The organism is Xanthomonas euvesicatoria pv. euvesicatoria, from assembly GCF_020880415.1.
Lineage (GTDB): Bacteria > Pseudomonadota > Gammaproteobacteria > Xanthomonadales > Xanthomonadaceae > Xanthomonas > Xanthomonas euvesicatoria.
In genome coordinates this window covers 1-57,671 of record NZ_JAJIUJ010000012.1, presented here as the reverse complement: position 1 = coordinate 57,671, position 57,671 = coordinate 1, and the positions used below count along the sequence as shown (strand labels likewise).

The window sequence follows — 57,671 nt, the reverse complement described above, 5'->3', positions numbered from 1 at the left end:
CGAACAGCCCGATCAGATGCGCGATGCGCCTCTTCGGCGCGCCATGCTGTTCGGTGGCCAGCGAGGTGGCGATGGCGACGACGACGAGATCGTCGAAGCAGACATCGCAGCGGACGACGCCGCTGTTCTGCGCGCTACGCAAACGTTGCTGCCCTTCCTTGCTGACGGCCTCGCACCCTGGCGTGCCGCTCTGCAGCACGGCGCCGAGCGACGCAGCCAGCCCACGATAGACACTGGTGTGCAGTGCCAGATCCTCCAGATACGCGCGCAGCGCGGCCAGCGCGTCGAGCGAACTGGCGCGCGCGTGACTGGCGTTCGCCAGCGACAGGAAGCGCCCGCTATAGGCCGCGGCAAACAACGACTCGCGTGTGGGGAAGCGCCGATACAGCGTGCCGATGCCCACACCGGCGCGCTTGGCGACGTCTTCCATCGACGCCTCGGCGCCGCGCTCCAGGAATACCTCCTCGGCCGCGGCGAGCAGGCGCTCGCGGTTTCGCTGGGCATCGGCGCGCAAGGGAGTTTTGGCGGTCAACGGGCTCTTCCGGCGAGACTTGTGGAAGTGGAGGCTACCTCCATATACTAAGTGGAGCAATCCTCCACTTACTAGGAAACACCATGGGCAAGCGATTCGAAGGCAAGGTGGTCGTGGTCACTGGCGGTACGGACGGCATCGGGCTGGTGACCGCGCAGGCGTTTTCGGCCGAAGGCGCGCAGGTCTACGTCACGGGGCGGCGGCAGGACCGGTTGGACGCTGCGGTGGCGGAGATCGGCGGCGCGGTGGGCGTGCAGGGCGATGTCGGCGTGCCCGAGGACATGGACCGGCTCTATGCGCGCATCCAGCAGGAGCACGGCCGGCTGGATGTCGTCTTTGCCAACGCGGGAGTTTCCGAGTCGGCCGCGCTTGGCGAGATCGACGTTGCGCACCTGGAACGCCTGCTGGCGACCAACATCAAGGGTACGGTCTTCACCGTGCAGAAGGCGCTGCCGCTGATGGCCAGCGGCGGCGCCGTGATCCTGGCCGGCTCTGTGGCTGGCAGCAAGGGCATCGGCGCGCTTTCGGTCTACAGCGCCACGAAGGCAGCCATCCGCTCGTTCGCGCGCACCTGGACGAGCGACCTGAAAAGCCGCGGCATCCGCGTGAATGTGGTGTCGCCCGGCATGGTCCACACACCGGCCATGCAGACCTACCTGGAAGCCAATGCAGGGGCCGAGGACGCGTTCAAGCAGATGATTCCGTTCGGGCGTCTGGGCGACGCCGAAGAGATCGCCGAGGCGGTACTGTTCCTGGCCTCGGACGCGTCCAGCTTCATCGCCGGGCACGAGTTGTTTATCGATGGCGGAGTCATGGCGATTTAGGCCGCTGCCAGAGCGCTGCGATCAGCCAGGGTGACCGCGCGCTCGATCGCCCGCAGGTGGCGGTTGTCGCCATGTTTGCTGAAAACGCGGCCGGGGTTACTTTTTCGGTGGCCTCGTCCAATGGTTGCCGCCGATCAGGGGGTACTCCGGCATCCCGTCGCCACGCCATGTCGCCTTGCGCACTGGCCGTGCGTCACGACACCGAGAGCCGATCGATCTGCTCCAGCGTGGCGCCGAACCTGCAGCGCGCCATTGGGTGAAGCCTGAGCGCAGTTTTTTCCGGTTTGCTGCCTGTGTCATGTCGAGCACTCCAGCCGCCCAGCGAACGGTCGTCGTAAGCGACTGGAATGCATGCCAACGGTCGATCACGACGCCGAACGCGCTACCGTGCAGTGCTGAGCCACGCACACGATGGCAGTGATTGTGCCGCCTGCGCCCGCAGACCCCGCGTCGCTCACAGTGCCGCCAAGGCGTTGCATGAGTGCCACCATCGGGGCCAGGTTGTCGCCCCCGTTGTTGGTCCAGGTACCCGAAAGTTCGCTGGCTTGCTTCGGAATCGATTGGCCCGCTGCGGTTCTTTCGCTACCGGGTTCGGATTTTCCGTTGGCCTGATTCACAGCGACGATCACGCCGACATATGAGCCGTCCTTGAAGACAACTCTGAAAAGCAAGTTTGCCCGATGCGGGTTGGCCAGCGACGCCGTGGTCCCGGAGCCTGTGACCTGTTGTATCAGCAAGCTGCTGCCCGTGGCAGATTCAACCATGGCCCTGAGATTTGCGTCGGTGACGTAATCGTATGCGCTTTTCTCGCGTGCATGAGAATTCAATCCCAGCATCTCGATCGGGATATTGTAAATAGGTCGAATGGTGCCCCCATCGATCACGTGAAACGTGTGCGCGTTGGCGAGCTCTTGAGTCGCTCCAGCGGATGGCGTCTGCTGCTGCGCGATTGGCGTCGGTGGAGCTTTCACCGATGCGGGCACTGTGTCGCCGTCTGATCCAACGTACCACTGTTGAACCAGGTTATCTTCTACGTTGTAGACGATGTGGGTGCCGGGTCCCCTGCGCACCGCTTCAGCACGAAAATCGCTGTCTACTCGGCAAGTGTCGCACCGGATTGCAACGGCCTGGGCCCAGGCCGAGACAATGGCACATCCTGTCGCCAGAACAGCGATCCATATGTGCTTCACGTTATCTCCGTAATTTTTTGCGAAGGCAGTTCAAACAGCCTATTTGAGGGGGTCTTTTGTCGCAACAGGTTCGCATGTGACGCGTTTTCGCACTTGGCGGAAGGTGCGGGAGCAGAGGCAGAATTGACGTAGGACAAGAGTCGGGTCGACTTCTTCCAACCTCATCGGTGCTCGCATTCGAGGCCTGGGCGAATACGCCTTGACCTCCCATACATCCCCCACCCGCCATCCTCGCTGCAGCCTCAACTGGAGAACGCACGATGATGAAGTGGATGGGCACCGCGCTGGCCGCGGCATTGTTGATGAGCGGTTGCGCCAAGGTGGAAGGCGAGAAGTTCGTTGGGCATTGGGTCAACCTGCAGTCGCAGGACGAGACGATGGACATCGAGCGCAATGGCGAGACCTTCATGGTGCGCAGCACCACACCGAAGTTCTTCAGCCGCCAGCCCAAGACCGAAAGCTACCCGGCGGTATACAAGGACGGCGCATTGCAGGTCACCAACGATGGCGAGACGGTGAACTTCGCCATTGACGAGAGCAACGGCCATCTCAATACCGGTGGTGAGCAGTACGAGCGCGTACCGGCCAAATAAGAGCAGCTGACAGAACGCCTGCGCAACCGCCAGGCGGGCGCGGTCGGCGCTCGGAATCGGCATGTACCACCCGTACACTGCGGTTCTGAGCGCGCCGTCCGCGCCCGCCTGACGGCTGCTGCCTACGTTTTGTTAGCCGCTCTAAGGCCACGGCTGTCACCGGCGCCCGCGTGCAGCCCTTGACGGCCGCACGCGGGCGTTCGGCATCTGGGCACGTGTGTGCGTCCGTCGATGCGGATGCATGCGCCGAAGCGAGCTGGAGCAGCGCACTGCTTTCGAGATGGCTGCGTGGTGTTGCAGGCGTATAGGATCACGGCCTTGTTCGAGGCCGTGCAATGCGCATCCATTCAAGACACATTCCCTATTCCCGCTTTGCGCGTGCGTCGGTCTTGGCGGTGGTGCTCGCACTGTTGGCAGGCCAAGGGTTCGCGCAATCCAGTCACGGCCCGACGTACGTTGCCCCGACGCCGACGGTTGCGCCGCCGGTAGACCACGCCTTTGCCGGGGTGATGCGCGTGGACGTGGATGCCACCGACGTAGCCCGCCGCATCTTCGCTGTGCGCCAGCAGATACCGGTAGACGCGAGCGGCGCAATAACGCTGCTGTATCCACGTTGGGAGGCCGCCAGCCACGGGCCGAGCCTGACGGTGACCGATCTTGCCGGCCTGGAGGTCAGTGCAGCGGGCCGCCGCCTGGCATGGCGGCGCGATGCCTATGAGCCGCATGCCTTCCATGTGCAGGTGCCGGCCGGCGTGCAGCAGCTCGATGTGCGGTTCCAGATGGTGGCCGGCGGCGAGTTGCTGACACGCGACATCGTGTCTGTGCCCTGGCAGCGGTTGGTGCTGTATCCGGCCGGTTGGTATGCGCGGAACATTCCTGTGGCCGCCATGTTGACGCTGCCCGACGGGCTGCGACCGTTCAGTGCCTTGGACGTGGAGCGCGTGCGCGGCACGCACTACGCCTTCAAGACGACATCGCTGGAAACGCTGCTGGATGCGCCGGTGCTCGCCGGCCGATACGCCGCGCAGCTGCCGCTGAGCGGGGCGGTGTCGCTGGATATCGTGGCGCAGCGGCCCGCCGACCTGCAGGTGCCGCCCACACGTGTGGCCGAACTATGTTCGCTGCTTGCGCAGCTGGGCGTGGTGTTCGGTCCGCCACCGTTTGCACGCTACGCCATCCTGGCGCGGCTGAGCGACGAGGGGTCGGCCGGCGGCACCGAGCATCGTGCGTCCAGCGAGAACGGTTTGGCCTCGTCGCATTTCCAGGACTGGCCGGGCCAGATCCACTCGCGCGACCTGATTGCGCACGAAATCGTGCATGCCTGGAACGGCTTTTACCGGACGCCTGCCGATTTATGGGCACCGACGCCGAACGTGCCGGTCTCCGGAAGCCTGTTGTGGATGTACGAGGGACAGACCGAGTTCTGGGGCCGCGTGCTGGCGACACGGGCCGGCCAGTTCACGCCCGATGAGGTGCGCGACCGCCTGGCGCTGGAAGCGGCGGAGATCGCAACGCGGCCCGGGCGGGCATGGCGCTCCTTATCCGACGACGTGCACTACCCGGCTTTCATGTTGCGCCAGCCGGTGGCGTGGCGCGACTGGCAGCGCCGGCGCGATTACTACTCCGAAGGCGTGATGCTGTGGCTGGCCGTGGATGCCGAACTGCGCACGCGCAGCGGCGGCAAGCGCAGCATCGACGATTTCGCGCAGCGCTTTTTCGCCGGCGCCACGCCGCACTCGCCCACGCGGACCTATACGTTCGAGGACATCTGCGCCACGTTGCATGCCGTGGCGCCAGCGAACTGGGCAGGTTTCCTGCGCGGGTGGATCGATGCCCACGACGAACTGGACACCACGCGCGGACTGGCCCAACACGGTTGGGCGCTGGTCTACACCGACACGCCGACGGCCGCGTTGCGTGCCAGCGAAGCGGAAGCTGGCGTTGCCGATCTCACCTACTCGATCGGATTGACGGTACGCGCCGACGGCATGGTGCGCACGGTGGCCTGGAACGGCCCCGCGTTCGCGGCCGGACTGCGGCCGGGCACGCGCGTGTTGACCGTCAATGGATCGCCGTTCGAGCAGGACGCGTTGCGCGATGCGGTGCGCGACTCCATTCGCCGCCCCATCGTGTTGGGCATCGCACAGGACGAGCAGCGTGCAGACGTGCAGATCCAGTACACCGGACCACTGCGCTACCCACGGCTGGAGCGGCTGGCCGGGCGGCCCGACACCCTGGCCAAGCTGCTTGCGCCACGCTGAGGCGATGGGCGCCGGCTGCCGCCACCGGTTGTCGCGTCTTCCCCTGCGCCAGACCCTCTGCCCTTCCATGGCGCACAAGCCTTACAGTGCGCTGGCACGCCGGGTCCGGCGCTGCCCGACCGTTCAATCCAGCAACCACGAGGGTGTCATGAGCAAGGGGATGGACCAGAAGAAGAACCAGAAGAAAGAGCCGACCAAGACGCTTAAAGAAAAGCGCGCGGCCAAGCAGGAAAAGAGGGGCAAGTAATCCGCCCGGCCTGTTGGCAGGCGGACGGACTGGAGGGGAAGTCCAACCTCGCGCTTCGCGGGTGACGCCCGACGGCGCCACTCCGCGAAAGCTGCGGAGCGCTCAGCGCCCGCGTTGCCCCTCGTCCTGCTGGGCGAGCGCGGCCTTGGCCAGCGCCGACAGCAACAGCCTGGCTTTTTCCGGACGCACAACCTCGGCGTGGCCCACGTGCTCCACCGGGCTGGCTCCCTCGCGGTGCATGGGGGTTGGCTGGAACAGCAGGCGCGCGGCGCCTGGCAGCGCTGCCAGCAGGGTCAGCGGATCGTAGAGATTGAGCTTGGTCACCTGCGGCCAGATGGCGTCGAAGCTCATGGCGCCTTGCTGATCCGCTGCCGCTGGATCCTGCGGTTGTGCTGCGACGAACGTACGGAAGAACCACGCCGTATCCAGGCCGGGGATCAGGTTGGCCTGGATGCCTTCCCACAGGCCTTTCAAGGCGTTTTTCTGCACATCGCGCAGATACTCGCCCACGGGGTGGCCATTGCGCGCGATGCCTTCGTAGAACGCTGGCGGTACGGCGGCCCTGTAGGCAGCTTCCTTGCTCAGGATGCGCAGCGGAATGCCGAGTTGCTGCGCGCGGCGGTAGAGCGCACGGGCGGCGTGGATGTCGGTGGCGTTGTTGTAGGCGCGCGTGTCCGGTTGCACGAGACCATCGGCGTCCCTGGCCGGGTCGATGCCCCCCATGATGGTGATGGAGGCGAGCTTTTCCCGCACCAGATCGCCCGCCTCCGCAAGCAAGGCGCTGGCGTCGGTCATTCCGGCGATGACCACCATGCCGAGCTTGTGGGGCGAGGTCGCCAGACGCTCGCGCATCGCGCGGACGCCATCGGTGTGCACCGCGTCCGGCGCCGCACGCAGCGCGGCTCCCTCGGCGAGGAACTTGGAATGCTCCCGGGCCTGCGTGGACGTCATGGGATAGTCCTGACCGCGCGCGACGCGAACCTCCGGCAATGCCAGGCGATCGAAGACACCTTTGGCCAGCTGCGCGCGTTGCGATCGCATGTCGGCATCGCCCAGGGTGACGACGACGTCGGTCAGACGCAAAAAGCCTTCGGCCTGCAGCTGCTTGGCGATGGTGTAGGTCACGACATCGTCGGGGTCCTTGTTCGGGTCGGTGAACAGCAGCGTGTCGAGCGGCAACGGCGGCCGGTGCAGACGCAGCTCCCGCAGCACGGCCGTCTCGGTGGGCGTCAGCACGGACGTGTCGGCCACGCCCAGCTCGGCCAGCATGCCGCGCTGGGCAGGCGTCAATCGCGCGGGCAAGCTCTGCGCGCGGCGGTGCCGTGGTCCGTCCGGGCGAGGAGGACGGCCAACGATGGTCTGCAAGGCGCCCGGCGGCGGCGCGGCCGCGTCTGCGGCGGAATGTGCCGGCACGGCGACGGGTGCAGGATCGCGTAGGTCAGCCGTCATGTCTGCGCCGGGCAAGCCGACGGTGGAACGGATTGCGGTGGGCTGCATGGGAGGACCTCTGGCAGTGAAAGGCGGTGCTGGCAGCCCCGTCGGCAACACGAACAGTCGCGTGTTCGCGCTCACGCGTGCGACCGTGGGCCGCGGCAATGGCGTACGGCGCGATCACGCGATCCAGCGGACGGCCAGGCTCGCAACGTTACCCACCTCCAGCGCAGCGCCCGGGCGGCGTGGTGAATTCCTGTGTGCGGCGACGAAGCGTCACCGGCCGGCACGCCGCCGCATCAGCCCAACCCGACGCCGGTGTTCGCGAGCAGCGCACACGCTGCGCCGACTTAGCAGCATGTGCTGGAAGCCGCCCGGATCATGCCGCCAGCCGCTTGATCCGCGCCGGCAAGTCGCCCAGCGCGCGATGCGCCTGCTCCAGTTCGTCGTCGGCCTGCAGGCCAAGCCAGAAGCGCTCGGAGGTTCCCAACGCGGCGGCCAGACGCATGGCAGTGTCGGCAGTGATGCCGCGCTTGCCTAGCACGATTTCGTTGATACCGCGCGGCGGGACGCCGGTGGCGCGTGCCAGTGCGTTCTGGCTGATGCCCAGAGGCTCGAGTAACTCCTCAAGCAGAATTTCGCCAGGGTGGATATTGGGTAGGACCGTCATCGACAGATGCCTCGTGCTCAGTGGTAATCGACGATTTCGACCTGGACCACATCGCCTTCCATCCATCGGAAGCAGATGCGCCATTGATCGTTGATCCGGATGCGGTACTGGCCGGGCCGCTCGCCCTTCGACGCTTCCAGCCGGTTGGCGGGCGGAATCGGCAGATTGTCGAGATGCGCGGCGGCATTGAGCATGCGCAACTTGCGGCGCGCGACCAATTGGATGTCGGCAGGCAACCGGCGGGAACGCTCACCCAGCCCAGATCTTTTCGGCTTCCTTGTCAGTAAAGCTCCTGATCATGTGACCAATGTGCAGTCGGCCATTGCGGGACAGCGCCGGCACCGACTGGATTGATCAGAACAGCGCACCTTGCACAGGCGCACTGGGCGGCGGTTGTGGAAGCGGCGCTGGCGTGGGTGCTGGAACCGGCGGTGGCTTGTCGTCTTTTGCACCCAACCGCCACGCCAAGCCCGAGATCCGCGCGGCGTGGCGTGCCAGTGCGGCGCGCATGACCGCTTCGCTGGCGGCCAGGTGCAGGGCGCGGCGGGCGCGGGTGATGCCGGTGTAGAGCAGTTCGCGGCTGAGTACGCGGGCGTCGCGGGTGGGCAGTTGCAGCCAGACCTCGTCGAATTCGCTGCCCTGGGCCTTGTGCACGGTCATGGCGAAGGCGCTTTCGTGCGCGGGCAGTGCGGCGGGGTGGAAGCCGCGCACCTGGCCGTCGCCGTCGCCTTCGAACCAGGCGACCAAGGGGCCTTGGGCACGGCGGTCGGTGGCGGGGGCGTCATGGCGTGCGCTGTCGCCAGCGTGGCCCGGCCTTGACGACGGTGCCGCGTGGCCGCGCGCGGTCACGGCACTTGCGTCGCCCTGCCCGGGGGAAGGGCCCGCGTCGCTGCGCAGGCAGATACCGACATCGCCATTGAACAGGCCGTGGCGATAGCTGTTTTCGGTGATCAGCAGCAGGCGGCCCTGGAACCAGGGCGAGGCGCCGCCCAGACGGCGGGCGCCGGAGCCGGTGTCGGCGAGCAGTTGTTCGATGCGGGCGTTGAGGCCGCGTGCGCCTTGCGGGCCGGCACGCACCGCGGTGAGCAGGCGCAGGCGGCCGGCATCGCGCAGGGCGGCGGCGGGGTCCTGGGCGTTGGCCAGCGCGCGCCAGTGCGCGAGCAGCGCGTCGCGGCCGAGTGCCAGCGGATCTTCGCCGTCTTCGTGGAAGTGCACGCCGGGCAGTTCGCCGCTGCGCAGCAGGGCCAGGGCGGTGTCGGCATCGCCGGCGCGGATGGCGTCGGCCAGTGGCGCCAGTGCGAAATCCTGCGCCTGGCGATAGCCGCGCAGCAGGTGCACGCGGTGGCCGTCCAGGCCGCCGCTGCGGGTGGCGGAGGTGACCGCAGGCGGACGCTCGACGGGCGCGCTGCCGAGCAGCGATTGCAGTGCCTGGGCGTCTTCGGGCTGCAGGGCATCGCCCGGGCCGGCGGCCTGCAGGATGGCGGCCAGCACGTCGCCGGCTTCCACCGAAGGCAGCTGGTCGGCATCGCCAAGCAGGATCAGCTGGGTGCCATCGGCGACGGCGTCGACCAGTTTGCACATCAGCGGCAGGTCGACCATGGAGGCTTCGTCGACGACGATCAGGTCGAACGGCAGCGGGTTGTCGGCGTTGTGGTGGAAGTGCGGGGAATCCGGGATGACGCCGAGCAGACGATGCAGGGTACTGGCGCCGCTGGGCAGCAGCGCTTCCCAGCTGGGCGGCCCGCCCTGCTCTGAGGCGGCATGCGTCTGCAGTTCCAATCCGGCGCCGGTGGACGCGGGCGCGGCGGCGTTGGTCGGATGCGTGGACGTGATGAGGCCGGCGCTTCCCGATGGTGCGGGAAGCGAGCCGGCGGCCGGGAGCTGGATGCCGTCGGCGATGGCACGCGCGATGGCGGCGCGCAGGCTTTCGGCCATGCGCTCGGCGGCGCGGCCGGTGGGCGCGGCCAGGGCGATGCGTGGGGCCGGCGTGCTGGATGCCCGTGCCTGGGCGATGCGCAGCAACAGCAGGCGGGCGATGGTGGTGGTCTTGCCGGTGCCCGGGCCGCCGGTGACCAGCAGTAACGCGCGGCGTAGCGCGAGTGCGGCGGCCTGGGCCTGGCGGTCCGGGGGGTGGGATGGCGTGGGGGGGGTTGTTCCCTCTTGGTAGTGGATTGGCGCGGGCAGGCCCGTACCCTCACCCGCCCGTCGGGCACCCTCTCCCGGGGGGAGAGGGGTTGGCTCCGCGGTGCGAGGGGTTGGGATCGCGTTCGGGAACAACTGCGCGAACAGCGGCGCCAGCGTGGCGGCGTCGACCGGCGGCAGCGGTTGCGCGGCGATGCGTTGCAGGCCCAGGGCCAGGCGGCGTTCGTACTCGCGGTAGCGGCGCAGGTAGAGCAGGCCGCGTTCGAGGACGAGCGGGCAATCGGCGGCGGCCGGGGCGTCGGGCTGCGGTTGGTCGACCCAGCGCGAGGCGGCCAGGCTGCGTTGCCAGTCGGCGGGGTCCGGGAAGGTGGGCGGCGGGCCGTCGCGCGCGTCCAGCAACATGGCGGCGCGGGCGGGGTCCAGGCCGGCGTGGCCGCTGGTGACCGCCAGCGAGGCGAGCGCGGCGCCGGCCAGCATCTGTGGGTCGGTGTCCGGCTCCAGGCGTTGCAGGCTTTGCGCGAAGGCCAGATCCAAGGTGCGCAGGGCGCCGCTCTGGTTGAGGGCGGCGAGCAGGTTTGGATGGGTCATGGCGTCGGCATTCCCTTGGCGCACGCGCGCTCGCGCCCCGTCATGCTCCGCGCACCTGTGCTGGCATGCGCGGCGCTGGCTTGCTTTGCGGGCGCGCAGCGGCATTGGCGCCCGTGGCTCGCGGGCGGTGCCTGCTCGGCGCGATCACGGAGAGGCTTGGACGCGGTGCGGGTCGGCCATGCCAGTGGCGTGGTGCGTTGCTTCATGGTGTGGGGGTCCCTGGTGCGGACGTACCCTCGCCCCAACCCCTCTCCCGGGGGGAGAGGGGCTCGAGGCCGTTGCGGGAACCTTGCGCTGGCGCGTCATTGGACAGCGCATCTGCGAGCTTGCCGGCGAACAAGGCGTCCACGGCCAGCACCAGCGCCGGTTCGAAGCGCCAGGCGTGGATGCCCGGTGCCGGATCGCCAAGCGGCGCGCGCATATCGCCGGTGGTGGTGGCGCCGGCGTTCGGAGCGGAATCGGGTCTGTCGCCCGTGGAATCGCGCGCGGTTGCGGACATGCGCTGGCCCGCGATGGAATGGCCAGGGGTTTCGGCAACGGCTTCCGACCCGGCAGCCTCCGCAGGGCGCCCGGCATCCAGGCCGCGACAGAACAGATAGCGCACGCCGCCGAAGTCGCGGGCGTAGTCGTAGGCCTCGCCCAGACGGAAGCGCAGCCAGCGGTGCAACGCTACGGTGTAGATCAGCGCCTGCAGTTCGTACTCGCTGTGCGCCATGGCCCGCGCCAGGGCGTCGGCGTCGTAGCTGGGCAGGCGGTTGGATTTGTAGTCCAGCACATACCAGCGCCCGTCCACGCTGTAGGTGAGGTCGATCAGGCCGGTCATCAGGCCTTCCAGGCGCTGGCGCGCGCCGAAGGCCTGGCGGTCGCCGACCACGCCGAACCGATGCAGCAGGGCCAGCAACGCATCGACGCGGGTGGGCCGCATGGCGAAATGGAATTCCATTTCGTTGCGGCGCTGCGGTTCGGGCACGTCGGCCAGGCGGGTGCCTTCGGGCAAGGCCACGGTGAGCGTGTGGCCGATCAGCGCGGTGAGCATGCGCAGGCCGTCGTCGAGGTCGTCCTGGGCGTAGCCGCCGCGTTGCAGGGCCTGGAGGATGGGTGCGGCCTGGCCGTCGGGCGCGGGTTGACTGGGCCGCCAGGCCTGCCAGGCGGCGAAGTCGCAACGTTCGAACACATCGTGCATCACCACGCCGAAGCGGTTGCCGGCAAAGCGCGGATCGAACGGCTCGGCGTCGCTGGCAACGGCCACGGCAACCGCCTCGCTGCCGGACGGTTCATCGCTGCCGCCGCTGCCGACGACGGTGGCGCTGGCCATCGGGTCGGTGGCCGCGCCGGCATCGGCGTTGGCCAGTTGGGTGAAGCTATACACCCACCATTCCGGGGCGATGTGCCGTTGCGCGCTGCGCGCGGGCGGCACCTGCGCCTCGATCGGCGCCGGCAGCCGCGGCAAGTGGGCCGGCGGCGTGCTGGTGTCCACCACCACGGTGCCCTCGCCTGCCGCGCCCTGCAGCGCATCGAGCGCACGCAGCATGGCCGACAACGCAGTGCGTTCGTGCTGATGGAACGGGCCGCTGGCGATCCACAGCGCGTGCTCGGCGCGGGTCAGGCCGACATACAGCAGGCGCGCGTCTTCGGCACGTTGTTCCTGTTTCCAGGCGGCTTCGGCGGCGCTCCAGCTCGGGTCGTCGCGCTCTGTCTTCCAGTGCAACTGGCGGCCCACGTCCGGCGCATGCACCACGCAATGACGGCCGGCGCCCTTGTCGCTGCGGCCGATGCCGATATACGGCAGGAACACCAGCGGATATTCCAGGCCCTTGCTCTTGTGCAGGGTGACGATCTGCACGCGGCGTGCGTCCGATTCCAGCCGCAACTGCTGGGCTTCGTCGTTGTCGTCGGCATTGGCGATGCGCCGCGACAGCCAGTCGACCAGGCCATGCGGGCCGAGTGCGCGCGCGTCGGCTTCCTGCAGCAGTTCGGCCAGTTGCAGATAGTTGGTGAGGCGGCGTTCGCCATCAACCAGGGCAAGCAGGCGTTGCCCGTGGGTGGCGCCGAGTTCGCCGATCAGGGCGAGCGGGCCGCCGCGCTGCCAGCGTTCGCGCCAGTCCAGCGCCTGTTGCTGCCAGTGGCGGTGACGCTCGCCGTCGCGTTCAAGTGCGGCGATGGCGATGGCGTCTTCGCCGATCAACACCGTGGCCAAGGCGGCGCGCAGGCGGCTGTCGTCGCCCGGATCGAGCAAGGCCTGCAGCAAGGCGAGCACTTCCAGCGCCTGTTCGGTGGCGAACAGACTTTGCTTGCCGGCGGCCACCGCCGGAATGCCCACCGCGCCGAGCGCCTGCTGGATGCGCGTGGCCTCGCCGTGGCTGCGCACCAGCACGGCGATATCGCCGGCCTGCACCGGCCGGCCGCACACCGTGGCCGTGCCGTCGCGGCCGCCGGCCAACCAGCCGCGGATCGCGGCAACGCAGGCGGCGGTGGCCAGCTCGCGTGCGCGGCCGGCGCTCCAGGGCTTGGGCTTACCTTTCGCAGGCGGCGGCGGTTCCGGCGCGCGCCACAGCGTCAGTGCCGGCGCAGTGACGCCATCGCGTTGCAGGTCTTCATCCACGCGCTTGGTCCCGGCCCGCACCGGATGGAAGGCAATGCCGTCGGTGAGGAAGGCATCGGCGTAGCCGGCCTGTGCGTACAGCGCGTCGATGGCCGCCAGCACACCGGGGCGCGAGCGGAAGTTGTGGCTCAGCGGCGGCGCCAGTTCGGCGGTGACGGCCGCGGCCAGATAGGTGCGCACATCGCCGCCACGGAAGCCGTAGATGGCCTGCTTGGGGTCGCCGATCAGAAACAGCGCCGGTTCCAGCCCTGCTGCTCGTGCGAGCGGGCCTTCGCCGAACACGTTGGAAAAGATCGACCACTGGCGGTCGTCGGTGTCCTGGAATTCGTCCACCAACGCGATGGCGTATTGCGTGCGCAGGCGTTTGACCAAGGCGTCGGCCTGCGCGCCTTGCAATGCGTGCGCCACCCCATCGACCAGGTCGTCGTAGGTCTGCACGCGGCGTTGCCGCTTGAGCAGCGCCAGCCGTGCGATGGCATCGTCGCGCAGCGCGTGCAGCAATGCGATACGGCGACGGCTGCGCCATTCTTCCACGCGCGCCAGCGCAGTGAGATAGCCATCGATCTGGTGGCTCATCGGCGAAGACGGCGTGCGATCGACGAACTTCTTGTTGGTGCCGGCAGCCAGTTCCGCCGCGGTCAACTTGAGCAACTTGGCATGCGGCGCGGTGTTGAGCGCAGGCGCAGCGGCGAAGGTTTCGAACCAGTGCCACAGCGATGCCAGCCACTCGGGTTTGTAGCTGACCTTGCTCAGGATGCCGCCCTCGATGGCCGCCATGATGGCGTCGAAGAATGCGGTGCCGTGCGTCTGGAATGCGGCGGCCAGTGCGTTGGCTGCCGCGTGCGCGGCCTGCAGCAAGGCAGGTGCATCGTCGGTGGTTGTGGCGACTGCCGGCAACAGCGTCGGGTGCCGCACCAGCGCGCGCAGATCGCTGGCCAAGGCCTCGGGGCCGCCCGACCACAGGGCGATGAGATCTTCGGCCATCACCGCATCGGCGGCGCGCTGCCGCCACAGATCGGCCGCCACTTCGCCAAGCAATTGGCGATCGTTGGCGAGCAGTTCCGGCGCGGCGAACGCCTGGCCGCTTTCCAGTGCGTGTTCGCGCAGCACGCGCGCGCAAAAGCCGTGGATGGTGAACACCGCGGCCAGATCGATTTCTTCCACCGCCTGCTGCAGGCGGCGACGCAAGGCGACGGGCGTTTCGCTGCCGCCGCCCAGATGGGTGGCGAGGATGGCGCGGGTGAGTAACACGTCGGGCGCTTCATGGAGGAGCGGCCCTGGCTGCGACGGGGCATCGGCGAGGTCGGTCGCGCCCAGGGCCGCTCCTGCAGAAGCCGATGGGGCGTCGGGCGACTGGATTGCGGACGACTCGGTCGCGGCCGAAGCCGCTCCTGCGAGAGGCGATGGCGCCTCGGGAACCAGGCTTGCGGCCAGCACCAGGCGTTCGCGAATGCGGCGGCGCAGCTCCTGCGTGGCCGCTTCGGTGAAGGTCACCGCAAGGATCTGGCCGATGCGCAAGCCACGCTCGACCACCAGCCGGGTGAACAACGTGGCCAGCGTAAAGGTCTTGCCGGTGCCGGCGCTGGCCTCGATCAGGCGCACGCCGTGCAGCGGCAACTGCAGGTACGGGTCGGTGACGGGGCTGACGCTCATTCGACATCCTCCTGCGCGCCGTGCCAGTGTCGCCAGCTGTCGATCACGCGCTCGGTCTCCAGCGGCGCGCCGGTGTTTCCCTGTTCGAGCAATGCATACACCCGATGGCTGGTGGCGGCGAACTCGGCGAAGCGTTGCGCGTCGGCAAACGGGTCGCGGCCGCGGGTGACCAGGCGCAGCTCCGGGCTGTGCGATTCGCTCCAGCCGAAGCCCGATTGCCACTGCCCGGCCGCCTCCTTGATGGCCTTGTCCAGGTCGCCGCCGCGCGCGGCCTGGTGATATTTCCAGCTGCTGTACGGCGCGAACGCCAGCGGCATCTGCAAGCCCTGGCGATACAGCTGCAGCAGCTCGGCCAACGCGGTGCGCGCCTGTGTCTGCGACAGCGGCTGCGCGTCGATGGGATGCGGGCCCAGGCCGTCGTCGTGTTCGAAGAAACGCACGTACGGCGCGTGCTCACCGGCGGCGCGCAGCAGCAGCCATTCCAGGCCGTGGCGAATGGCGCTGCGGCCGCTGAGCGCGCCGACCTGCACGCGCCCCACGCCGCTTGCGTACCAGCCCGGCACACGACCGTGCAATTCGATCTCGTCAATCTGCACCTGCAGGCGGCGCGACTGGGCCGGGGATTCGCCACGCCACTGCCGGAACGCATCGGCATACGGGCGCAATTGCGCCACGCGCTCGTCGAGCTGGCGCCGCCCCAGCGGGCCGGACGGCAGCAGCGCGCGGGCACGCAGACGCGCGTACAGGTGCTCGGTGTCGCCGGCCAATGCAGCGTCGAATATCTGCTGCTGCAACCCGTATTGATCCAACCCGCGCGTGGGGGCGAGCAACGGTTCCAGATCGGCGTCCTCTCCGGCCGGATCGGGCAGGCGCATGCCCAATCGATGACGCAGGAACTGCCCGGCCGGGTCGGTCAACAGGCGGCGCAGCGCGTCGATGGACATGCTGGCCGGCAAGGCGATCCCTTCGGCCGGCAATGCACCGGCCACCCACGGCGCCAGCGGCTGCCGCTGGCCGACCAGGCTGTCCACCGCCGGCCGCCACTGCCGGCGATAACTGAAACGGCGCGGGTCGGCTCCGGCATCGCTCTCGTCGCCCAGCGCGCCGAACGCGGCAGCGGCGAAGGGTTGCAACGGGTGTCGCACCACCAGCGTGTCGAGCGCGTTGCTGGCGGCGTGGTACTGCGCAGCGCTTGCCAGTAATTCGCTGACCAGCACCGACGGCTCGCGCACGCTGCCATCGCGCGCATCGGCGCCGAGATAGCTCAGATAAAACACGTCCTGCGCGGAAGCGAACAACTGCAGGAACAAAAAGCGGTCGTCCTCGCGCGTGGAGCGGTCGCCGTGCCGGCGACGCTCGGTGCCCAGTTCCGCGGTGAGGCGATTGAGCCCGGCGGCCGGGTCGCGCCGCGGGAAGTCGCCATCGTTCATGCCGAGCAGGCAGATCACGCGGAACGGCAGCAAGCGCATCGGCACCATGCGCCCGAAACTGATGCCGCCGGTAAGCAGCGGCGCGCGCGTATCCGATTCGCCCAGCACCGCCGCAAAATGCGCACGCACTACCTCGGCAGGCACCTTGCCGGCGTACTCGGCGCGCATCGCGTCGCGGGCGAATTGGACGATCAACGCGCGCAAGCGATCCAGCGCGCGTTGCGCGCGCGGCGCAGTCGGCATGGTCGGAATCAATGCTTCGAGCAGGCCCAGCAACCGCTCGCGCCACTCGACCGGTGTCATCGCCTCGGCCAGCGCGGCTTGATGCCGTTCGAGCACGCGCAACAACCGCAACAAGGTGTCCAGTGCGGCCAGCGCGCTGCCTTCCAGCTGCGGCCACGGCGCCACCCCATCGATGTCCTCGTCGGCGCCGCTGGCATGGCCGAGCAGCAGCCGGTCCAGCGCGAAACGCCAGGTGTAGGCATCGTCGCCCGGTGCCTGGTGCTGCCGCCGGTGCGCTGCGTCCAGGCCCCAACGCGCGCCGGCCGCGTGCAGCCAGCTGCGCAGGCGTTCCAGCCCGGCTTCGTCCAACCCGGCCGCTTCGGCGATCGGCGCGCTGGCCAGCAGGTCGAGGATTTCATGCAGCCCGAAACGCGCGATCGGCAAACCGAGCAAGGTGAGGAACACCTCGGCCAGCGACTCGCTCGCCAACGGGCTGGCATCGGCCAGCGCATAGGGCAGCGCGTCGTCGTTGCCATGGCTGCCGAACACCGCATCCAGATACGGCACGTACGGGTCGATATTGGGCGACAGCACCGCGATCTCGCGCGGCTGCAGGGGCGGGTCGAAGCGTGCATCGTCGAGCAGCGCACGCAGTTGGTCGTGCAACACCTGCAACTCGCGCAGCCGCGTGTGGCAGGCATGCACCTGCAGGCTGGGGTCGTGCAGATTCACCGCCGGCAATACCGCTTCCGCCGCAGGCGCGCGGCGATGGAACAGATCGCTCTGCATGCGCCGCAACAGGCTGTCGCCCAACCCGCCATCGGCCAGCGTGCGGCGGCCGGATTCGAGCGGGTCGGCGTAGGCGGCGATTTCGGCCAGCGGGTGCACCACTTCGTAATCGCCCACCAACGCCATGAAATCGCGCCCGGCTGCGCCCCAGGCCTGCAGCAACGGGTTTTCCTGTACCTGCTCGGCGAACAGTTGCACGGCGCCGTCTTCGCGCCGGCGTTGCCACAAGGTCTGCAGGTCGCCCCAGTAGCCTTGCGTCGGCGTGGGCAGATAGAAGTGCAGCGTGCCCACGCGCGCCTGCGTGGCCAGCACGCGCAGGACGTCCGGCGAGATGTTCAAGATGGCGAACGCGAATACGCGCGGCGGCAGGCCTTGCGGCAACGGGCCGTCGGCACGCGCATGGCGATCCAGATACTGGCCGATGCGCCGGGCGCGGTATTGCCGGCCGGTGGCGATGCTGCGCCACAACCGTGCCTGCGGGTCGTCCGGGTCGGCGCCTGCTTCCCAGCGCAGCAACCAGTCGCGGCGCCATGCCTGGTATTTCTCGAACACGCTGGCCAGCTCGCCGGCCAGCGCCCATGGCTTGAGCGCATCGCCATCGGACAGGTATCCGGCCAGCGGGGCCAGGGCCGCGTCGCTGCCCAGGTCCGACTGCAGGGCCGCATACAACCGCCACTGCGTGGTGGCCATGTCCAGGTCGTCGTCGGCCGCGCCGAGGTTGCGCTCCAGCGCGCGCGCGACGAATTCGCCGGGCGTGAGAAATTCCAGATTCGCCGCAACACCGTGCTCGGCCGCAAGCGTGGACTGCAACCAGCGCCGCATCGCCACCTGCGGAATCAGCACCACCTCCGGCTGCAGCAACGGCTGCCCCGGCATCGGCCGGCGCAACTCCTGCGCGAGCAAGGCGGCCAGGGTATCCAGCGCATTGGATGGATAAAGACGGAAATCGGGCGCGGAAGTGGCGTGCATGCGTGGCGCATTGTGCCGGATGCGCGTGTGAGGCGTTGTTGGCCGCCGTGTCGGCGGCCAGGTCACCGCGCTGAGACGCAAGGCCGCACGGCACCGTGCAACAGCGCTGCGCGGGAGATGCCGATCGACGGCGCGCCACACCGTGCGTCACCCACTGCCATCGGGCTCCACACCGCATTCGATGTACTGCGGTCGTTACGTGCAACCTTCGAGGCGCCCAACGCAGCCATTCACTGCGTCCGCGAGCGTCATCGCAACCACGCGCGCAACACGCCGTCGACATCACAAACGCAATGGGCCGGGGGTGTTCGCCCGGCCCATCGCGTTGCATGACCGCGTGGCTTACAACCCGATCAGTATTTCTTTTCCAGATTGATCATCCAGGTCTGATCGTTGTTGCTGTCGCCGTCGGTGATGCCGCGGTATTCCAGCCGCGTCGACAGGCCTTGTTCGGTCAACAGCGCTGCACCGATGCCCACCATCAACCGGTTGCGGTCGAACGCGCTCTGCGCGGTGCGATAGAACGGGCCACCGGTAAGGTCGGCGTAGCTCAGGATCGCATCGCCACGGCCCTGGAAGTCGCGCTGGTACTCCACGCGCAACTGCGGGGTCAGCCGTCCCCAGGCAACCTCGCGACGCCATTCCAGACGCAGGCCGAGATTTCCGGTGGTGGTGGCCACATCCATGTCGGCATAGCGCAGCGCGAACGGGGCCACGCCTGCTTCTACATAGCCGTCCAAGGTGGCGCGTGCCACATCCACCCGTGCGTACGGGGTGATCTGCAGCGTGCCGCGTTGCAGGTCGGCACCAGTGGACAGCGAGGCGATCCACTGCTTGCCGTCGCGGTTGCCCTCGGCCAGCGAACTGTCATCGGTGACGAAGCGGCGCAGGTCGTAAGACAGCAGCTGGTAGCCGACCAAGGTGTCGAAGAAGAACGCCTTGCCCGGATGGAAGCTGGCGTACAACGCCATCGTGTAGGCAGTGGCCTTGCTGTGGCTGCCGTTGTTGCCCACATCGCTGTCGTCGCGGCCCCAACCCAGGCCCGCGCCGATCGCCAGCGACGAGGCAACACGGTAGTCGGCACCCACGCTCAACCCATCGGTCTGGAAATCCACGCCGTTGCTGTTGGTCTGGCGGTTCAGGCTGCCCGAGCGGATTGCGCCGCCCACCCACAGGCCCAGGTCACCCTGCGTCTGCGCGCTGCTGCCGGTGGTGCCGGTCGCCGCGGGCGCATCGCGGAAGTCGTTGTCGACGTCCTGCGTGTCCGGGCTGCACGGCTGCGCACTGATGCCGCGCTCGGCCTGGCGGCAATGCGAGGTCGGCTGGAAGCTCACTGCGTTGGTGAAGCTGCCGCCGCCGCGATGGGTGGCCTCCAGACGGCGCTGGAAGTTGTCGATCTGCGCCCGCGCAAAACGCCGCGTGGACTCGGACTGCGCATCGATCAGGCCACGCACTTCCGCATCCACGCTCGGGTCGCGCCGTGGCGCGATGTTGAACACCACACTGGCCGGGGCCGAGGTGGCGAATGCGTTGGACAAGGTGAACTGCACCGTGGCCTGGCCGACGAAGGCCGGGTTGGGCGTAAAGGTCAGGGTAAAGGTCGGCGTCTCGGCCATTGCAGCGGCCGCCGGCGACAGGCCGGAGGCACGCGCCGCCGCCGCACTGGCGGTGCCGCCCACGCGGGTGATGGTGGCGGTACCGGCCGAGGCCGGCAACACCGCAACCACCGCAGCCGCCACGAACGGCCCGCCGGTGGCGTTACGGGTGATGTCCACCTGTTGCGCTTCGCCCGGCACTGCCGCCGCAGTCACCGACACCGCCACCGGCCGCACGTTGACCGTGATGGTCAGCGTCACCGCTGCCGAGGTGCCGCCTGCGCCGCTGGCGGTATAGCTCAGCACGTCGGTGCCGGCAAAGCCGGCGTTCGGCGTGTAGACCACTTCCAGCCCGTTGACCACGGACGTGCCGTTGGTGGGCGCGCTGGCAATGGCGATCGCGGTGATGCTGCCGGTGTCGTTGGCGGTGACCGCTGCGGTCACGGCGGTGTCGGTCATGGTGGCGGCAACATCGGCCACCGCCACCGGCGCCGCATCGTTCACCGTGAAGGTGTAGGCCTGCGTGGCGCTGGCATTGCCCGCATCGGCCACCGCAATGGTGAACGACGTGGTGCCCTGTACCGTTGGCGTGCCCGACAGCGTGCCGTCGCTGGCCAGCGTCAATCCAGCCGGCAACGTGCCGCTGGCAATGCTGTAGCGGTACGGCGCAACGCCGCCGCTGGCGGTGAGCACCTGGTTGTAGGCGGTGCCACGCACGGCCGCCGGCAAGGTGGGCTGCCCCAGCACCAGCGTTGCGGCGTTGATGGTCAGCGAGTAGCTCCGGCTGGCCTGCGCGGCGGGGCTGGGCGTGCTGTCGGTGACCGTCAGGGTGAAGGTGAAGGTCCCCGACACCGTCGGCGTCCCGCTGAGGCCGCCGGTGGCAGCGTCCAGTCCCACGCCACCCGGCAGCGCGCCGGCAGTGACTGCATAGCTGTACGGCGCAGTGCCGCCGGTGGCCGGCGTGACCGCAGCCGCATAGGCCTGCCCGGCCGTCCCTGCCGGCAAGGTCGACGCCGGCAACACCAGGTTCGGGCCAGCCACGGTCAGGCTGTATGCCTGCGTGCCGGTGAAGCTGTTGGCATCGGTGGCCTGTACGGTGAAGTTGAACGTACCCTCCAGCGTGGCCGTGCCCGACAAGGTGCCGTTGCTGGCCAAGGTGATCCCGGCCGGCAATGCACCGCTCGTGATCGCGTAGGTGTAGGCCGCCGTGCCGCCGCTGGCGGTCAGCGTCTGGCTGTAGGCGGTGCCACGTGTTGCGGTGGGAACCGTGGACGGCGCCACTGCAATCGTCGGCGCGGCGATGTTCAACGTGTATCCGCGCGTGCCCTGCGAGGGCGTGCCGCTGGTACTGTCGGTCGCAGTGACGGTGAAGCTGAAGCTGCCCACGCTGGTGGTGGTGCCGCTCAATGCGCCGCTACCGCTATTGAGCGTGATGCCGGCGGGCAACGCGCCGGCGGTGAGCGCGTAGCTGTAGGGCGCAATGCCGCCGGCGGCCGGAGTGATCGCACTCGAATAGGCCTGGCCCGCGGTGCCGGCCGGCAAGGTGGTGGCCGGCAAGATCACGTTGGCGCCGGCCACGGTCAGGGTATAGGCGCGGCTGCCGCTGGTCGGTGCCCCGCTGTCGGTTGCGGTGACGGTGAAGTTGAAGCTGCCGCTGGCAGTCGGCGTACCGGACAGCACCCCGGCGGCGTTCAGGGTCATTCCGGCCGGCAACGTACCGGCACTGATCACGAAGCTGTAGCCGGGGGTGCCACCGCTGGCGCTCAGCGTCTGGCTGTACGCGCTGCCTGCGGTTGCTGCGGGCAGCGACGCCGGCGAGATCGTCACCACCGCATCATCGTTGAGGATGGTGCCGGTGCCGGTGGCGCGGGCGATGGTCGCATTGCTGGCGCCGGACAGGCCAACGCTGAAGGTTTCGTTGGGCTCGACCGCGGTGTCGCCATTGACGGTGACGGCCACGCCTTGCGCGGTCACGCCCGGCGCGAAGCTCAGCGTGCCGGAGCGCGCGACATAGTCGCTGCCGGCGGTGGCGGTCCCGTCGGCGGTGGCGTAGTTGACCGTGACTGTCTGGCCGCTGGCAGCGCTCAGGCTCACCGTGAAGGTGGCCGTGGTGGTGCCGCTGTTGCCTTCGTTGACGCTCACATCGTCGATCGACAGTGCCGGCTGCGCATCGTCGTTGACGATCGTGCCCAGGCCCTGCCCGTCACTCACGCTGGCGCCGGTGACATTGCTGAGGTTGACGAAGAACGTTTCGTTCGGCTCGGCCAGCGTGTCGCCGGTGACCAGCACGGTAAAGGTGGCGCTGCTGCTGCCGGCCGGGATGGTCTGCCCGGTCAGACTGGAGGCGACATAGTCCACACCCGCAGTGGCGGTGCCATCGGCCGTGGCGATATCGAAGCTGACGCCGCCGGCGCCAGCCGGCGCGCTCAACGACACGGTGAAGGTGGCGTTGGTGGTGCCGGCATTGCCTTCGTTGACCGAGACATCGTTGATCGACAGCGCCGGCTGGTCGTCGTTGAGGATGGTGCCGGTGGCGCTGTTCGGCGAACCGACCGTGTAGCCGCTGCCGGTGTTGAGACTGATCACCACGGTTTCGTCGGGCTCGACAGTGCTGTCGGCGGTCGGATTGATGGTGATGGTGCCGGTGGTCTGGCCGGCGGCGATCACCAGCGGCGAACTGACGGCCGCATAGTCGGTGCCCGAGGTCGCGGTGCCGCTCACGCCAAAGCCGATGGACAGCGCGGTGGGCGACGGTTGGTTCAGGGTGACCGTGTAGAGGAGATTGGTGGCGCCGTCCTCGGACACGCTGGCCGGGGAGACGGCGATGCTCGCGGAAGGGAAGTCGTCGTTGACGATGGTGGCGGTGGCGCTGGACGGGCTGCCGGTGGAATAGCCGGTGCCATTGGCGACACTGAAGATCACCGTTTCGTCGGTTTCCACCGCGGTGTCGGCGATCGGGGTAACGCTGAAGCTGGCCGAGGCGGTATTGGCCGGCACCACCACGCTGGTCACAGCGCCGGAGTAGTCCGTGCCGCTGGTCGCGGTGCCGCTGCGGGTCAGGTTGACCGTGGTCGCCGAGGTATTGGTCTGGCTCAGCGTCACCGTGTAGACCAAGGAGGTACCGCTGTCCTCGTTGGCGGCGGACGGGCTAACCGCGATGCTGGCGGTCCGCGAGGGGGTAATCGTGATATTGACTGTGATGGTATCGCCAGCGCCGTCTTCCAGCGGAAACGTGTCGCTGGTGGCGCTGTCGCCATTATGCGTGTATGTGACGATCTGCGTTCCCTGTGCTCCGCTTGGATTAGGAACGGTCAGAGTGCCGTGGGGAGGCTGCACTCCGTCCCAGCCAACGCCGATGTCGTCTACGCCAGTGCCGTCGCAGGTGGTGACGTCGATCTGCACCGAGCCACCCTGAACTACAGTGGCGTTCAACGTCGGACAATATTGCGACGCCGCTGCTGCGGCCTTGCCGGAATACAGCGTACTCAACAGCAGCAGCGCGAACACCAGCGGCCAACGCAAAACGACGCGCACGCCTGCAGCCATATTGGTGCAATTCGTAGACATATTCCATTTCCCCGGAAAATCACGCCACCCACTGGCGCCGGCAACGCTCCTGGTGCCTCAGACAGCATGGTTATAGGCCTTGAAGGGCATATTCCCCACCATGCTGCGCTAGCATTTGAACAGTAAATTTACGTATTCGTAAAGCACCAAATACGTCGCCCCTGTCCGATTCAGCATTATCAATGCTTGCATTGCGCAGAAGACGTGATTAAGTAGAGCAGCGCCAGGCGCGATGTCGGCGTCAAACACCCTAGGGGAGATCCGCATGAGCGAGTTCTTCATCGGTCAGATCATGCTGACCGGTTTCGCGTTTGCGCCGAAGTATTTTGCGCAATGCAACGGACAATTGCTGCCGATCAATCAAAACCAGGCCCTGTTCAGTCTGCTCAGCACGCGGTTCGGCGGCGACGGCAAGACCAATTTCGCGCTGCCGGACATGCGCGGCCGCACGCCGATGGGCTATGGGCCGTCGGCGGATCCGGCATGGCAGCCGACGGCGATGCCAATGGGTCAGGCCGCTGGTGCGGAGACGGTGACGCTGGTGGAAAACCAGTTGCCTGCACACCTCCATCTAATGGAATGCGCCAGCGCCGCCGGCAATAACCGCAACCCAACCGGGCGCCTATTCGCCAACAATGGCGCCACGTCGGGAACGGCGACACCGCTGTACGCCGCGCCGGGGAGCGTGGTCCCGCTCTCGCAAGCCACGGTAGGCGCAGAGGGCGGCGGCCAGGCGCATCCGAACGTGCAGCCATACACCACGATCAATTTCTGCATCGCGCTGTCCGGCATCTTCCCTTCGCGCAGCTAGGCGCATCCGCACTCGGGTGCGCAGCGCACCTGGTGCGCGGATCACCTCATCGACCAGGAAGAATCTCATGGGTACTCCCTTCATCGGCGAAATCCGCCTGTTCGGCTTTGGCCGCACTCCTCAGGGCTGGCAAGCGTGCGATGGCTCATTGCTGCAGATCTCCGAATACGAGCCGTTATATGTCCTGCTCGGCACCGCCTACGGTGGAAATGGCACCAGCACCTTTGCAGTGCCTGACCTGCGCGGCCGCGTGCCGGTCCACCAGGGCCAGGGGCCGGGACTGAGCAACTACGTGCTTGCCCAGCGTGCCAGTACCGAGACGGTGACGTTGACCGATCTGCAGATGCCGGCGCATACGCACGTCGCGCAAGCTACCACCGCGGGGGCGACAGCGACGGCACCCTCGGGCCTGTTGCCTGCAGCGGTGAGCGGCGACACTTTCTATCTCACCACCACCGGCGGCGCCACGGCGCAAGCGATGTCGGGGCAGAGCACCTCATTCGCCGGTGGTAACCAGCCGCACGACAACGTCATGCCCACACTGACGGTGCAGTACTGCATTGCCACCACCGGCATCTTTCCGCAGCAAGCCTGATCCCATGCGCCGCGTCGACGTGGCTGCGGCACGCATCCGCTCCATCGGAGGAATCCGCTCATGACCGAACCCTATCTCGGCGAAATCCAGTTGTTCGGCTTCGACTACAACCCTTACGGCTGGGCCCTGTGCAATGGTGCCGTCCTGCCGATCACGCAGAACAGCGCGCTGTATTCGCTGCTCGGCATCGCCTACGGCGGCAATGGCTCCAGTACGTTTCAGCTGCCGAACTTCACCGCGCGCGCTGGCTGCCAGCAGGGCCCGGGCCCTGGCCTGACCCCGCACACGCTGGGCAGCAATTTTGGTTCCGCAGGGGTGAATCTGTCGGGCTCGGAGATGCCGATGCACCAGCACGGCGTCAACTCGTTCTCCTTAGCGGACCAGACGAAGAAGAGCGGTGCGCCCGTCGGCGGCGCCGCGCTGTCGTCGCCAGGTAGCAGCAGCGCACGTCCATATAACGCAATTGCGCCCGACAAGCAGTTCTCTCCCGTTATGTTGATTCCCACCGGCAACGGCCAGGCCCACGAGAACCGGCAGCCGTATCTGGCGGTGAACTTCTGCATCGCGCTATCCGGCGACTACCCTGTCTTCAGTTGATGTCATGACACGCCCGCTTTCCGGCGAGGTCGTGAAGGCATCCGGCGGCGCAAGCCAGACCACGTTGCCGGGTGCGCACGCCATTGCATTGCGCGAAGAGCAGGATGCGGATCTGCCCTGGTTGCAGGATCTGTACGCCAGCACGCGTCGCGAGGAGCTGGCACCGGTGCCTTGGCCGGAAGCGACCAAGCGCGCCTTCCTGCAGCAGCAGTTCGCCCTGCAGCGCGCGCATTACCGGCAGCAGTTTGCCGATGCGGACTTTCTGATCGTGCAGACCAAAGCTCTAGCGATCGGCCGGCTGTATCTGCACCGCGGCGCCGCACACCACACGCTGGTCGATATCAGCCTGCTGCCGGACTGGCATGGCAAGGGCATCGGCACGCAGTTGATTGCACATGCGCAGGCGTGCGCCCGCGATGCGGGATGTGCTATGTCATTGCATGTGCTGCACGCCAACCCCGCCGCGCAACGCCTGTATGCCCGCCTCGGATTCGTTGCAGGCGACAGCACCCAGACCCATCTGCAGATGCACTGGCATCGGCACGATCACCTGCTCAGTTGAACGTGCAGCTGGCCGTATTCAATTGAATACGGCCTGATACAAGAACCCGTCGCGCTCGCGCGCCACCGGCACCAGGAAGATACCGATCTCGCCGAGCCGCGCATGCCGCATCTGATAGGTCTGCTGCGGAAACAAAAAGGCCGAACCATTCCGAAACAGCAGCGAGAACGGCGCACGTTGCGAATTGCGCGCGTGCTGCAAGGGCCGCGCCTCCACCAGCACGAACGGCACCTCGCCCTCATTCAAAGCGGCGGCAAAGGTCTCGTTGACGCTGCCGGCAAAGTGTTCAAGCGTCAGCAACTCCATGGAAGATTCCTGCAGCGACGAAGTAGCGTGGATCGTCACGTTTTGTGGCCGGTTCGACAAGATGCCGCTGCCGACAACGCGACATGCTAGGCAGATCGTTGCGCAACTGCGACAGGCAAGACGACCAGGGGCACATGCCAGTCTCAAGGTACACACTGCGTGCTGTGGCAACGTCGCTTACGTCCCTACCGCAGCGTACGTTTGCCGATCACGCCCGTATGCGTGGGCCTGGTTGCGTTGCAGGACACGCTGTTACGCAGACAGCGACACGCAACCCGCACATCGCCCTTCGGTGAATGCGACAATACTGCACGCGCCAGTCTGGTTATGTTCAGCGGTGCACGGGCTACTCTATCGCGTTGTAATTTTGTTAAAGGCACCGATGACGGCTTCCGCTTCCCCTGTCGTGCAGTTGTCCGGTGTCCGCATCGATCGCGGCGGGCGCACGATCCTGCGCGATGTGTCGCTGGAGGTGCCACGCGGCAGCATCACGGCCGTGCTCGGTCCGTCCGGTAGCGGCAAATCCACCATGCTGGCGGCGCTGACCGGCGAGCTGCGCCCGGTCGCAGGCACGGTCACGTTGTTCGGCAATCCCATTCCCACCGGCAGCCGCGCGCTGCTGGAGATGCGTCGCAACGTCGGCGTGCTGCTGCAGGGCAATGGCCTGCTCACCGACCTCAGCGTGGCCGAGAACGTCGCACTGCCGCTGCGCACCCACACGCGGTTGCCGGCAGCGGTGCTGCAGCGCCTGGTGCAGATGAAGTTGCATGCAGTGGGCCTGCTGGCCGCAGCCGATGCCTGGCCGCGCGAGTTGTCCGGCGGCATGGCACGGCGCGTGGCACTGGCGCGCGCGCTGGCGCTGGACCCGCCGCTGATGATCTACGACGAGCCGCTGACCGGACTGGACCCGATCGCCTCGGGCGTGATCATGAGCCTGATCCAGCGCCTCAACGACAGCCTGGGGCTGACCAGCATCATCGTCAGCCACCATGTGCACGAGACGCTGCCGATCTGCGACCAGGCGGTGGTGATCGCCAATGGCGGCATCGTGTTCGCCGGCACGCCGGCGCAGCTGCAGGACAGCACCGACCCGCTGGTGCAGCAATTCCTGCACGGCCAGCCGGACGGCCCGATCGCCTTCGATGCCGCCCCGCGCCGCGACCGGAGTGCTGCCTGATGGCCTTCGCCGATTCCATTCGCGCCTTCGGCCGCGCCGGGCTGTTTTCGCTGACGGTGCTGCGCGGCTCTCTGCCCACGCGCGATTTCATTGCCGAACTGGTCCGCGAGATCTACAAGGTCGGCGCGCGCTCGCTGCCGATCATTGCGGTGGGCGGCGCCTTCGTCGGCCTGGTGCTGACCTTGCAGGGCTATCGCACGCTCACCACCTACGGTGCGTCGGATGCGTTGTCCACCTTGTTGGGCCTGTCGCTGTATCGCGAACTGGCGCCGGTGCTGACCGCCTTGTTGTTCATTGGCCGCGCCGGCAGTTCGATCGCCGCCGAGCTCGGCCTGATGCGCGCCACCGACCAGATCAAGGCGCTGGAGCTGATGGCCATCGACCCGGTGGCCAAGGCCGTGGCGCCACGCTTCTGGGCGGCGGTGCTGACGGTGCCGTTGCTCACCGGCGTGTTCTGCTCGCTGGCCATCACCGGTGGCTATTTCGAAGCGGTGCACGTGCTGGGCATCGACAACGGCACGTTCTGGTCCGGGCTGAGCAACAGCGTGGACGTCTGGGACGACTTCGGCGTGGCGATGCTCAAGTCGGCAATCTTCGGCGGCACCGCTGCACTGGTTGCCGCCTACGTGGGCTTCCATGCCGAACCGACCATCGAAGGCACCTCGGTCGCCACCACCCGCGCGGTGGTGAATGCCTCGTTGCTGGTGCTGATGTTCAACTTCGTCCTTTCTGCAATGTTGTTTAGGTGAGTGGAATAACTATGGCCATGCGTGGACCACGACTCGAATTCGCCGTCGGCGCCTTTTTGCTGCTGACCCTGGCCTCGCTGCTGGTGCTGGCGGTGGCCTCGACCAACCAGCGCTGGGGCTTTGGCTCCAGCCAGTACACGCTGACCGCCCGCTTCAGCCAGATCGGCCAGCTGCGCGCGCAGGCACCGGTAAAGATCGGCGGGGTGACCATCGGCAAGGTGTCCAACATCAGCCTGGACCCGACCAAGTTCGATTCGATCGTGACCCTGTCGCTGGATACCAAATACAAGGACCTGCCGGCCGACACCTCGGCCGGCATCTTCACCAGCGGCTTGCTGGGCGAGAGTTATATCGGGCTGCAGCCGGGCGGCGACCCGGACACCCTCAAGCCGGGCGACGAAATCGGCTTCACCCAGCCGGCGGTGGATCTGCTGCAGCTGGTTGGCAAATACATGTTCAGTGGTGGCGGTGGCGGCAGCAATGCCCCGGCCGCCGCCAACGGCCAGGCGCCTGCGCCTGCCCAAACCGCTCCTCCCTCTACGGAACCACACCAATGAAGACCACTGTGCTTTCTGCCGTCCTGGCCTCGACCCTGCTGGTGTGCGCACCGGCCACCGTGCTGGCGCAGCCGGCCGCTGCCAGCGCACCTGCGCAGGGCGCGGCGACCAAGACCGTCATCGACAGCAGCACCCGCATCCTGAGCACGCTGGACCAGCGCCGTGCCGAGTTCCGCAGCAATCCGGCGGCGCTGCGTCAGTTCATTAATGGCGAATTGAACAAGGCCTTCGACCGCGACTACTCGGCCCGCCTGGTGCTGGGCGTGCATGGCCGTGGCGCCTCCGATGCCGACGTCAAGCTGTTTGCCGATGCGCTGGCCGACAACCTGATGCAGCGGTATGGCACCGCGCTGCTGAATTTCGAAGGCAAGCCGACCTTCCGCGCCAAGTCCGAGAGCGCGCTGCCGGGCAACCGCGGCGTCAAGGTCTCCACCGACCTGCTGCGTGCCGGCAACGACCCGACCCCGGTCGACTACCTGATGCGCAATACCGGCGGCCAGTGGAAGATCTTCGACGTGATGATCGAAGGCATTTCCTACGTGCAGACCTTCAAGACCCAGTTCGACGGCCCGCTGCGCGAGAAGGGCATCGCCAAGGTGGCCGCCGAGCTGCGTAGCGGCAACCTGCAGGTCGGTACGGCACCGGCCAATGGCAACTGATACCGTGCAACGCACGGGCGACACGCTGGTCATCACCGGCGTGCTCGACCGTGCGGCGGTCACCGCGGCCTGGCCGCAGGCGATCGCACAGCTGGATGGCGCGCGCACGCTGGACCTGTCGGGTGTACAACGCCTGGACAGTGCCGGCGTGGCGATGCTGGCCGAACTGGCTGCCCGGTTACGCCAAGCCGGCAGCGGCGCGGTGGTGGGCGAGGCGTCCGGTCTGGACGAATTGCGCGCCGCCTACCGGTTGTCCCCCACTCTCGATTTTCAGGCCTGAGCGCCAGCCCATGACCCAGTTCCGTTCTCTTCCGTTGTTGGCCAGCCTGCTGCTGGGTGCCTGCGCCAGCCAGGCGCCCAAATCCCCACCGCCGTCGGGCAGTACCGCCATCGCGCCTGCGACCGAGGCGCCGGTACGCGACGATGCCGGAGTGACCGCGCAGCCGGCCGCCGCCGGGATGGCCGCCCCGGACGCGGTGCCGGCGAGCGCTGCTGCTCCTGCCGATGCGCAGGCCGCGGCGGGTACCAGCACCGCCGCTGCAGGCGCGCCCACCGATGCCGAAAGCGATTTCGACGCGCTGTATGGCCCGACCACCCCGCAAGCAGGTGCCAACGGTGCGCCGGCACAACCGGGCGCGGCGCCGGCATACGACCCGTGGGAGCGCTACAACCGCGGCATGCACCGCTTCAACATGGCGGTGGACCGCGGCGTGGCGCGTCCGTTGGCGACGGCCTACACCAAGGTGGTGCCGAGCCCGGCGCGCCTGGGCGTGACCAACTTCTTCGACAACCTGGGCACGCCGCTGACCATGGTCAACCAGCTGCTGCAAGGCCACCCGGTCCATGCAATGCAGTCGATGGGGCGCTTTGTGATGAACAGCACCCTCGGTGTGGCCGGGCTGTTCGACCCCGCCTCGGCAGCCGGCATCCCGCGGCGCAGCGAAGACTTCGGCCAGACGCTGGGCGCGTGGGGCTGGCGCAATTCGCGTTACTTCGAACTGCCGTTGTTCGGCCCGCGCACCGTGCGCGACACCTTCGGGCTGGCGGGCGATATTCCGCTGTCGTGGATTCGCCAGGTGGACGACGGCGGTACGCGCTTCGCCCTGCAGGGCTTGCAGCTGGTGGACACGCGCGCGCAGCTGATGTCGCTAGATTCGCTGCGCGACCAGGCGCCGGACGAATACGCGCTGACCCGCGATGCGTGGATGCAGCGCCGCAATTACCAGATCACCCGCGATCTGCGCAGCCATCGCGAGAAGAACAACGAGCTGCCGGAATACCTGCGCGACGACAAGGACAATACCGTGCCGGGTAACGCCATGCCGATTCCGAACTGGGTGCGTTGAGCGGTTAGGGTTTTGGCGAGTGATGAATGTAAAAGCCCGGGAGCGATCCCGGGCTTTTTGTGTGTTGGGCACCAGGCGGACCCGTTGCGAGGTCACGACGAACGCCCGCATTGCCAAGCGCCTCGGTGTGACAGCAGTGCTAGGTGCCGTCGTTGCGAGGCGGTGTCGGTACCGGTACCGGTACCGCTGCATCCTGCGCAGCGATGATTTGCCACCGACCACTCCGCTTGATCCAGATATCAGTCCAGACATACCGGCCCGTAGACCCGTCTTTACGGGTCCACGTTTCGCTCCCGTGCGCGATTGCGGTCTCTCCGAAGAATCTGACGTTTATCTCGTCGAGTGTGTTGGACATGATCTGTTTGGCAGGACCAGTCTCGCGAGTGACCTGGGATTTATCGTATCTGCGGCCCTTGGTGTCAGTCCCGATGAAGTCGTCGGCAAAGTAAATCCTGCGCTTTGACCGATCTCCTGTCACGACAGACTCTGCCCAGTCGCGAGAACAGTCGACGATGTACCGCGCTGCCTGCGTGTCAGGGGTGGACGCCGTGCCGGGCATGTGCGAGCAGCCAGTCACCATCGACAACGCGAGCATTGAAGAGCTGAAGAAGTGATTGAAGGTCATTGCCTGTTCCCTGGCTCCCGATAAGAACGTGACGCGTCATCGCAATGCCGCCAGCGCGCTATGCATGGGTGGCCAGCGCCGCATCCACTGCCGCACGCAGGCGCGCATCGTCGGCGGGGATGTCCGGAGCGAAGCGGTCGACGATCTTGCCGTCGCGGCCGATCAGGAATTTTTCGAAGTTCCACACCACCCCAGGCGCGGGGTTGGGGGCGATGCCGTAGCCGGCCAGTTTTTCGCGCATCGGGCCGTCGCCGGTGGTGTGCGGGTGCGTGCTGGTCAGTGCGCGATACAGCGGGTGCGCCTGGTCGCCGGTGACGGCGATCTTGGCAAACATCGGGAAGGTGACATCGTAGGTGAGCTGGCAGAACTGCGCGATTTCCGCTTCGCTGCCCGGCTCCTGTGCGTTGAAGTCGTTGGCCGGAAACCCCAGCACTTCCAGGCCTTGCATGCGCTTGTCGCGATACAGCGCTTCCAGGCCTTCGTACTGCGGGGTCAGGCCGCACTTGGAGGCGACGTTGACCACCAGCAGCACCTTGCCGCGGTAGTCGGCCAGGGTGGTGGGCTGGCCGTCGATGCGGGTCACGGGAATGTCGTACAGCGTCTGGCTCATCGATGCGTCCTGGACAGGTAGAGCCGAAAGCATAAACGGCCAGGGTGGAGCGAGCGATGCCGCTGGCTCACGCGGCTGGCGGTTGTCTGCAGCGACGCCCACGGGCCGAACGGCTGACCGGCCAGGACCCGCGTTCGGCCATTTTCGAAGCCCTCAATCGATGCACAACGCCGCCTGGCCCTTGCCGCCGACCACCTCCTGGCGGCAACCGAAACGATCGCTGTCGCGCTGACAGGTCCCGGTGGCCGCCGCGCCGGTCGGCACGATGTTGGTGGCCAGGCAGTCGCCGCTGCAATCGCTGTTGTCGGTGCAGGTCTTGCCGGCATCGGCATACGGCACGATGCAGCGCGGAACCTGCATGCGGCCGACCGGCCGCAGTTGGCCACCCTTTGCGGTGCAGGCAGCGGCGTCGGCGCTCGTTTGTGCAGCAGGGGCCTGCGCGGCTGGCGAGGCAGGAGAGGCGGTTGGCGCATTGCTGCAGGCAGTCAGCAGCAGCGCGCAGAGCCCTGCGTGGATCCATCGGGTCGCCATGTTGAAACTCTCGTCTTGAATCAGGTGGGTGCAAGCATCGCGGTGGCGATGTCTGCGCGATGTGCTGGCGATCGGCGCAAGCACGTGCCGCAAACCTGCATTCGTAGAGGCGCACCCGGGCGCGATGAAGCGTTATCGGTAAAGCGGCTCGCGCCCGGGTGCGCTCCTACGTGTGCTGTCGCCTGTGCAGGCCATGCATCGGCGTCGGCAGCCAATCACGCCTGCTCGTCGGTGCTGTCGTCTTCGCTGCTGGTGCCGGTGTCGTCGCTGCCATCGTTCAGCAGCGCCTGCGATTGCTCGCCGGCCAGGGTTTCCACCCCGCGCAGGCGGCGTTCGATGGTGCGGGTCTTGCGGCTGGCTTCGCCCAGGCTCTTGCCGACGGTGCTGATCTGCCGCTCGGCCTTTTCCAGAATGCCGGCGAACTTGCCGAACTCGCTTTTCACCGCGCCCAGCACCTGCCAGACCTCGCTGGAACGCTTCTCGATCGCCAACGTGCGAAAGCCCATCTGCAGGCTGTTGAGCAAGGCGGTAAACGTGGTGGGGCCGGCCAGCACCACGCGGTGTTCGCGCTGCAGCAGATCGACCAGGCCGGCACGGCGGATCACTTCGGCATACAGCCCTTCGGTGGGCAAAAACATCACCGCGAAGTCGGTGGTGTGCGGCGGGCAGACGTACTTGTCGCTGATCGACTTGGCCTGGATGCGGATGGCGCGTTCCAGTTGCGCGGTCGATTGCTTGATCGCGTCGAGGTCGCCCTTTTCCTGCGCGTCGATCAGGCGTTCGTAGTCCTCGCGCGGGAACTTGGCGTCCACCGGCAGCCAGACCACCTGCTCGTCGCCGCGGCCGGGCAGGCGGATTGCGAAATCCACCGCTTCGGCACTGTCGGGCTTGACCCGCACGCCGCGGGCGTATTGCTCCATCGTCAGCGTCTGCTCGAGGATGTTGTCCAGCTGCACTTCGCCCCAGCCGCCGCGGTCCTTGACGTTGGTGAGCACGCGCTTGAGGTCGCCCACGCCGGTGGCCAGCTGCTGCATTTCGCCCAGGCCGCGTTGCACCTGTTCCAGCCGTTCGGAGACCAGCTTGAACGAGGCATCCAGGCGTGTGTTGAGCGTGGTCTGCAGTTTTTCATCGACGGTGGCGCGCATCAATTCGAGCTTGCTGGCGTTGTCGTGTTGCAGGTTGGCCAGCTGTTGCTCGAGCGTGGCGCGCATCTCGCCGATGCGCAGTTCGTTGCGCTGGGTGAGTTCGTTCAAGCGCTGGCCCAGCGCTTCGGTGAAGCGTTGTTGCGATTGGCCGGCTTCGGCGCGGCCCTTGCGGGCGTCTTCGGCCAGCGCGTCGCGCAGCGCGGCCATGTGCGTATCGGTGCGCGCGATCAGTTCGGTCAGTTGCTGGCCGAACACGTGGATGCGGGTTTCCTGTTGCTGGCCGAAGCCTTCGAGCTGGGTGCGCAATTCGGTGAGCCGCAGTGTCAGCAGCTCGCCGGTGCGTTGTTGTGCAAGGCCGCTTTCTTCGCGCGCCTTGCGGGCATCTTCGCCGAGCGCGTCGCGCAGCAGGTCCAGGCGTTGGTCGGTGCGCGTGGACAACTCGGTGAGGTTGCGCGCGAAGGTTTCCAGGCGGGCGTCCTGCTGCCGCGCCAGGCCTTCGAGTTGCTCGCGCAATTCGCCGCGGCCATCGCGTTGCTCGGCGCGCAGTGCATGTTCCAGCGCGGTGGTGGACGGACGTCGCAGCAGCGCCAGCAGCTGCAACACGAGGACTACGACAAGCAGCCCGAGAAGGATCAGGGATTGAGATGACATGCGCGCAGTGTAGCGGCGCCTGTCGCAATAGCTGCGTCGCGGATCTTGGCCAGCGGCGATCGCGTGCCAACGCTGAAGGGTGCGGCTGCACGACAGCGGCCATGCCAGAGCGCTGTCGTGCGTGAGGCCTCTGCGCTCAGAAGCCTTCCAGCACCAGCTTGCCGCGGGTGCGGTGCGATTCCAGCGCGGCGTGGGCGCGGCGCAGGTTGTCGGCGGTGATGCGGCCGTAGTGCTCGCCCAGGGTGGTGCGCAGCACGCCGGTATCCACCAGCTCGGCGACGCGATTGAGCAGATGGTGCTGGGCGATCATGTCCTGGGTTTCGAACAGCGAGCGGGTGAACATCAGCTCCCAGTGCAGCGACACGCTCTTGCGCTTGAGCGGCAGCGCGTCCAGCGTGGCCGGGTCGTCGATCAGCGCCAGCTGACCTTGCGGGGCCAGCACCTCGACCAGTTGGGCGAAGTGCTGGTCGGTGTGGGTGAGGCTGGCGACGTGCTGCACCTGCGCGATGCCGATCCGCTGCAGGCCCTCGCCCAGCGGCTGGCTGTGGTCGATCACGTGATGCGCGCCGAGTGCGTGCACCCAATCCTGGGTTTCCGGGCGCGAGGCGGTGCCGATGACGGTCAGCTTGGTCAGCGTGCGCGCCAGCTGCACCAGGATCGAGCCCACGCCCCCGCCCGCACCGACCACCAGCAATGCCTGGCCTTCGCCGCCGCCTTCGGCAATGCCGAGCCGGTCGAACAGCAGCTCCCAGGCGGTGATGGCGGTGAGCGGCAATGCGGCGGCCGCAGCGTCGTCGAGCGTGGCCGGCTTGCGCCCGACCAGGCGCTCGTCGACCAGGTGGAACTCGGCATTGGTGCCCGGGCGGGTCAGCGCGCCGGCGTAGTACACCGCATCGCCGGGGCGGAACAGGCTGACCGCCTCGCCGACCGCATCGACCACGCCGCTGGCGTCCCAGCCCAGCACGCGCGGGGCATCCACCGCCGCGTTGCTGCGCACCTTGGTGTCGACCGGGTTGACCGACACGGCGTGGATGCGCACGCGCAGGTCGCGCGGGCCGGGGGTGGGCAGCGGCAGCTCGAGTTCGATCAGCACGCGCGCATCGTCGATGGGCAGGCCGTGTTGCGGGTAGGCGATGGCTTTCATGGCAGGCGTCGTGCGGGAGGGAGTTGCATCGTCAACCACCTGGATTCACGAAAAAACCGGCAAACTGCACAAGCACTTTCACCACTGGAGTGAAGATGGTCCGCTTCGACGACCTGGCGCTGTTCGTGCGGACCGCGGCGCTGGGCAGTTTTTCCAGCGCAGCGCGCGAGGCCGATCTGTTGCCGGGACAGGCCAGCGCGGCGGTGGCCCGGCTGGAACGCGCGCTGGATCTGCGTCTGTTCGCCCGGTCTACGCGCAGCCTGCGGCTGACCGCCGAGGGCGAGCAGTACCTGCCCTATGCGCGCGGCGTGCTGGAGTTGCTGCGCGACGGGCGCGAGCATGTGCGGGGCGCCGACAGTGCGCTGCAGGGGCTGCTGCAGGTGACGGCGCCGTCGGACCTGGGCCGCAACGTGCTGCTGCCGTGGCTGACCGAATTCCGCGCCGCGCACCCGAAGCTGACCCTGCGCCTGCACCTGTCCGATCAGGTGGCCGACCTGTATCGCGCGCCGGTGGATGTGGCATTTCGGCTCGGCCGTATCGACGATGCAGAGCATGTGGCATTGCCGCTGGCACCGGACAACCGCCGCGTACTGGTGGCCGCGCCCGCCTACCTGCAGCGCCACGGGCGCCCCGCCACGCTGGATGCGCTACGCGAGCACGCCTGCCTGCTGTACGTGCTGGCCGGGCGCGCCTACGACCGTTGGCAATTCGACCTGGAGGGCCGCCGCCACGTGGTGCCGGTGCGCGGGGCGATGCTGTGCGACGACGCCGATGTGGTGCGGCGTTGGGCAGTCGCCGGCGAAGGCATTGCCTACAAGTCGTGGCTGGATGTGTGCGCAGACGTGCAGGCCGGGCGGCTGGAGGCGCTGTTGCCCGAGTGCGGCGATAGGCTGCCGCTGCAGCTGGTGTGCCCGCACCGCAAGCAGTTTTCGCCGGCGATCCGGCAATTGCATGCGCTGTTTGCGCAGCGCTGCCAGGCGCTGACGGCGTTGTACCCGCTGCAGGCCGATGGGGCTGGTATGGGGTGATGCGGTGATCGCAGTGGCGCGATCGGCGCGATCGCTTGGCTAGACAGAAGGCCGGCGGTCGATGCGATGCGCGCGCGAACGCACATCATCCACGCGCCACACCTGCATGCGCTGCGCCATCTGCCACACGCGCGGTACCTGCCATCACGGCGGCCCTCGCGTGGCCGGCGTGCAAACGGTGGCTGCACGGCTGCGCCATGACGCTGAAATGGCCAGCACACCTGTTTCGATGTCGCATGGCCTGCGGGCTGTAGCGCGTTATTGCCGTGTTCGTTGAAGCGCCCATCACTGCAGCGGTTCTAGCCTGCCGGCATGACCGCACCCCGCCCGGTTCGCATGCAGCGCTATGGCAATCGCGACGGCCACTCGGGCGTGGTGGCCTACGCGCTGGCCGACGACGCCATCGCCGTGCGCTTTCGCAGCGGCGAGACCTATGTGTATACCGCCGATAGCGCCGGTGCCGAGGCGGTCGCGACCATGCAGCGGCTTGCCACGGCCGGACGCGGGCTGAGCACCTACATCAGCCAGACCGTGCGCGATGCATACGCGGGCAAGATCGAGCTGTAGCGGCGCAAGAGTGCAGCGGTGAGAATGCACCGCTCTGCGACTGACCGCAGCGTGCATGGATGCACTCGGCTGCACGCGCTGCACAAGGCGCGTGCGGGTTGCAGGCAGCACGGATCACCACCGCCAACGGCCGGCCATCACGCGCATCACCGAGGAACACATGCTGGAGATCTACGGAAAGCCGAGCTCGATCAATGTGCGCAAAGTGTTGTGGTTGTGCGATGAGCTGGGGCTGGACTACACGCTGCATGCCTATGGCAGCGGTTTTGCGTCGGTGCAGACGCCGGAATTTCGCGCACTCAACCCCAATGCGTTGGTGCCGGTCATCCGCGCGGGTGAACTGGTGCTGTGGGAATCGAACACGATCTGCCGCTACCTGGCCGCGCACAGCCAACGCGATGATCTGCTGCCGGCCGCGCCCGCCGCGCGCGCATTGGTCGAGCAATGGATGGATTGGCAGGCCACCGAACTCAATACCGCCTGGCGCTACGCATTCATGGCCACCGTGCGTGGCAGCGCCGCGCATACCGATGCGCAGGCGATTGCGGCGAGCGTGGAGCAGTGGAACCGCCACATGGCGATCCTCGATGCGCAGCTGCAGCGCGGCGGTCCGTTCGTCCTGGGCGCATGCTTTACGCTTGCCGACATCGTGCTGGGGGTGTCGACACAGCGCTGGGTCGCCAGCCCCATCGCGCATGCGGCATTGCCTGCGGTGGCGGCGTATTACGCACACTTGCAGACACGCGCCGGATTTCAGCGCCATGGCTGCACGGCACCGTGATGCTGCACGTCGCCTTTGTGCGAAGCGAACCAGACCGCCGAAGCGATGCATGCAGCACGCTCGCACTGCATTGACCTGGGCATGGGTAGGGTGAGGGTCTGCTTTTGCGAGACTTGCCGATGACCACTGCCACCAACCAAACCCGCCTGCTGGCGCTTGGCCTGTTCGTTTTTCTGGGCACCTTCGCAGCGATCGTCTGGTACCTGATGCGCCCCTACGGCACGGCGTATTTTTTTCCGGTGCATTTTCTGATCGGAGCGGCGTTGCCGTTTTTGATCTACGCGATCGGCGGAACCCGGCTGTGGTTCTGGATGGGCATGGGCATCACCGCGTTGGTGCTGCTGTGGTTCAACCTGTGGGGCCATGACGCCAATGGCGCGGCGCCGCGGGTGCTGGACTGGAGCCACTTCGCTGCCGGTGTGGTCGGGCTTGCCGGTGCCTGGTCGGTGCAGCTGATCTATCGCAACGCGCGCCCGCCGCATCGCGCCTCGATTGAGTGAGCGGCAATGTGGTGGGCGAACGCGTGCCGTCGATCGCGCACGCCGTGATGGATGGTGGTGCTTGGCCAAGGATAGGCACGATGCGCCGCGCATGAGTTGATGCCGTCGCGTGCCCGCCTTGCCCGGGCATAGCCACCGAAGGACCTCGGACCGATAGCTTTGCTGCGCTGCGTTGGGCGACACTCGCGCATTCTTTTGATTCCCGCGAGGTCCGCATGTCGTCTTGGCTCAGGCGCAAATCCATCGATCAGGTCACCGTGCACGAGACTGGCCGGCAACTGGTCCGCAGCCTGAGCTGGCCGCATCTGATCGCGCTGGGCATCGGCGCCATCGTCGGTACCGGTATCTACACGCTGATCGGCGTGGGCGCCGACAAGGCCGGCCCCGCGGTGCTGCTGTCGTTCGTGGCGGCCGGCATCGTCTGCGCCTGCGCGGCGCTGGCGTATGCGGAGATGGCCACGATGATGCCGGCTGCCGGCAGTGCGTATACCTACAGTTACACCGCGCTGGGCGAGAGCATCGCCTGGGTGGTGGGCTGGAGCCTGGTGCTGGAATACTCGCTGGTGGTCAGCACCGTGGCGGTCGGCTGGTCGGGCTATTTCGTCGGGTTCCTGCAATGGTTGGGAGTGGGCTTGCCGCATGAACTCATTGCCGGGCCGCATGCCGGCGGCATCGTGAACCTGCCGGCGGTGGTGATCACCTTCCTGGTGGCTGGCCTGTTGATGGCCGGCACCAAGGAAAGCGCCACGCTCAATGCCGTGCTGGTGGTGCTGAAGATCATTGCGCTGGGCGTGTTCGTGGCCATTGCGCTGCCGGCCTTCAACAGCGCCAACCTGCAGCCGTTCATGCCGTATGGCTTCTCCAAGGCAATGGGTCCCGATGGCGTGGAGCGCGGCGTGATGGCAGCGGCGGCCATCATCTTCTTCGCGTTCTATGGCTTCGATGCGATTTCCACCGCCGCCGAAGAAACCAAGAACCCGGGACGCGATCTGTCGATCGGCATCGTCGGTTCGATGATCGGCTGCACCTTGATCTATGTGCTGGTGGCGCTGGCGGCGGTGGGTGCGATGAGCTTTACCGTGTTCGGCAAGAGCCCCGAGCCGTTGGCGCTGATCCTGCGCGAACTCGGCCACGGCAAGGCGGCCCTGGTGATCGGTGCGGTGGCGATCATTGCGTTGCCGACGGTGTTGCTGGCGTTCTTGTACGGGCAGAGCCGCATCTTCTTCGTGATGTCGCGCGATGGCTTGTTGCCGCGCGGCCTGTCCAAGGTCAATGCACGCACCGGCACGCCGGTGGCGATCACGCTGTTCACCGCGGTGCTGGTGGCAGCACTGGCGGGCGTGGCCCGGCTGGACGAAATCGCCGCATTGGCCAATGCCGGCACGCTGGCCGCATTCACCGCGGTGGCGGCCTGCCTGTTGGTGTTGCGCGTGCGCGAGCCCGGCCGCGCGCGCGCCTTCCGCACGCCGCTGGCGTGGGTGGTGGGACCGGTGGCGATCGGCGGCTGTCTGTACCTGTTCTGGAGTTTGCCGAGCAAGACGCAGGTCTGGTTCCTGCTATGGAATGCGCTGGGCGTGGTGGTGTACCTGGCATATGGGCGACGCAATAGCCGGTTGAATCAGGCGGGCTGAGCGTCCTTCTCTCTCCAAGGCACGCGCGCCAGTAGCGCGCAAGCTGTGCCTTTTCGCCCCGCAGGGAGAGGGCTTCAACCGCCGTGGTGTTACTGCGCCTGAGGTGTGGCGCAGAATGAAGTGGGCAATGCATCCGCTTGCGTACCCCAGCCTTGGGTGGGCGCCTGCGGGGTGAGCGCAAACGACAGCGTGCCGCCCTGCTGCAGCTGCGCCCAATCCAGGAACACCTGCGGCTGCGGCTTTCCATTCCAACGCACGCTGTCCACGTATTGCAGCGCGCGGCCGTTGGCCCCGGGCGCGTCGATGCGCAGGCGCTTGCCGTTGCCCAGATTCAGCGTGACCCGCTTGAAACGCGGCGCATGCAGCAGGAATTGCCCGCTACCCGGCACTGCCGGATACAGGCCGAGCGCGCTGAACAGATACCAGGCCGACATGGTGCCAAGGTCGTCGTTCCCGGTGACGCCGTTGGGCGCATTGGTGAACAACTGCTGCGCGGCGCGCACCACGGTGGCGGTCTTCCATGGTTGCCCGATCAGCGTGTACATCCACGGTGCGTGCAGGTCCGGTTCGTTGTTGGGGTTGTAGCGGTACTGGTTGTAATAGCTGTACGGGCCGACCACCCAGTGCGTGCGTGCGGCAGTGAGCGGATCTTTCAGTAGATCGTCGTAGGCGAAGAAAGCGTCCAGGCGTTTACCGGTGTGTTCGCGGCCATGCATGGCCTGCAGCATGCCGGGGATGTCCTGCTGGACCAGCCACTGGTATTGCCAGGCTGTGCCTTCGTGGAAGCCGTGCTCGGAGCGTGGGCTGTAGCGATCGTCGGATGGCGCATACCAGCTGCCGTCTTCCAGCCGCGGGCGCGGGAAGCCGGCAAAGCCGGTCTCGGTATCGCGCACATCCGCATCCCAGACGTTGTGCCAGTTGCCGCCGCGTTTGCGCAGCTGCGCGCTGTCATCGCCGTGGCCCAGCGCTTGCGCCATCTGTGCGAGCGCGCAATCGGCCAGCGCGTATTCCAGCGTGGCCGAACCGCCGTGATGCGGGTCCACGTCCATGCCCTTGGAGGGAAACGCACGGTCGTATTGCACGAAGCCGTTGGCCAGATAGTTGGCATTGCCCGAGCGCCCGGCGTGGCGCGAATTGATCGGCGGCTGGCCGAACGCATTCTGGCGCAGCGCTGCATACGCCTGCGCCTCGTTACCCTGCAACGCGCCGAAGCGCCACAGATCCACCAGGAACGGGGTGACCGGGTCGCCGGTCATGATGTTGGTGTCGTAGTTGGCATAGCCCCAACGCGGCAGCCAGCCGCCTTGCTGCTGGATCGCCAGCAACGAGCGGCCGATGTCGCGCGCGCGCGTTGGCTGCAGCAAGGCCAGCAGCTGGTTTTGCGAGCGGTAGGTATCCCACAGCGAAAAATACTCGTAGTAGGTCCAGCCATCGGCGCGATGGATCGCATCGTCGTAGCCGCGATAGCGGCCATCGGCATCGCTGCCGGTCAGCGGCTGCAGCAAGGCGTGATACAGCGCGGTATAGGCCACGGAACGCTCGTCGTTGCTGGCGCCTTCCACTTGCATGCTGGCCAACGCATTGCGCCAGGCCTGCTGCGCGCGTTGGCGCATCTGTTCAAGACTGAGCAGTTTGCCGCCCTGCATGCCATCGGCACGCAGGTTGCTGCGGGCGCCTTGCGCATCCACATGCGAGATGGCGCTGACCACGGTCACCGCACGCGCGCGCTTGTCTTTGCCCAGCGGGAAGCTGAGCCAGGCACCGTTGGGTTTGAGTTCGCCGCCCATGCCGTGACGCGCGCCGGGCACACCGCCCTCTTCGCCCCAGACGCCATGCGCGGTGAACGGGCGATCGAATTCCAGCCGGAACCAGGTGGTGTATTCGTGGCCACCGCAGAAACTCTGCGTGGTCAGTTTGCCCTCGACCACGCGGTCGCCGACGATCTGCACCTGGCTGCCGATCACCACATGGCGGTCGTTGGCCTGCGCCACGTTGACCAGCACATGGCCGGTGTCGGCACCCGGCGCGAAGGTGTAGCGCTCGGTCGCGGCGCGGGTCAGCGCGCTGGCTTCGGCGTCGATGCTGCCGTAATCGGTGAGCCGCACCTTGTAATAGCCGGCCTGGCCGACTTCGCCATCGTGCGTGTAACGCGCGGCATAGCGTTTCTGGTCGAAGGCCTTGGCATCGTTGGTGTCGAAGTCGCCGCCGGGGCCGATGCGGCCGGTCACCGGCAGTATCGACACCTGCCCGCCCTGCTCCCAGCATCCGGCGCCGGACAGGAACGAATGGCCGAAGCCGCGAATGCTGGGGTCGTCATAGCGCCAGCCGGCGTAGTGCGCGCCGATCGGGCTGACCTGGATCAGGCCAAATGGCGCCGAGGCGCCCGGATAGGTATTGCCGTCGTCCTTGCTGCCGATGAAGGTATTGACCTGCGCCGGGTCTTGCGCGGCCAGCGGGCCGGACATGGCCACGCCAAGCAGGCACAGACCGACCGCGGCGCGGCGCCAGAACGACGTGCGCGCAGCACGCGCAGTGGAACGGTTGGGCGGTACGACTGACAGCATGCAGAACCCCTTGGGGGAGAGGGCGGCCAAAGCCGCAGGTGGAAGGCGCGTGCCCGCCGCTGCGATGCGCAGCGACCGACGCACGACACGTGCGCGCAACACGAGACACCAAGCGCCGGCATCGTCGTGCGTTTTGGCCGTGCCCGGAATCGGCAGGCATCTTGCTTGCCCGGACGATGCCGCAAACACCACCTGTCCATATCCGACGCACGCGTCGCCGATTGCGCGCTTCAAAAATCGAACACGTATTCTGCCGCGATCTCGCGCCCGGCCGGGCTGAACAGGCGGCTGTTATAGAACTCGTAATCGAGTTTGTACGGATCCTTGTGGTTGTAGCCGGTGCTGTTGAAAACGTTGTTGACGTACAGGTTGAGCTTCATCGCCGGCGTGATGCGGTAGCCGACATTGACATTCCAGGTGATGGCCGGGCCGATGCGGCCGTAGTACTTGCGGGTGCTCTGGCCGAAGGTGGGGCTGGCCGGATCGGTGTCGGTGCAGTTGGCGCGGTCGTCGGGCACGCCGCCATCGGCAAACGGCACGCAGCCGCCGGGGTTGTCCAGCCGGTCCAGGCCCCAGTGCGAACGCACGCCCGGCACCGCGCCGACGCGATCGCCATAGACGGTGGCATTCCAGTTGCCGTACAGCCAGCTCACGCTGCCGCGCAGCTTGCTGCGGATATCGCGGTCGCGGCGCTCGGGGTTGGGGTCGGTACGGTAGGTCTGCTCGCGCATCGAGCGCAGGTTGGTGTAGTCGAGCCCCATCTGGAAGTCGCCGATACCGGTCTTGAGCTGATAGCGCGCCGACAGGTCGATGCCGCTGACATCGCGCTGGGCCAGGTTGATCGGCCCGCGCTCGATGGCGGTGATGGCGCCGGCCGCATTGCGCTGCACGCGCGCCAGGATCGAGGCGCAGTAATCGGCGCCGCCCGGGTTGGACCAGGCCTGCCCAGGCGTGATGGTCAGCCCGGTGCGGCAGCCGGCCTCGTCGCGCAGGATGGTGGTTTCATCGATGTCGCGGATCTCTTCTTCCAGATGGATGCGCCAGAAGTCGGCGGTCAACGACAGGTTCTCGAACGCATCCCAGACAAACCCCACCGTCCAGGAATTGCCCAGTTCCGACTCCAGATCCGGGGTGCCGCGGCGATTGATCGCGAAGGGATAAGTCACCTCGGTGTTGTCGCCGGTGCAGTTGTTGATCTGGTAGGCACCGCTGGCGATGCAGCGGTACTGGTCGAGCGTGCGCACCTGCGCCGAGCTGGGTTGTCCGAGCAAGTAATGCATGTCCGGGGCGCGGAAGCTGGTGGCGTAGCTGCCGCGCAGCAGCAGGCTGTTGATCGGCCGCCACTGCAGGCCGACGCTCCAGGTGGATTCCTTCTGGGTGCCGATGTCCAACTGGTCGGCGGCGTCGTTGAATGCGGTGTAGTCGCCATAGCGATCAAAGCGGCCGGCCAGGGTGGCGGTGAGCGTGGCGGTCAACGGCACGCCGAACTCCAGGCCGCCCGAGTAGCGGGTGCGCTCGCCGCCGCCGCGGTCGACGTTCTGCACTTCGTAATCGACATTGGCACGCGGGTCCGGATTGAGCCGATACCCTTGCTGGGCCGCTTCCAGCACCGCGGCGAATTCGACCGGCCCGGCCCAGCCCTCGAACAGCCGACCGCTCAGGCTGAGCGCTCCCTGGTTGACCCAGGACGCGGCGCGGTTGACCGAATGCGCGCCGATCTGCGCGTACTGGCCTGGCGTCAGCGGGGTCCACCAGCGCGCGCGGTCCAGCGTGTAGGCCGGCAGCCCGTCCACCGTGCCCTGCTGCGGGCCCAGGAAGTAGTCGTTGGCGCGCTGCCAATCGACCGTGGAAATGCGCTCCTGTACCCGGTAGTACGAGCGCCCCAGCGAGGCTTCCCAGTCGAAGCGGCCGTCGGCCAGGGTGCCGCGCAGGCCGGCGCTGATGTCCCAGGAACGCTCGCGATTGCGGTTGCGCAGGCCGGCCTGGCTGCCGACCTCGCTGGCGGTGAACTGGCGCACGCCGATCAGCTGCTGGCCGCTGGCGGTATCGTAAAAGGCCGGATAGTCCAGCCCGGCCGGCAGTTGCACATAGGGCGGCGAGGTGCCCCACTGCGCTTCGGAGTCGAACACCGCCAGGTTGGTCCAGGCCTGTACGCCGTTGCCGAACTCCCAGGTGCCGTACAGATACCCGGACAGGTCCTTGCTGCCGCTGCGCAGCAGCCATTGGCCGTAGTCGGCGCTCAGCCCGCACAGCTGGCCGGTATTGGTGGTGACACCGGTATTGCGGTTGTAGAGCAGCCGGTCGGCCAGGTAGTACTCGCCGCCGAACTGATCGCAGGCACCGGGCGGCGGCGCCTGGCGGGTGCCGGTGGCATTGTCGATCAGCGCAATGCCGCTGCTGGGGCGAAACCCCACCCGCCGCTGTTCGGTGGTCCAGGCGCTGTAGGGCGCATCGCTGGCGTCGTCCATCTGCGGGCGATCGCGGCCGAACAGCGGGTCGCGGCTGGTGTACTGCAGCGCGTAGGTCACGCTCCAGTGGTCGCCGGTGCGCCCGCCGGCCCAGGACACGTCGGCGGTGTCGCGGCCGCCCTCGGTGGAGGTGCCGCCGCGCATGCGGAACTGATCGCCGCTGTAGTTCTGCTTGAGGATCACGTTGACCACGCCGGCGATCGCGTCCGAGCCGTAGATGGCCGAGGCGCCGCCGGTGAGCACTTCCACCCGGTCCACCGCCGCGGCCGGGATGTTGCTGTAGTTGGAAACGTTGCTCTGGCCGTCGTACGGCAACGGGTAATCGGCCACGCGGCGGCCGTTGACCAGCAACAGGCTGCGGTTGGGGCCGAGGTTGCGCAGGTTGAGCGGGCTGGCATTGGGCGTATGCGAGCCCCAGCTGACGTCCGCCTCCACCGTGCCGATGGCCTGGTTGAGGGTGCCGAGCATGTCGTAGACGGTGGTGAAGCCCTGCGCGCGGATCTCGTCGGCGCCGATGATCTGCACCGGCGCCGGGCCTTCGGCATGCACGCGCTTGATGCGCGAGCCGGTGACGGTGACCGCGTCCAGCTGTTGCGGGGCGGGGGTCTGCTGGTCCAGGCCAGCCAGGGGCGACAGTGATGCGAGCAGCAGCGCCTGCGACAGGCGGGTGTGGCGGCAATGGCGAAAAGCGGTCATTCAAGCGTCTCGTCGAGGATGATAGTGCGACGGAAAGACAATCTCTTTCAAACACTTGCGGGCGATGGACGCGCTTGGATCGATCTAAAACTAGCAGAGCGGTGTGTCATGTGTTGGCAAAGATTAAGCATGCGGCAGCACCCACACCACGCCGCGACGCAACAATCCTGGCGGGCTCAAGCGCATCTTCGAGGTAGAGAAGTCTTTTAGATCAATGGTTTGGAGTATCGGACCCAAACGCCTTGCCAGCTTCGCTAACGGATGAGCCCGGCTGTGACTTCCGACGCTGCCGGGACGGCAGTTGGTCCGGCGCCCATTTCCAGGGCCAAGCGCCGTTTCGGCAGCCGTGGCGCTGCCGGATCGGAGGGTGCTCTGCGCCGACAACCCGCTCGCAGCGTGCGCGGGAGGCTGCCCAGGACGCATGGCCGTGCAGCGAGGCCTATTCTCAAATCCTGGCGCTGCTGCGATCGCGTCTGTGCCCGCGCGGCATGAGTCGCGTACGGCGAGGGTTGAATGCGCTTTTCCCGCGATCCTCTGCCATCTGGCATGCAAATGATGCCCATATGCTTGTCCTTAGGCCGGCGCGCTTGGCCCACAAAAAAGCCCGGTCACAGGACCGGGCTTGGCGGCAGGGCGTCGGTGGGAGGGTCCGCGCCCGGCGGTGGCTTACCAGCGCATGCCTTCGAACGGGTTGAAGCTGGTGCTGCCCTTCACCTTGTCCAGGTAGTAGGCGTAGTTGGCGCTCATGCCGGCCAGCAGGGCCAGTGGAATGCTCAGCGCGTTACCGATCGATGCGGGCAGGAACGAGGCTACGATGCCGACCACCAGGCCGACGCCGATCAGGCCCAGCGCCTTGCGCCACAGGCCCAGGATGAAGAAATAGATGAAGCCGAAGAACAACGCGTAGAAGTTCATGCCCACCTTGAGCTTCTCCCCGAACGGCAGGGTCTTGAGCGCCTCTTTGTAGGCAGGGTCCCTGGGACCGCCGTGACGGTCGAAGAAGGCGACGCGGAATTGCCACTTGGGGCTGAGCTGGGTGCGATCGAAGGTATCCATTCCAATCCATGTAGTTGTAAACGTTTACATGATAGGCGATCGCGTATTCATCGGCACGCGTTCCCGCAGCCGGTCACCTGGGTCCGGTGCAGCTTTCAGGTGCGCGCAAGCTCAGCGCTGGTCGCTGGTGCCGGTGCCGCGGCGGGCGCGGCGCAGCGAGTACAGCGAGTGGTCGGCGCGATCGACCACCGCCGCCAGCGCTTCGCCGTCCTGGCGCAGGGCGGTGCCGAGGGTGAAGCGGATCGGCGCGTCCTCGATGGCCCCCATGTAGTCGCGCGTCAACGCATCCAGCTGTGCCTGGGTGGCCTGGTGTAGCAACACCAGGAATTCGTCGCCGCCCAGGCGTACCAGGCGGTCCTGGGTGCGCAGCGGCTGGTTGAGGAACCATGCCATCTGCACCAACACCTCGTCGCCGCGTTGATGGCCATGGGTGTCGTTGACCAGTTTGAACTTGTCCAGGTCCAACACGATGCAGCCCCAGCGCACGCTGGGGTCGCGCTTGTCCAGTTCGTCCAGGAATCGGCGGTTGTAGCAGTTGGTCAGCGGGTCGGTGAACGACCATTCCAGCAGCTGCTTCTCCTGCCGGTACTGGTTGGTGATGTCCTGGGCATGCGCCAGCACCACCGTGGCGTCGGATTCCACGTCCAGCACGTTGTGGTACTGCCAATGGCGCAGGCTGCCGTCGCCGGCCACCAGTTCGATCACTCCCGAATCCTGGCCATCGAGCACCATCCGCGAGAGGTACCCGCGCAAGGCGGCGTGGCGCTCGGGGCGCACGAATTCCACCAGCGAGCGGCCTTCCATCTGCTCGACGCTGCGGCCGAGCGAGCGTGCGGCGGCCGGGTTGATGCTGACCAGCCGGCCATGCATGTCGTGGGTGCAGATCAGGCCCAGGCTGTACTGGAACATCTTGCGGAACTTGCGCTCGCTGGCGGCCAGCGCGTCCACGGCCTGGTGCCGGTCGGTCACGTCCTGGACCGCACCGATCAGGCGCATGCGCCCATCCACGTGTTCCACCGATCCGGTGCTGTGCACCCATAGCCGCCGCCCGGTGGCGCTGGTCAGCGGCAGCTCCAGATCCCAGGACGTGCCGTCCCGCACGCAGGCTTCGACCGCTTCGGTGATGACCGCGCGCGCCTCCAGCGGATAGAAGCCGATCGCCTCGGTCAGGCTGGGCCGGTAACCGGGCGGAACATCGTGCAGGCGGCAGGTCTGGTCCGACCAGATCAGCGTGCCGCTGGCCACGTCCACCTCCCACCCGCCGACCCCGGCCACCCGGCCGGTGCGCTCCAGAAACGCTTCGCTCTCGCGCAGCCGCTGCTGCAGCTGGGCATTGGCCGCCTCGCGCTCGAGCATCACACGGCGTTGCTCCAGGCCTTCGGCGGCCACCCTGGCCAGTTGCTGCAAGGCCTGCAACTGCGCCGGCTCCAGCGCGCGCGGGCGCTGGTCGATCACGCACACCGTGCCCATGCGTAAGCCATCCGGCAGCACGATGGGGGCGCCGGCGTAATAACGGATACCGGGCGCATCGGTGACCAGGGCGTTGTCGTGGAAGCGTGGGTCGGCCGGCGCGTCGCGCACTTCCATCACCGCATCGCCCTGGATGGTGTGGGCGCAGAACGCCAGTTCGCGTGGGGTTTCCGAAACCCCCGGCAGGCCGATGTTGGCCTTCCACCACTGCCGATGTTCGTCCACCAGCGAGACCAGCGCGATGGGGGTACCGGCGATCGCCTGCGCGGCAGCGGCCAGCGCGTCGAAGAACGGCTCGGCGGCGGTGTCGACCACCTGCAACAGCGCCAGACGTGCCAGGCGCTGGACCTCGCTAGACGCAGATGACACGACGGTATCGCACTGGTTCAACGGAGCGCTCGCGGCCGGGCAATCCGCGCAGTCTAGCGGACTGCGCATACCAGCCAAGGCGGCGTTCCGTGCGCCACTGCACAGGGCAGCGTTGCGGCGGTTGTGGCGCCGCTCAGTCGGGGGCGTGCGCGTCGGTGTTCGGCGTGGTTGCGGCGCTGTCGTGGCGCATCCGCAGCGCCAGGTACAGGCGCATGCAGTCGTCGGTGTTGCCCAGGTCCACCGCGCACAGTTCCTGTATGCGCTGCATGCGGTAATCCAGGGTGTTGCGATGAATGCCCAGCGCCTTGGCGGTGGGGGCCATGCGCATGCCGGCGCCGAACCAGACCGACAAGGTCTTCAGCAACTGACTGCGACGGTCCTGCGCCAGCAGTGCCTGCAGCGGCTTGCGCAATTCCTCGGCCTGCCAGGCCTGGCGCAGGTCGTCCACCAGCACCGGCAGGCGGTAATCGTCGTAGAAGAAGGCGTCGGCGTACGGGGTGCGCGCCTTGCCGATGCGCATGGTGGTGCGCGCGATCTGGTGCGACAACGCCAGGCCGTTGGACTGCGGAAAATACTGGCCCAGGGCCAGCCGGATCCGCAGCCGGCTGCTGGCGCGCATGCGCTCGAGCAGGCTGTGCGCGCGACGGCGTTGCTCCGCCACGTCCCAGTGGCCACGCCGGTCCAGTGCCGGCTTGAGCACCACCAGCTCGTTGAGCGCGGTGGCGGCGATCAGGTTGCCGCGCTCGGGCGTGGACAGCAGGGTGTGCAGGCGCTGCAGTTCCACCAGCATCGCGTCCAGGTCCAGGCTATCGCTTTCCACTTCGATTACCGCGGCCACGCGCGGCAGGTCCAGCGCGATCCCGAGCCGCTCGGCCCAGCCGGCCAGCGCCGGGGTCGGGCCGTCGGGCCGGATCAGGCCCAGCGTGACCTCTTCGCGCAGGCGCGCGTCGCGGGCCAGCAGGCGCAGCAGCCCGGCCTGTTCCAGCATCGCTTCGGCGGCCATGCGCACCAGCTCGGCCTGCTGCCCGATGCGCTGCGGGTCGCCGGTCAGCCCGACGCAGCCGACGATGCGGCCCTCGGCGATCAGCGGCAGGTTGACGCCGGGGCGCACCGCATCCAGCTGCTGCGCCAGGGCGGCGTCGATCTCCACCCGGCCCTGCCGGGACAGCACCAGCAACGCACCTTCGTGCAGCTGGCCGATCCGCGCCGGCTCGCCGCTGGCGATGATGACGCCGGAGTGGTCCATCACATTGACGTTGCCGTCGATGATGGTCATCGCGCGGTCGACAATGGACTGCGCCAGGGTGCGGTCGAGCGTGAGCATGGGCGGGGGTCTGTTGCCGCGATCAGGGGCGGTCACGGTGGCATGTTCGCTTCGCGGATGTTTGGCAGGTGTATGACGGGAGGAGTTGCGGCCGATGCCCGGGATCGGTGCGAAGAACGCTGATTACCTTTGCGGATCGGCCGTACATGCAGTGGGCGCGCACCCTGTCCAGGAGGCCGCCCCGAACGCAAGCGCAGGTGCCCCACCCCTCCGAGCCACCCGGGCACTGCCGTCAGCCCCGCTCGCGCCCCGACCCGACCTGTGCCAATGCCCCGCCCAGCTGCAGCGCCGCGGCCACATTGCGGGCGGCGATGCGCACGTTGCTGGCGGCTTCGGCCAGCGCCTGCTCCACCGTGCAGGCGCGATGCACCACCGCAAACATCGCGTCGATGCCGTGCCCATGCAGCAGCGCGGCGCCGTTGCCCAGGCAACCGGCGATGGCGATCACCGGCTTGCTGTGTCGTTGCGCCACCCGCGCCACGCCCACCGGGGTCTTGCCGTGCAGGCTCTGGCTGTCCAGGCGGCCTTCGCCGGTGATGACCAGATCGGCCTGGGCGACCAGCGCGTCCAGCCCGAGCGCCTGGGCGACGATCTCCACCCCGGGCCGCAGCTGCGCGCCCAGATACGCCACCAGGGCCGCGCCCAGGCCGCCGGCCGCGCCGCCGCCGGGCAGCGCGTGCAACCGCACACCCAGGTCGCGCTGCAACAGGTCGGCGTAGTGCTGCAGGTTGCGATCGAGCTGGCGCACCATGCCGGGGGTGGCGCCCTTCTGCGGGCCGAACACCGCCGAGGCGCCGGTCGGCCCGATCAGCGGGTTGTCCACGTCGCAGGCCACTTCGAACTGGCAATCCTGCAGCCGCACATCCATGCCTTCGGTGTCGATGCGCGCCAGCGTGGCCAGCGCGCCGCCGCCTGGACCGATCGCCTCGCCCTGGCCATCCAGCAACCGCACGCCCAAGGCCTGCGCCAGGCCGCTGCCGCCGTCGTTGGTGGCGCTGCCGCCGATGCCGATGATGAAACGCCGTGCGCCGGCGTCCAGGGCGGCCAGGATCAGCTCACCCACGCCTGCGGTGCTGGTGCGCAGCGGCGCGCGCGCGGCCGGCGGCAGCAGGGCCAGGCCGCTGGCGGCGGCCATTTCGATCACCGCGGTGCGGCCGTCGCCGGTCAGGCCGAAGAACGCCTGCACCGGGGTGCCGAGCGGGCCGCTGACGGTGCAGGCGATCACCCGCCCGCCGGTGGCGGCCACCAGCGCATCGACCGTGCCTTCGCCGCCATCGGCAACCGGCACCTTGTGGTACTGCCAGTCGGGGAAGACCTCGCGAAAGCCCGCCTCGATCTGCGTGGCCACCTCCAGCGCGGGCAGGCTTTCCTTGTACGAATCGGGGGCAATGACGATCTTCATGCGGACACTCGCTGGGACGGACGCATCACCGGTTCACCGCCCGCGCCGGCACCCGCAGCACCAGCGCGGCGCCCAGCGCCATGGCGCCGGCCAGCACGTACAGCGCCACTTCGGTGCTGTGGGTGGTGTCCTTGATCCAGCCCACCAGATACGGGCTGAGGAAACCGGCCACCTGGCCGGTGGAATTGATCAGCGCCAGCCCACCGGCGGCGGCGGCGGCGGTGAGAAAGCCGTTGGTCAGCGGCCAAAACAGCGGCAAGCCGCTGACCGCCCCCATCGTGGCCAGGGTCATGCCGAACACCGCCAGGCCCAGGTTGTCGGTGACGCTGGCGGCGATGCACAGGCCGGCCGCGCCCATCAGCAACGGAATCACCAAGTGCCAGCGACGCTCGCCGCGACGGTCGGCCGAACGGCCCATCAGCACCATGAACACCGCCGCGGCCAGGTACGGGATCGCGCTCATCAGACCGATGCGGATCGGGTCGGTGACACCGCTGCCCTGGATGATCGACGGCAGCCAGAAGTTGATCGCATACACCCCGCTCTGGATGCAGAAGTACACCGTGCCCAGCAGCCACACCGCCGGATTGCGCAGCACCGCGCCCAGCGAGGTGGACGCGCCGGCTGGCTTGCCTGCTTCGTCCTCGGCCAGCACGCGTGCCAAGGCCTGTTTTTCCTGCGGGTTGAGCCAGCTGGCCTGTTGCACGCCGTCGCTGAGCAGGAACCACACCCCGATGCCCAGCAACACGGTCGGCAGGCCCTGCAGCAGGAACATCCATTGCCAGCCGGCCAGGCCGCCCTGCCCGGCCGAGAAGTGATCCAGGATCCAGCCGGACAACGGCCCGCCCAGCACCCCGGAGATCGGGATCGCCGACATGAACACGGTCATGACCCGGCCATGCCGGGCACGCGGGAACCAGCGGGTCAGGTACAGCACGATGCCGGGAAAGAAGCCCGCCTCGGCCGCACCGGTGAGCAGGCGCAGGGTGTAGAACCCGGCCGGGGTGCGCACGAACAGCAGGCAGGTGGAGAGCAGGCCCCAGCTGACCATCATGATCGCCACCCAGCGCCGGGCACCGATGCGCTGCAGGATCAGATTGCTCGGCACCCCGCAGGCCAGGTAACCGATGAAGAAAATGCCCGCGCCCAGCCCGTACACGGTCTCGCTCATGCCCAGGTCGCCCAGCATCTGCAGCTTGGCAAAGCCCACGTTGACCCGGTCCAGGTAATTGAACAGGTAGCAGACGAACAGGAACGGGATCAGCCGCCACAGGATCTTGCGGTAGGTCGGACCCATGTCATCGGAGGGCGGCAGGGGCCGGGTGGCTTGGGTCATCGCACGCTCCAGCAGTCGGAAGGCCAGCCGGTGCGCAGTGCGGCAGCACCGACACCAGGCAGGTGGTCGACGCATTCTAGATTGAGCGTTTTCCCGGAATCATCGTCAGGGTGTTGCCTGTCTGCGGGCTGGCACGCGCAAATTTTCGTGCAAATGCCCAAATCAACTGCAACCGCTCCCGGCGTGTGCCGGGTTCGGAACGCAACAGCCACCATGCTGTTGGTGCAGGGCTGGCCGCCCCGATGCAGCGACGGCGCCCCGTGACCCACCGCTTGGCTGACACCTAGCGGCGCACTCCGCGCGCGCCCCAACCAGCCCATCCGGCGAAGGAGCCCGCGGCAGCAACGCTGCCTCTACCCCAGCCCTGCACCCACAACCAAGCCGGCGGCCAGCACCCAGCCCCACACGACACACCGCCTCGGCTTTGCGAATCCCGATTCCCGAATCCCGAATCCCTGGTCCCCCAGCACTACCTCCCCACTCCCGATTCCCGTTTCCCGGCCGCATACGCCTGCGCCTGGCCCATCACCCGCAACAGGTTGCCGCCCCAGATGCCGGCGATCTGCTGCTCGGTGTAGCCCTTGCGCAACAGCCACGCGGTGATGCGCGGCAGGTCGGAGACATCTTCCAGGCCCACCACCCCGCCACCGCCGTCCCAATCCATGCCGATGCCCACGTGCTCGGGCCCGACCACTGCCAATAAGTGCTCAAGATGCGCGAAGAAGTCTTCTTCGGTGGCGCGCTTGATCGGGTAGCGCGCATCCAGCTCCTTCAGCGCGGCGCTGAGCTTGGTACCGTCGGCGATCTTGACGTGCTCCCAGCCGCCGTATTGGTCGGTGAGCGCCTTCTCGGCGGCCTTGCGCTCGGGGCTGGCGCCGCTGTCCACCAGGTAGCCGCCGTAGGAATTGACCTGGATCACCCCGCCATGCGCGGCCAGCACCTTCAGGCGCGCATCGTCGATATTGCGCGGGTGGTTGTAGACCGCGCGCGCACCGCTGTGCGAGAGCACGATCGGCACCGGCGACAGCGCGATCAACTGGTCGAACACCGCATCGGAGGCATGCGATTGATCGATCACGATGCCCAACGCCTGCGCCTGTTGCACCAGCTGTTTGCCGGCCGGGCTCAGGCCGTTCCACTCCGCGCCCTTGGGGTCGGTGGCCGAGTCGGCGAACTCGTTGTTGAGAAAGTGCACGGTGCTCATCAAGCGCAGCCCCTGCGCGTAATAGAAGCGCAGCAAGGTGGGGTCGGCTACCAGCGGGCTGGCGTTTTCCATGCTGATGTACACCACGCGCTTGCCGGCGGCCTTGATGCGCGCGGCGTCGGCCGGCGTGGTGGCCAGTGCAAAACGCTGCGGTTGCGCGGCCACCAATGTGTGGATCTTCAGCAGGCGCTGCAGACCGGCATCGCGATCGTCCAGGTGCGCGGCCGCACTGCGATCGCCCTGCCCGGTGTAGACCGCCCAGAACCCACCATCCAGCGCGCCTTCGACCATGCGCGGGTAATCCACCTGGGACAGGCGGTTGCCGGCATGCGCCTGCAAGACGTCGAAGTCGGCGCGTTCCAGATTGGCCGGCGTATCCAGATGCGAATCCAGCGTGACCAGGCGTTTCTGCAGGGCAGTCGCGCGCGCCAGTTCGGCCTTGGAAAACTCCAGCGCATGTGCGGGCAGCGCAGCGGCCAGCAACAACGTGGCAGACAGGCAAAGCGAACGCAGGTGCATGCGATCTCACAGGCAGTGGGGGTGAGCCGATCATAGCGGCTGGCTACACGCACTGCGGCCACACGTGGGACGCTGCAGCGCTGCGGTCGATCCGCACGGCGTGGCGTGCGATACGCGCGCTGCAAGCGCAGTTCTGCGGCGATGCCGATGGCGTGCGCACGCGCGATGCTGTCGAGCGACGCCGCCATGCCGGCAACCACGGCGCGGGCGGCCGCTCGTCGTTGCAGATCGGTTTGATCTGCCTGGCAGCGCGAGCAAACCGCCTCGCGCGCTGTATCGCTCAGTCGTCCAGTTCTGCCAGACGCGCGCGCACGCTGTCCACATCGATGTGTTCGCGCACATGCGGCCACTGCCGCGCCCACACCGAACGGAACACGATCCACGCACCGAACACGCCCAGACAGGTCGAGCCCAGCGCCAGCAGCAACGGGTGCAGCGGCGAACCGTCGCCAGTCTGGAACAGATACATGAAAGCCCCGGAAAACAGCAGCCAGACGCCGAACACCGGCCAGTTGCTGGCCAGCAGGCTGGCATTGGGCCGCTCGATCTGCCGCAGCAAGCGGCGCAGGGCCTTGCGTTCGTCTTCGTCGCTGGAGGTCATCGGCTGCCGGCTCCTGGTTGCATGTCTGCGTTGACCTACTGCTGGCCGGCGATGGCATCGCGCCGCGAAAGACGCTGCCTGCCACACGGCAGCGGGCGTCTTTCGCCGCAACGCGCTGCTACATCACCCGGCAGAACACCGCTTTCAGATAGCGCGATTCCTGCACGTGCGCCATGAACGGATGATCGGGACCGGCACCGGCCACCTTCAGGATCTGGATGGTGCGCCCGGAGAAATACGACGCGCGCCGCAGCATGTCCAGGAACTCCTGCTCGGCCACCAGGCCGGTGCACGAGAAGGTGGCAAACAGGCCGCCCGGCTTGACCACGCCCAAGGCCAGCTTGTTCATGTCCAGGTACTTCTTCAGCGCCGGAATCACCTGATCGCGGTCGCGGGTCATCTTGGCCGGGTCCAGGATCACCACATCGAACTGCTCGCCGCGGTTGGCCGCATCGCGCAGCCACGGAAAGATGTCGGCCTGCACGAACTTGGGCCGCACGTTATTGAGCTTGGCGTTGCCCTTGGCAATGGCAATCACGTCTTCGTCGATGTCCACGCCCAGCACTTCGGCCGCACCGCGCGCGGCGGCATACACCGCAAAGCCGCCGGTGTTGCAGCACAGGTCCAGCACGCTCTTGCCTTCGACCTGCTCGCTCAGCCACTGGCGGTTGTCGCGCTGGTCGGCGAAAAAACCGGTCTTGTGCGCACCGGCCGGGTCGGCGCGGAACTTGATGCCGTGCTCGGTGATCACCGCCGCTTCGGTGGTGGTGTTGCTGTGGAAATCGAAGCTTTCCTGCTTTTGCACATGTTCGTCGGCAAAGCTGTGGAAGCGGCAGCCGGGGAACTGTTCGCGCAGCGCCTCGTAGATCCATTCGCGATGACGGAACATGCCGGCGGCGAAGAACTCCACCACCACCAGGTCGCCGTAGCGGTCCACCACCAGGCCGGACAGGCCATCGCCTTCGCTGTGCGCCACGCGCCAGGCGTCGGACACGCCATCGAGCTTGAGCCAGTCGCGGCGCAGGCTCACTGCCGCGGCGATCTTGCGCGAGAACCAGCCCGCATCCACCGGCACCGACTGGTCGGTTTCCAGGATGCGCACGGCAATGCGCGAATGGCCGTTGTAGAAGCCGCGGCCAATCCATTCCCCATCCACGCCGACCACATCGACGATGGTGCCGGGCTTGGGCTTGGCGGCGGGCTTTTCCACCAGCTTCTGGAAGATCCACGGGTGGCTGGAGCGCCAGGCATTCTTGAGACGGACGACGGGGACTGGAATATTCATCGGTCCATTGTATCCGGCTGGATTGACGTGCCTGCGCCGTGCACGCAGAATCGGGCGCAGAAGGGGAGTAGCTCCCAGCGTTGTCGCCGTCATTACGAGCCCGCCATGTGCAGCGCTCCGGTGCAACGGCAACCGGCCCGGCCGGTTGCGAGCGAGACCTTCGCCGCGCAGGCGAAGGTCCGTCACCCGGAATCCACGATTTCCGTGTCACAAGGCCTCAGCCCGCCGGCTGTCCAGGCCGCTTTCACTTTTTTCGGGATTCTTATGCAAACCATTGGCAACGTGTGGTTATGGGGTGGCTTCGCGGTGGTGGTGATCGCCGCGCTGCTGATCGATCTGGTGCTGATGCGCCACGGCGGCGCCCACAAGGTCACTTTCAAGGAGGCCACCTGGTGGAGCATCGGTTGGGTGCTGCTGGCGCTGGCCTTCAATGCCGGGCTGTGGTGGTACCTGCAAGGCAGCGTCGGCGACGCCCAGGCCGACCAGATCGGGCTGCAGTTCCTCACCGGCTACCTGGTGGAAAAATCCCTGGCGGTCGACAACATCTTCGTCTTCCTGATGGTGATGACCTACTTCGGCGTGCCCGAAGAACAGCGCCAGCGCGTGCTGATCATCGGCGTGCTGGGCGCGATCGTGCTGCGCGCGATCATGATCTTTGCCGGCTCGATGCTGCTGGCCAAGTTCCATTGGCTGCTCTACGTGTTCGGTGCGTTCCTGCTGCTGACCGGCATCAAGATGTGGTTCTCCGCCGGCAAGGAGCCGGATCTGGAAGCCAACCCGGTGCTGCGCTGGATGCGCGGGCACCTGCGCCTGAGCCCGCAGTACCACGGCAACCTGCTCAGCGTGATCAAGGACGGCAAGCGCTGGTTTACGCCGCTGTTCGTGGTACTGATTTTGATCGCGGTGATCGATGTGATCTTCGCGGTGGACAGCATCCCGGCGATCTTCGCGATCACCACCGACCCGTTCATCGTGCTCACCTCCAACGTGTTCGCGGTGCTGGGCCTGCGCGCGATGTTCTTCCTGCTGGCCGGCATGGCCGACCGCTTCCACCTGCTGCCCTACGGCCTGGCGGTGATCCTGGTGTTCATCGGCATCAAGATGATGATCATCGATCTGTACAAGATCCCGGTGCTGGTGTCGCTGGGCGTGGTGGTTGCGATCCTGGTGGCGACCATCGTGCTGAGCCTGCTGCGCCCGCCCAGGCCGGCCGGGCACTGAGGGGCCGGGATTGGTGGTTCGGGAATCGGGAATCGGGAATCGGGAATCGGGAATCGTGGCGCAGCCTGCACTGCTGGCAACCATGCGCACCGACCATCTCGCCAGGTCCTTGCCCGCCCACCGTCGCGGGACCTTGAGCGGCATGGATGCCGCGCCAGAGCTTACAAGGACGTACTTGCAGCGTGTCCCGCGATGGTGGGCGGGCAAGGGCCCTGCAGCCAAGCTGCAGATCGGCCGGAAGTGGACTTTGCAGATGGCGGATGGCGCGGCACGTGCGGT

At 67.3% G+C, this 57,671-nt stretch carries 43 protein-coding genes, 1 other RNA gene and 3 pseudogenes (1 of these 47 running past the window's edge); 21 read left to right on the top strand and 26 right to left on the bottom strand.

Features of this window, described 5'->3' with window-relative positions:
• Positions 1-532: the 5' portion of a TetR/AcrR family transcriptional regulator gene (locus tag LN450_RS01455; RefSeq protein ID WP_041855097.1), read on the bottom strand. 41 nt of this gene lie to the left of the window's left edge; 532 of the gene's 573 nt are visible here — the first part of the coding sequence; it begins with the start codon at positions 530-532; its stop codon lies off the left edge, out of view.
• A gap of 83 nt (positions 533-615) precedes the next feature.
• Here LN450_RS01455 and LN450_RS01450 point away from each other — a divergent pair, with 83 nt between their 5' ends.
• Positions 616-1,356: an SDR family NAD(P)-dependent oxidoreductase gene (locus LN450_RS01450; RefSeq protein WP_011349173.1), complete on the top strand. Its 741-nt coding sequence runs from the start codon at positions 616-618 to the stop codon at positions 1,354-1,356.
• Positions 1,357-1,721: 365 nt separating this feature from the next.
• Here LN450_RS01450 and LN450_RS01445 read toward each other — a convergent pair whose 3' ends face one another.
• Positions 1,722-2,240 carry a hypothetical protein gene (locus LN450_RS01445; protein ID WP_041855098.1) on the bottom strand — a complete coding sequence of 173 codons (519 nt, stop codon included), beginning with the start codon at positions 2,238-2,240 and terminating at the stop codon, positions 1,722-1,724.
• Positions 2,241-2,806: 566 nt separating this feature from the next.
• Here LN450_RS01445 and LN450_RS01440 point away from each other — a divergent pair.
• The 4 genes from LN450_RS01440 to LN450_RS01425 all read left to right on the top strand — a co-directional run bounded on the left by LN450_RS01440 (position 2,807) and on the right by LN450_RS01425 (position 5,647).
• Positions 2,807-3,139: a hypothetical protein gene (locus LN450_RS01440; RefSeq protein ID WP_003482333.1), complete on the top strand. Its 333-nt coding sequence runs from the start codon at positions 2,807-2,809 to the stop codon at positions 3,137-3,139.
• Positions 3,140-3,200: 61 nt separating this feature from the next.
• A non-coding RNA gene (locus LN450_RS01435) (sX9 sRNA) lies at positions 3,201-3,277 on the top strand.
• Between the two features lie 197 nt (positions 3,278-3,474).
• A complete protein-coding gene (locus tag LN450_RS01430) occupies positions 3,475-5,400 on the top strand; it encodes a M61 family metallopeptidase (RefSeq protein ID WP_011349175.1) in 1,926 nt (641 codons plus the stop codon).
• A 67-nt stretch (positions 5,401-5,467) separates the two neighbouring features.
• The gene (locus LN450_RS01425; RefSeq protein WP_003482327.1) at positions 5,468-5,647 is read left to right on the top strand and encodes a hypothetical protein; all 180 of its coding nucleotides are present in this window, start codon (positions 5,468-5,470) and stop codon (positions 5,645-5,647) included.
• A gap of 102 nt (positions 5,648-5,749) precedes the next feature.
• Here LN450_RS01425 and xopQ read toward each other — a convergent pair whose 3' ends face one another.
• The 8 genes and pseudogenes from xopQ to LN450_RS01390 form a co-directional block, all read right to left on the bottom strand.
• Positions 5,750-7,144 carry a type III secretion system effector XopQ gene (gene xopQ, locus LN450_RS01420; RefSeq protein ID WP_011349176.1) on the bottom strand — a complete coding sequence of 465 codons (1,395 nt, stop codon included), beginning with the start codon at positions 7,142-7,144 and terminating at the stop codon, positions 5,750-5,752.
• Positions 7,145-7,457: 313 nt separating this feature from the next.
• Complete coding sequence (locus LN450_RS01415; protein WP_011349177.1) at positions 7,458-7,748, bottom strand: HigA family addiction module antitoxin; 291 nt, start codon at positions 7,746-7,748, stop codon at positions 7,458-7,460.
• Between the two features lie 17 nt (positions 7,749-7,765).
• Positions 7,766-8,048, bottom strand: a pseudogene (locus tag LN450_RS01410) (type II toxin-antitoxin system RelE/ParE family toxin).
• A gap of 54 nt (positions 8,049-8,102) precedes the next feature.
• Positions 8,103-8,417: pseudogene (locus tag LN450_RS23315) on the bottom strand (ATP-binding domain-containing protein); the annotation flags it as partial.
• Positions 8,418-8,620: 203 nt separating this feature from the next.
• Positions 8,621-10,478, bottom strand: a pseudogene (locus tag LN450_RS01405) (AAA family ATPase); the annotation flags it as partial.
• Between the two features lie 202 nt (positions 10,479-10,680).
• Positions 10,681-14,733, bottom strand: a complete 4,053-nt coding sequence (gene recB, locus LN450_RS01400; RefSeq protein ID WP_011349180.1) for an exodeoxyribonuclease V subunit beta — start codon at positions 14,731-14,733, stop codon at positions 10,681-10,683.
• A complete protein-coding gene (recC, locus tag LN450_RS01395; RefSeq protein WP_039418785.1) occupies positions 14,730-18,143 on the bottom strand; it encodes an exodeoxyribonuclease V subunit gamma in 3,414 nt (1,137 codons plus the stop codon). Before recC ends, recB begins: the two co-directional genes overlap by 4 nt.
• A 353-nt stretch (positions 18,144-18,496) precedes the next feature.
• Positions 18,497-23,305 carry a putative Ig domain-containing protein gene (locus tag LN450_RS01390; protein ID WP_011349182.1) on the bottom strand — a complete coding sequence of 1,603 codons (4,809 nt, stop codon included), beginning with the start codon at positions 23,303-23,305 and terminating at the stop codon, positions 18,497-18,499.
• Positions 23,306-23,570: 265 nt separating this feature from the next.
• Here LN450_RS01390 and LN450_RS01385 point away from each other — a divergent pair, with 265 nt between their 5' ends.
• From LN450_RS01385 to LN450_RS01370, 4 genes are all read left to right on the top strand, one after another.
• Positions 23,571-24,116, top strand: a complete 546-nt coding sequence (locus LN450_RS01385) for a phage tail protein (RefSeq protein ID WP_011349183.1) — start codon at positions 23,571-23,573, stop codon at positions 24,114-24,116.
• A gap of 67 nt (positions 24,117-24,183) precedes the next feature.
• On the top strand, positions 24,184-24,711 hold the full coding sequence (locus LN450_RS01380) for a phage tail protein (RefSeq protein ID WP_011349184.1): 528 nt from the start codon (positions 24,184-24,186) through the stop codon (positions 24,709-24,711).
• A gap of 60 nt (positions 24,712-24,771) precedes the next feature.
• The gene (locus LN450_RS01375) at positions 24,772-25,308 is read left to right on the top strand and encodes a phage tail protein (RefSeq protein ID WP_011349185.1); all 537 of its coding nucleotides are present in this window, start codon (positions 24,772-24,774) and stop codon (positions 25,306-25,308) included.
• Between the two features lie 4 nt (positions 25,309-25,312).
• The gene (locus LN450_RS01370; RefSeq protein WP_011349186.1) at positions 25,313-25,870 is read left to right on the top strand and encodes a GNAT family N-acetyltransferase; all 558 of its coding nucleotides are present in this window, start codon (positions 25,313-25,315) and stop codon (positions 25,868-25,870) included.
• An 18-nt stretch (positions 25,871-25,888) separates the two neighbouring features.
• Here the strand turns inward: LN450_RS01370 and LN450_RS01365 are convergent, their stop codons facing one another.
• Complete coding sequence (locus LN450_RS01365; RefSeq protein ID WP_011257259.1) at positions 25,889-26,176, bottom strand: DUF6916 family protein; 288 nt, start codon at positions 26,174-26,176, stop codon at positions 25,889-25,891.
• Positions 26,177-26,558: 382 nt separating this feature from the next.
• Between LN450_RS01365 and LN450_RS01360 the strand changes: the two genes are divergently transcribed.
• The 6 genes from LN450_RS01360 to LN450_RS01335 are packed head-to-tail and all read left to right on the top strand — an operon-like array spanning position 26,559 to position 30,664.
• On the top strand, positions 26,559-27,353 hold the full coding sequence (locus LN450_RS01360; RefSeq protein WP_011349187.1) for an ABC transporter ATP-binding protein: 795 nt from the start codon (positions 26,559-26,561) through the stop codon (positions 27,351-27,353).
• Positions 27,353-28,102, top strand: a complete 750-nt coding sequence (locus LN450_RS01355; protein ID WP_011349188.1) for an MlaE family lipid ABC transporter permease subunit — start codon at positions 27,353-27,355, stop codon at positions 28,100-28,102. The genes LN450_RS01360 and LN450_RS01355 overlap by 1 nt, the downstream gene beginning before the upstream one ends.
• Positions 28,103-28,113: 11 nt before the next feature.
• On the top strand, positions 28,114-28,659 hold the full coding sequence (mlaD, locus tag LN450_RS01350) for an outer membrane lipid asymmetry maintenance protein MlaD (protein WP_008575276.1): 546 nt from the start codon (positions 28,114-28,116) through the stop codon (positions 28,657-28,659).
• Positions 28,656-29,318, top strand: coding sequence for an MlaC/ttg2D family ABC transporter substrate-binding protein (locus LN450_RS01345; protein ID WP_011349189.1), 663 nt, complete (start codon positions 28,656-28,658; stop codon positions 29,316-29,318). Before mlaD ends, LN450_RS01345 begins: the two co-directional genes overlap by 4 nt.
• On the top strand, positions 29,308-29,598 hold the full coding sequence (locus LN450_RS01340; RefSeq protein ID WP_014091558.1) for an STAS domain-containing protein: 291 nt from the start codon (positions 29,308-29,310) through the stop codon (positions 29,596-29,598). The genes LN450_RS01345 and LN450_RS01340 overlap by 11 nt, the downstream gene beginning before the upstream one ends.
• 10 nt (positions 29,599-29,608) lie before the next feature.
• Positions 29,609-30,664, top strand: a complete 1,056-nt coding sequence (locus LN450_RS01335) for an MlaA family lipoprotein (protein WP_011349191.1) — start codon at positions 29,609-29,611, stop codon at positions 30,662-30,664.
• Positions 30,665-30,803: 139 nt separating this feature from the next.
• On the opposite strand, the gene LN450_RS01330 is transcribed toward LN450_RS01335, so the two are convergent.
• The 5 genes from LN450_RS01330 to LN450_RS01310 all read right to left on the bottom strand — a co-directional run bounded on the left by LN450_RS01330 (position 30,804) and on the right by LN450_RS01310 (position 35,370).
• The gene (locus tag LN450_RS01330; RefSeq protein ID WP_011349192.1) at positions 30,804-31,289 is read right to left on the bottom strand and encodes a nuclear transport factor 2 family protein; all 486 of its coding nucleotides are present in this window, start codon (positions 31,287-31,289) and stop codon (positions 30,804-30,806) included.
• A 58-nt stretch (positions 31,290-31,347) separates the two neighbouring features.
• The gene (locus tag LN450_RS01325; RefSeq protein WP_011349193.1) at positions 31,348-31,899 is read right to left on the bottom strand and encodes a glutathione peroxidase; all 552 of its coding nucleotides are present in this window, start codon (positions 31,897-31,899) and stop codon (positions 31,348-31,350) included.
• 153 nt (positions 31,900-32,052) lie between these two features.
• Positions 32,053-32,454, bottom strand: a complete 402-nt coding sequence (locus LN450_RS01320; protein WP_109298524.1) for a hypothetical protein — start codon at positions 32,452-32,454, stop codon at positions 32,053-32,055.
• Between the two features lie 191 nt (positions 32,455-32,645).
• Positions 32,646-34,178: a DNA recombination protein RmuC gene (locus LN450_RS01315; protein WP_170808598.1), complete on the bottom strand. Its 1,533-nt coding sequence runs from the start codon at positions 34,176-34,178 to the stop codon at positions 32,646-32,648.
• 184 nt (positions 34,179-34,362) lie between these two features.
• Positions 34,363-35,370: a zinc-binding alcohol dehydrogenase family protein gene (locus LN450_RS01310; protein WP_039417218.1), complete on the bottom strand. Its 1,008-nt coding sequence runs from the start codon at positions 35,368-35,370 to the stop codon at positions 34,363-34,365.
• A gap of 95 nt (positions 35,371-35,465) precedes the next feature.
• Here LN450_RS01310 and LN450_RS01305 point away from each other — a divergent pair, with 95 nt between their 5' ends.
• From LN450_RS01305 to LN450_RS01285, 5 genes are all read left to right on the top strand, one after another.
• Positions 35,466-36,398, top strand: coding sequence for a LysR family transcriptional regulator (locus LN450_RS01305; RefSeq protein WP_008573089.1), 933 nt, complete (start codon positions 35,466-35,468; stop codon positions 36,396-36,398).
• Between the two features lie 336 nt (positions 36,399-36,734).
• Positions 36,735-36,965 carry a hypothetical protein gene (locus tag LN450_RS01300; RefSeq protein ID WP_008573091.1) on the top strand — a complete coding sequence of 77 codons (231 nt, stop codon included), beginning with the start codon at positions 36,735-36,737 and terminating at the stop codon, positions 36,963-36,965.
• 160 nt (positions 36,966-37,125) lie between these two features.
• Entirely contained in the window at positions 37,126-37,746 is a 621-nt protein-coding gene (locus LN450_RS01295) for a glutathione S-transferase family protein (protein WP_011349199.1), read from the top strand.
• A gap of 119 nt (positions 37,747-37,865) precedes the next feature.
• Positions 37,866-38,246, top strand: a complete 381-nt coding sequence (locus LN450_RS01290) for a hypothetical protein (RefSeq protein WP_011349200.1) — start codon at positions 37,866-37,868, stop codon at positions 38,244-38,246.
• A 215-nt stretch (positions 38,247-38,461) separates the two neighbouring features.
• Positions 38,462-39,877: an amino acid permease gene (locus LN450_RS01285; RefSeq protein ID WP_011349201.1), complete on the top strand. Its 1,416-nt coding sequence runs from the start codon at positions 38,462-38,464 to the stop codon at positions 39,875-39,877.
• An 89-nt stretch (positions 39,878-39,966) separates the two neighbouring features.
• On the opposite strand, the gene LN450_RS01280 is transcribed toward LN450_RS01285, so the two are convergent.
• The 10 genes from LN450_RS01280 to LN450_RS01235 all read right to left on the bottom strand — a co-directional run bounded on the left by LN450_RS01280 (position 39,967) and on the right by LN450_RS01235 (position 56,171).
• Positions 39,967-42,441 carry a GH92 family glycosyl hydrolase gene (locus tag LN450_RS01280; protein ID WP_011349202.1) on the bottom strand — a complete coding sequence of 825 codons (2,475 nt, stop codon included), beginning with the start codon at positions 42,439-42,441 and terminating at the stop codon, positions 39,967-39,969.
• A 230-nt stretch (positions 42,442-42,671) separates the two neighbouring features.
• Positions 42,672-45,605 carry a TonB-dependent receptor domain-containing protein gene (locus LN450_RS01275; RefSeq protein ID WP_011349203.1) on the bottom strand — a complete coding sequence of 978 codons (2,934 nt, stop codon included), beginning with the start codon at positions 45,603-45,605 and terminating at the stop codon, positions 42,672-42,674.
• 666 nt (positions 45,606-46,271) lie between these two features.
• Positions 46,272-46,661: a DUF2628 domain-containing protein gene (locus LN450_RS01270; protein ID WP_011349204.1), complete on the bottom strand. Its 390-nt coding sequence runs from the start codon at positions 46,659-46,661 to the stop codon at positions 46,272-46,274.
• Between the two features lie 111 nt (positions 46,662-46,772).
• Positions 46,773-48,521: a sensor domain-containing diguanylate cyclase gene (locus tag LN450_RS01265; protein WP_039417221.1), complete on the bottom strand. Its 1,749-nt coding sequence runs from the start codon at positions 48,519-48,521 to the stop codon at positions 46,773-46,775.
• Positions 48,522-48,633: 112 nt separating this feature from the next.
• Positions 48,634-49,824, bottom strand: a complete 1,191-nt coding sequence (locus LN450_RS01260) for a sugar diacid recognition domain-containing protein (protein WP_011349206.1) — start codon at positions 49,822-49,824, stop codon at positions 48,634-48,636.
• Positions 49,825-50,056: 232 nt separating this feature from the next.
• Complete coding sequence (locus tag LN450_RS01255; RefSeq protein WP_011349207.1) at positions 50,057-51,226, bottom strand: glycerate kinase; 1,170 nt, start codon at positions 51,224-51,226, stop codon at positions 50,057-50,059.
• 25 nt (positions 51,227-51,251) lie between these two features.
• On the bottom strand, positions 51,252-52,562 hold the full coding sequence (locus tag LN450_RS01250; RefSeq protein WP_011349208.1) for an MFS transporter: 1,311 nt from the start codon (positions 52,560-52,562) through the stop codon (positions 51,252-51,254).
• 469 nt (positions 52,563-53,031) lie between these two features.
• Positions 53,032-54,285: a dipeptidase gene (locus tag LN450_RS01245; protein ID WP_008573114.1), complete on the bottom strand. Its 1,254-nt coding sequence runs from the start codon at positions 54,283-54,285 to the stop codon at positions 53,032-53,034.
• Between the two features lie 280 nt (positions 54,286-54,565).
• Positions 54,566-54,886, bottom strand: a complete 321-nt coding sequence (locus LN450_RS01240; RefSeq protein ID WP_003482258.1) for a hypothetical protein — start codon at positions 54,884-54,886, stop codon at positions 54,566-54,568.
• A 118-nt stretch (positions 54,887-55,004) separates the two neighbouring features.
• Complete coding sequence (locus LN450_RS01235) at positions 55,005-56,171, bottom strand: class I SAM-dependent rRNA methyltransferase (RefSeq protein ID WP_011349209.1); 1,167 nt, start codon at positions 56,169-56,171, stop codon at positions 55,005-55,007.
• 264 nt (positions 56,172-56,435) lie between these two features.
• Between LN450_RS01235 and LN450_RS01230 the strand changes: the two genes are divergently transcribed.
• Positions 56,436-57,392, top strand: a complete 957-nt coding sequence (locus LN450_RS01230; protein WP_011349210.1) for a TerC family protein — start codon at positions 56,436-56,438, stop codon at positions 57,390-57,392.
• Positions 57,393-57,671: the final 279 nt, after the last annotated feature.

What these genes read in the sequence shown, in the direction of transcription:
- LN450_RS01235 (WP_011349209.1), bottom strand. Translation starts at nt 56,171, where the DNA reads ATGAATATTCCAGTCCCCGTCGTCCGTCTCAAGAATGCCTGGCGCTCC.
- LN450_RS01325 (WP_011349193.1), bottom strand. Translation starts at nt 31,899, where the DNA reads ATGAGCCAGACGCTGTACGACATTCCCGTGACCCGCATCGACGGCCAG.
- LN450_RS01300 (WP_008573091.1), top strand. Translation starts at nt 36,735, where the DNA reads ATGCAGCGCTATGGCAATCGCGACGGCCACTCGGGCGTGGTGGCCTAC.
- mlaD (WP_008575276.1), top strand. Translation starts at nt 28,114, where the DNA reads ATGGCCATGCGTGGACCACGACTCGAATTCGCCGTCGGCGCCTTTTTG.
- LN450_RS01230 (WP_011349210.1), top strand. Translation starts at nt 56,436, where the DNA reads ATGCAAACCATTGGCAACGTGTGGTTATGGGGTGGCTTCGCGGTGGTG.
- LN450_RS01295 (WP_011349199.1), top strand. Translation starts at nt 37,126, where the DNA reads ATGCTGGAGATCTACGGAAAGCCGAGCTCGATCAATGTGCGCAAAGTG.
- LN450_RS01440 (WP_003482333.1), top strand. Translation starts at nt 2,807, where the DNA reads ATGATGAAGTGGATGGGCACCGCGCTGGCCGCGGCATTGTTGATGAGC.
- LN450_RS01275 (WP_011349203.1), bottom strand. Translation starts at nt 45,605, where the DNA reads ATGACCGCTTTTCGCCATTGCCGCCACACCCGCCTGTCGCAGGCGCTG.
- LN450_RS01250 (WP_011349208.1), bottom strand. Translation starts at nt 52,562, where the DNA reads ATGACCCAAGCCACCCGGCCCCTGCCGCCCTCCGATGACATGGGTCCG.
- LN450_RS01240 (WP_003482258.1), bottom strand. Translation starts at nt 54,886, where the DNA reads ATGACCTCCAGCGACGAAGACGAACGCAAGGCCCTGCGCCGCTTGCTG.
- LN450_RS01425 (WP_003482327.1), top strand. Translation starts at nt 5,468, where the DNA reads ATGGCGCACAAGCCTTACAGTGCGCTGGCACGCCGGGTCCGGCGCTGC.
- LN450_RS01245 (WP_008573114.1), bottom strand. Translation starts at nt 54,285, where the DNA reads ATGCACCTGCGTTCGCTTTGCCTGTCTGCCACGTTGTTGCTGGCCGCT.
- LN450_RS01330 (WP_011349192.1), bottom strand. Translation starts at nt 31,289, where the DNA reads ATGACCTTCAATCACTTCTTCAGCTCTTCAATGCTCGCGTTGTCGATG.
- xopQ (WP_011349176.1), bottom strand. Translation starts at nt 7,144, where the DNA reads ATGCAGCCCACCGCAATCCGTTCCACCGTCGGCTTGCCCGGCGCAGAC.
- LN450_RS01345 (WP_011349189.1), top strand. Translation starts at nt 28,656, where the DNA reads ATGAAGACCACTGTGCTTTCTGCCGTCCTGGCCTCGACCCTGCTGGTG.
- LN450_RS01270 (WP_011349204.1), bottom strand. Translation starts at nt 46,661, where the DNA reads ATGGATACCTTCGATCGCACCCAGCTCAGCCCCAAGTGGCAATTCCGC.
- LN450_RS01375 (WP_011349185.1), top strand. Translation starts at nt 24,772, where the DNA reads ATGACCGAACCCTATCTCGGCGAAATCCAGTTGTTCGGCTTCGACTAC.
- LN450_RS01255 (WP_011349207.1), bottom strand. Translation starts at nt 51,226, where the DNA reads ATGAAGATCGTCATTGCCCCCGATTCGTACAAGGAAAGCCTGCCCGCG.
- LN450_RS01365 (WP_011257259.1), bottom strand. Translation starts at nt 26,176, where the DNA reads ATGGAGTTGCTGACGCTTGAACACTTTGCCGGCAGCGTCAACGAGACC.
- LN450_RS01285 (WP_011349201.1), top strand. Translation starts at nt 38,462, where the DNA reads ATGTCGTCTTGGCTCAGGCGCAAATCCATCGATCAGGTCACCGTGCAC.
- LN450_RS01305 (WP_008573089.1), top strand. Translation starts at nt 35,466, where the DNA reads ATGGTCCGCTTCGACGACCTGGCGCTGTTCGTGCGGACCGCGGCGCTG.
- recB (WP_011349180.1), bottom strand. Translation starts at nt 14,733, where the DNA reads ATGAGCGTCAGCCCCGTCACCGACCCGTACCTGCAGTTGCCGCTGCAC.
- LN450_RS01390 (WP_011349182.1), bottom strand. Translation starts at nt 23,305, where the DNA reads ATGTCTACGAATTGCACCAATATGGCTGCAGGCGTGCGCGTCGTTTTG.
- LN450_RS01290 (WP_011349200.1), top strand. Translation starts at nt 37,866, where the DNA reads ATGACCACTGCCACCAACCAAACCCGCCTGCTGGCGCTTGGCCTGTTC.
- LN450_RS01280 (WP_011349202.1), bottom strand. Translation starts at nt 42,441, where the DNA reads ATGCTGTCAGTCGTACCGCCCAACCGTTCCACTGCGCGTGCTGCGCGC.
- LN450_RS01430 (WP_011349175.1), top strand. Translation starts at nt 3,475, where the DNA reads ATGCGCATCCATTCAAGACACATTCCCTATTCCCGCTTTGCGCGTGCG.
- LN450_RS01340 (WP_014091558.1), top strand. Translation starts at nt 29,308, where the DNA reads ATGGCAACTGATACCGTGCAACGCACGGGCGACACGCTGGTCATCACC.
- LN450_RS01310 (WP_039417218.1), bottom strand. Translation starts at nt 35,370, where the DNA reads ATGAAAGCCATCGCCTACCCGCAACACGGCCTGCCCATCGACGATGCG.
- LN450_RS01370 (WP_011349186.1), top strand. Translation starts at nt 25,313, where the DNA reads ATGACACGCCCGCTTTCCGGCGAGGTCGTGAAGGCATCCGGCGGCGCA.
- LN450_RS01355 (WP_011349188.1), top strand. Translation starts at nt 27,353, where the DNA reads ATGGCCTTCGCCGATTCCATTCGCGCCTTCGGCCGCGCCGGGCTGTTT.
- LN450_RS01415 (WP_011349177.1), bottom strand. Translation starts at nt 7,748, where the DNA reads ATGACGGTCCTACCCAATATCCACCCTGGCGAAATTCTGCTTGAGGAG.
- recC (WP_039418785.1), bottom strand. Translation starts at nt 18,143, where the DNA reads ATGCACGCCACTTCCGCGCCCGATTTCCGTCTTTATCCATCCAATGCG.
- LN450_RS01360 (WP_011349187.1), top strand. Translation starts at nt 26,559, where the DNA reads ATGACGGCTTCCGCTTCCCCTGTCGTGCAGTTGTCCGGTGTCCGCATC.
- LN450_RS01450 (WP_011349173.1), top strand. Translation starts at nt 616, where the DNA reads ATGGGCAAGCGATTCGAAGGCAAGGTGGTCGTGGTCACTGGCGGTACG.
- LN450_RS01335 (WP_011349191.1), top strand. Translation starts at nt 29,609, where the DNA reads ATGACCCAGTTCCGTTCTCTTCCGTTGTTGGCCAGCCTGCTGCTGGGT.
- LN450_RS01260 (WP_011349206.1), bottom strand. Translation starts at nt 49,824, where the DNA reads ATGCTCACGCTCGACCGCACCCTGGCGCAGTCCATTGTCGACCGCGCG.
- LN450_RS01380 (WP_011349184.1), top strand. Translation starts at nt 24,184, where the DNA reads ATGGGTACTCCCTTCATCGGCGAAATCCGCCTGTTCGGCTTTGGCCGC.
- LN450_RS01385 (WP_011349183.1), top strand. Translation starts at nt 23,571, where the DNA reads ATGAGCGAGTTCTTCATCGGTCAGATCATGCTGACCGGTTTCGCGTTT.